The 57,671-nt window shown below is 73.5% G+C and carries 43 protein-coding genes (2 of these 43 running past the window's edge); 20 read left to right on the plus strand and 23 right to left on the minus strand.

Annotated elements, in window-relative coordinates; genetic code table 11:
* Window positions 1-808: the 3' portion of a 3-deoxy-7-phosphoheptulonate synthase gene (locus ACSRUE_RS35670; protein ID WP_441287479.1), read on the plus strand. It extends 260 nt beyond the left edge of the window; 808 of the gene's 1,068 nt are visible here — the last part of the coding sequence; the start codon falls outside the window, past its left edge; it ends in the stop codon at window positions 806-808.
* A 192-nt stretch (window positions 809-1,000) separates the two neighbouring features.
* The gene (locus ACSRUE_RS35675; protein ID WP_441287480.1) at window positions 1,001-2,377 is read left to right on the plus strand and encodes a hemolysin family protein; all 1,377 of its coding nucleotides are present in this window, start codon (window positions 1,001-1,003) and stop codon (window positions 2,375-2,377) included.
* Window positions 2,378-2,485: 108 nt separating this feature from the next.
* On the opposite strand, the gene ACSRUE_RS35680 is transcribed toward ACSRUE_RS35675, so the two are convergent.
* The gene (locus tag ACSRUE_RS35680) at window positions 2,486-2,668 is read right to left on the minus strand and encodes a hypothetical protein (RefSeq protein ID WP_441287481.1); all 183 of its coding nucleotides are present in this window, start codon (window positions 2,666-2,668) and stop codon (window positions 2,486-2,488) included.
* 451 nt (window positions 2,669-3,119) lie between these two features.
* Here ACSRUE_RS35680 and ACSRUE_RS35685 point away from each other — a divergent pair, with 451 nt between their 5' ends.
* On the plus strand, window positions 3,120-4,919 hold the full coding sequence (locus ACSRUE_RS35685; RefSeq protein WP_441287482.1) for an MXAN_6577-like cysteine-rich protein: 1,800 nt from the start codon (window positions 3,120-3,122) through the stop codon (window positions 4,917-4,919).
* Between the two features lie 47 nt (window positions 4,920-4,966).
* Window positions 4,967-5,923, plus strand: a complete 957-nt coding sequence (locus ACSRUE_RS35690; RefSeq protein ID WP_441287483.1) for a YheT family hydrolase — start codon at window positions 4,967-4,969, stop codon at window positions 5,921-5,923.
* A gap of 100 nt (window positions 5,924-6,023) precedes the next feature.
* Here ACSRUE_RS35690 and ACSRUE_RS35695 read toward each other — a convergent pair whose 3' ends face one another.
* Entirely contained in the window at window positions 6,024-6,767 is a 744-nt protein-coding gene (locus ACSRUE_RS35695) for a YqjF family protein (RefSeq protein WP_437745941.1), read from the minus strand.
* Window positions 6,768-6,873: 106 nt separating this feature from the next.
* Between ACSRUE_RS35695 and dhaK the strand changes: the two genes are divergently transcribed.
* Genes dhaK through ptsP form a run of 3 tightly spaced genes read left to right on the plus strand, consistent with a single transcriptional unit; the run spans window position 6,874 to window position 10,982 of the window.
* On the plus strand, window positions 6,874-7,875 hold the full coding sequence (gene dhaK / locus ACSRUE_RS35700) for a dihydroxyacetone kinase subunit DhaK (protein WP_441287484.1): 1,002 nt from the start codon (window positions 6,874-6,876) through the stop codon (window positions 7,873-7,875).
* A 3-nt stretch (window positions 7,876-7,878) separates the two neighbouring features.
* The gene (gene dhaL / locus ACSRUE_RS35705) at window positions 7,879-8,538 is read left to right on the plus strand and encodes a dihydroxyacetone kinase subunit DhaL (RefSeq protein ID WP_437768664.1); all 660 of its coding nucleotides are present in this window, start codon (window positions 7,879-7,881) and stop codon (window positions 8,536-8,538) included.
* Window positions 8,535-10,982 (plus strand): phosphoenolpyruvate--protein phosphotransferase, encoded by a 2,448-nt coding sequence (ptsP, locus tag ACSRUE_RS35710; protein ID WP_441287485.1) that lies wholly within the window; start codon window positions 8,535-8,537, stop codon window positions 10,980-10,982. The genes dhaL and ptsP overlap by 4 nt, the downstream gene beginning before the upstream one ends.
* 114 nt (window positions 10,983-11,096) lie before the next feature.
* Here the strand turns inward: ptsP and ACSRUE_RS35715 are convergent, their stop codons facing one another.
* From ACSRUE_RS35715 to ACSRUE_RS35745, 7 genes are all read right to left on the minus strand, one after another.
* A complete protein-coding gene (locus tag ACSRUE_RS35715; protein WP_441287486.1) occupies window positions 11,097-12,674 on the minus strand; it encodes a pentapeptide repeat-containing protein in 1,578 nt (525 codons plus the stop codon).
* An 11-nt stretch (window positions 12,675-12,685) separates the two neighbouring features.
* Entirely contained in the window at window positions 12,686-13,306 is a 621-nt protein-coding gene (locus tag ACSRUE_RS35720; RefSeq protein WP_441287487.1) for a pilin, read from the minus strand.
* Between the two features lie 289 nt (window positions 13,307-13,595).
* A complete protein-coding gene (gene wecB, locus ACSRUE_RS35725; protein ID WP_441287488.1) occupies window positions 13,596-14,714 on the minus strand; it encodes a non-hydrolyzing UDP-N-acetylglucosamine 2-epimerase in 1,119 nt (372 codons plus the stop codon).
* 98 nt (window positions 14,715-14,812) lie between these two features.
* The gene (locus ACSRUE_RS35730) at window positions 14,813-17,650 is read right to left on the minus strand and encodes a cation-translocating P-type ATPase (protein WP_441287489.1); all 2,838 of its coding nucleotides are present in this window, start codon (window positions 17,648-17,650) and stop codon (window positions 14,813-14,815) included.
* Window positions 17,651-17,939: 289 nt separating this feature from the next.
* Complete coding sequence (locus tag ACSRUE_RS35735; RefSeq protein WP_441287490.1) at window positions 17,940-18,665, minus strand: class I SAM-dependent methyltransferase; 726 nt, start codon at window positions 18,663-18,665, stop codon at window positions 17,940-17,942.
* Between the two features lie 41 nt (window positions 18,666-18,706).
* Window positions 18,707-19,657: a glycosyltransferase family 2 protein gene (locus ACSRUE_RS35740; protein ID WP_437329193.1), complete on the minus strand. Its 951-nt coding sequence runs from the start codon at window positions 19,655-19,657 to the stop codon at window positions 18,707-18,709.
* Between the two features lie 129 nt (window positions 19,658-19,786).
* Window positions 19,787-21,088: a glycosyltransferase gene (locus ACSRUE_RS35745; protein ID WP_441287491.1), complete on the minus strand. Its 1,302-nt coding sequence runs from the start codon at window positions 21,086-21,088 to the stop codon at window positions 19,787-19,789.
* 86 nt (window positions 21,089-21,174) lie between these two features.
* Here ACSRUE_RS35745 and ACSRUE_RS35750 point away from each other — a divergent pair, with 86 nt between their 5' ends.
* Together ACSRUE_RS35750 and ACSRUE_RS35755 are read left to right on the plus strand one after the other, a co-directional pair.
* A complete protein-coding gene (locus tag ACSRUE_RS35750) occupies window positions 21,175-22,782 on the plus strand; it encodes an oligosaccharide flippase family protein (protein WP_437768672.1) in 1,608 nt (535 codons plus the stop codon).
* A gap of 229 nt (window positions 22,783-23,011) precedes the next feature.
* A complete protein-coding gene (locus tag ACSRUE_RS35755; protein ID WP_441287492.1) occupies window positions 23,012-23,938 on the plus strand; it encodes a DUF4123 domain-containing protein in 927 nt (308 codons plus the stop codon).
* A gap of 32 nt (window positions 23,939-23,970) precedes the next feature.
* On the opposite strand, the gene ACSRUE_RS35760 is transcribed toward ACSRUE_RS35755, so the two are convergent.
* The 3 genes from ACSRUE_RS35760 to xseA are packed head-to-tail and all read right to left on the minus strand — an operon-like array spanning window position 23,971 to window position 28,857.
* Window positions 23,971-26,160, minus strand: coding sequence for an amylo-alpha-1,6-glucosidase (locus ACSRUE_RS35760; protein ID WP_441287493.1), 2,190 nt, complete (start codon window positions 26,158-26,160; stop codon window positions 23,971-23,973).
* Window positions 26,157-27,143 (minus strand): shikimate dehydrogenase family protein, encoded by a 987-nt coding sequence (locus ACSRUE_RS35765; RefSeq protein WP_441287494.1) that lies wholly within the window; start codon window positions 27,141-27,143, stop codon window positions 26,157-26,159. Before ACSRUE_RS35765 ends, ACSRUE_RS35760 begins: the two co-directional genes overlap by 4 nt.
* Window positions 27,130-28,857, minus strand: a complete 1,728-nt coding sequence (xseA, locus tag ACSRUE_RS35770) for an exodeoxyribonuclease VII large subunit (RefSeq protein ID WP_441287495.1) — start codon at window positions 28,855-28,857, stop codon at window positions 27,130-27,132. The genes ACSRUE_RS35765 and xseA overlap by 14 nt, the downstream gene beginning before the upstream one ends.
* 199 nt (window positions 28,858-29,056) lie before the next feature.
* Between xseA and ACSRUE_RS35775 the strand changes: the two genes are divergently transcribed.
* The 4 genes from ACSRUE_RS35775 to ACSRUE_RS35790 all read left to right on the plus strand — a co-directional run bounded on the left by ACSRUE_RS35775 (window position 29,057) and on the right by ACSRUE_RS35790 (window position 32,653).
* Window positions 29,057-29,341, plus strand: coding sequence for a biotin carboxylase N-terminal domain-containing protein (locus ACSRUE_RS35775; protein ID WP_441287496.1), 285 nt, complete (start codon window positions 29,057-29,059; stop codon window positions 29,339-29,341).
* Window positions 29,342-29,564: 223 nt separating this feature from the next.
* The gene (locus tag ACSRUE_RS35780) at window positions 29,565-30,722 is read left to right on the plus strand and encodes an IMP dehydrogenase (RefSeq protein ID WP_441287497.1); all 1,158 of its coding nucleotides are present in this window, start codon (window positions 29,565-29,567) and stop codon (window positions 30,720-30,722) included.
* A 199-nt stretch (window positions 30,723-30,921) separates the two neighbouring features.
* Window positions 30,922-31,266, plus strand: coding sequence for an SCP2 sterol-binding domain-containing protein (locus tag ACSRUE_RS35785; protein WP_437768679.1), 345 nt, complete (start codon window positions 30,922-30,924; stop codon window positions 31,264-31,266).
* 199 nt (window positions 31,267-31,465) lie between these two features.
* The gene (locus ACSRUE_RS35790; protein WP_441287498.1) at window positions 31,466-32,653 is read left to right on the plus strand and encodes a CaiB/BaiF CoA transferase family protein; all 1,188 of its coding nucleotides are present in this window, start codon (window positions 31,466-31,468) and stop codon (window positions 32,651-32,653) included.
* A gap of 84 nt (window positions 32,654-32,737) precedes the next feature.
* On the opposite strand, the gene ACSRUE_RS35795 is transcribed toward ACSRUE_RS35790, so the two are convergent.
* Window positions 32,738-34,282: a hypothetical protein gene (locus ACSRUE_RS35795; protein WP_441287499.1), complete on the minus strand. Its 1,545-nt coding sequence runs from the start codon at window positions 34,280-34,282 to the stop codon at window positions 32,738-32,740.
* A 141-nt stretch (window positions 34,283-34,423) separates the two neighbouring features.
* Between ACSRUE_RS35795 and ACSRUE_RS35800 the strand changes: the two genes are divergently transcribed.
* Window positions 34,424-37,261, plus strand: a complete 2,838-nt coding sequence (locus tag ACSRUE_RS35800) for a serine/threonine-protein kinase (protein WP_437768682.1) — start codon at window positions 34,424-34,426, stop codon at window positions 37,259-37,261.
* A gap of 10 nt (window positions 37,262-37,271) precedes the next feature.
* Complete coding sequence (locus ACSRUE_RS35805; protein ID WP_437768683.1) at window positions 37,272-38,351, plus strand: hypothetical protein; 1,080 nt, start codon at window positions 37,272-37,274, stop codon at window positions 38,349-38,351.
* Window positions 38,352-38,399: 48 nt separating this feature from the next.
* Here ACSRUE_RS35805 and ACSRUE_RS35810 read toward each other — a convergent pair whose 3' ends face one another.
* Window positions 38,400-39,215 carry a uracil phosphoribosyltransferase gene (locus tag ACSRUE_RS35810; protein ID WP_441287500.1) on the minus strand — a complete coding sequence of 272 codons (816 nt, stop codon included), beginning with the start codon at window positions 39,213-39,215 and terminating at the stop codon, window positions 38,400-38,402.
* A gap of 243 nt (window positions 39,216-39,458) precedes the next feature.
* Here ACSRUE_RS35810 and ACSRUE_RS35815 point away from each other — a divergent pair, with 243 nt between their 5' ends.
* Both ACSRUE_RS35815 and ACSRUE_RS35820 read left to right on the plus strand, forming a co-directional pair.
* The gene (locus tag ACSRUE_RS35815) at window positions 39,459-39,947 is read left to right on the plus strand and encodes an SMI1/KNR4 family protein (RefSeq protein WP_272103312.1); all 489 of its coding nucleotides are present in this window, start codon (window positions 39,459-39,461) and stop codon (window positions 39,945-39,947) included.
* Between the two features lie 57 nt (window positions 39,948-40,004).
* Window positions 40,005-41,927 (plus strand): protein kinase domain-containing protein, encoded by a 1,923-nt coding sequence (locus ACSRUE_RS35820; RefSeq protein WP_441287501.1) that lies wholly within the window; start codon window positions 40,005-40,007, stop codon window positions 41,925-41,927.
* Window positions 41,928-42,089: 162 nt separating this feature from the next.
* On the opposite strand, the gene ACSRUE_RS35825 is transcribed toward ACSRUE_RS35820, so the two are convergent.
* Window positions 42,090-43,082, minus strand: coding sequence for a hypothetical protein (locus ACSRUE_RS35825; protein WP_441287502.1), 993 nt, complete (start codon window positions 43,080-43,082; stop codon window positions 42,090-42,092).
* Window positions 43,083-43,284: 202 nt separating this feature from the next.
* Between ACSRUE_RS35825 and hisD the strand changes: the two genes are divergently transcribed.
* On the plus strand, window positions 43,285-44,667 hold the full coding sequence (hisD, locus tag ACSRUE_RS35830) for a histidinol dehydrogenase (RefSeq protein ID WP_441287503.1): 1,383 nt from the start codon (window positions 43,285-43,287) through the stop codon (window positions 44,665-44,667).
* Window positions 44,668-44,837: 170 nt separating this feature from the next.
* Here the strand turns inward: hisD and ACSRUE_RS35835 are convergent, their stop codons facing one another.
* Window positions 44,838-45,767 (minus strand): DUF4388 domain-containing protein, encoded by a 930-nt coding sequence (locus ACSRUE_RS35835; RefSeq protein WP_437768687.1) that lies wholly within the window; start codon window positions 45,765-45,767, stop codon window positions 44,838-44,840.
* A 361-nt stretch (window positions 45,768-46,128) separates the two neighbouring features.
* Between ACSRUE_RS35835 and ACSRUE_RS35840 the strand changes: the two genes are divergently transcribed.
* Window positions 46,129-47,211, plus strand: a complete 1,083-nt coding sequence (locus ACSRUE_RS35840) for an L-erythro-3,5-diaminohexanoate dehydrogenase (protein WP_441287504.1) — start codon at window positions 46,129-46,131, stop codon at window positions 47,209-47,211.
* A 73-nt stretch (window positions 47,212-47,284) separates the two neighbouring features.
* On the opposite strand, the gene ACSRUE_RS35845 is transcribed toward ACSRUE_RS35840, so the two are convergent.
* The 6 genes from ACSRUE_RS35845 to ACSRUE_RS35870 all read right to left on the minus strand — a co-directional run bounded on the left by ACSRUE_RS35845 (window position 47,285) and on the right by ACSRUE_RS35870 (window position 55,905).
* Window positions 47,285-49,501, minus strand: coding sequence for an ATP-binding protein (locus ACSRUE_RS35845; RefSeq protein WP_441287505.1), 2,217 nt, complete (start codon window positions 49,499-49,501; stop codon window positions 47,285-47,287).
* A gap of 97 nt (window positions 49,502-49,598) precedes the next feature.
* Window positions 49,599-49,973 (minus strand): hypothetical protein, encoded by a 375-nt coding sequence (locus ACSRUE_RS35850; protein WP_441287506.1) that lies wholly within the window; start codon window positions 49,971-49,973, stop codon window positions 49,599-49,601.
* A 4-nt stretch (window positions 49,974-49,977) separates the two neighbouring features.
* Window positions 49,978-53,496, minus strand: a complete 3,519-nt coding sequence (locus ACSRUE_RS35855; RefSeq protein WP_441287507.1) for a sigma 54-interacting transcriptional regulator — start codon at window positions 53,494-53,496, stop codon at window positions 49,978-49,980.
* 270 nt (window positions 53,497-53,766) lie between these two features.
* A complete protein-coding gene (locus ACSRUE_RS35860; protein ID WP_441287508.1) occupies window positions 53,767-54,645 on the minus strand; it encodes a DUF2520 domain-containing protein in 879 nt (292 codons plus the stop codon).
* Complete coding sequence (gene nadD, locus ACSRUE_RS35865; protein ID WP_441287509.1) at window positions 54,642-55,304, minus strand: nicotinate (nicotinamide) nucleotide adenylyltransferase; 663 nt, start codon at window positions 55,302-55,304, stop codon at window positions 54,642-54,644. Before nadD ends, ACSRUE_RS35860 begins: the two co-directional genes overlap by 4 nt.
* Entirely contained in the window at window positions 55,288-55,905 is a 618-nt protein-coding gene (locus tag ACSRUE_RS35870; protein ID WP_441287510.1) for a hypothetical protein, read from the minus strand. The genes nadD and ACSRUE_RS35870 overlap by 17 nt, the downstream gene beginning before the upstream one ends.
* Window positions 55,906-56,084: 179 nt before the next feature.
* Here ACSRUE_RS35870 and ACSRUE_RS35875 point away from each other — a divergent pair, with 179 nt between their 5' ends.
* A complete protein-coding gene (locus tag ACSRUE_RS35875) occupies window positions 56,085-57,359 on the plus strand; it encodes a (2Fe-2S)-binding protein (protein WP_441287511.1) in 1,275 nt (424 codons plus the stop codon).
* A 42-nt stretch (window positions 57,360-57,401) separates the two neighbouring features.
* Here ACSRUE_RS35875 and ACSRUE_RS35880 read toward each other — a convergent pair whose 3' ends face one another.
* Window positions 57,402-57,671: the 3' portion of a heme exporter protein CcmB gene (locus ACSRUE_RS35880; protein WP_437768696.1), read on the minus strand. The gene runs 459 nt beyond the window's last position; the window shows 270 of its 729 coding nt (coding positions 460-729); its start codon lies off the right edge, out of view; the stop codon is at window positions 57,402-57,404.

Genomic DNA, 57,671 nt, shown 5'->3' on the forward strand with positions numbered 1-57,671 from the left:
GGTCGTGATCATGCGCGTGTACTTCGAGAAGCCGCGCACCACGGTCGGCTGGAAGGGGCTGATCAACGATCCCAACCTCGACGGCAGCTTCTCGATCAACAAGGGGCTCCGCGTCGCCCGCGGGCTGCTCCGCGACATCGCCGAGCTCGGGCTCGCGAGCGCGACCGAGTTCCTGGACACGATCTCGCCGCAGTTCATCGCCGATTTCATCTCCTGGGGCGCGATCGGCGCGCGCACGACCGAGAGCCAGATTCACCGCGAGCTCGCCTCCGGGCTCTCGTGCCCCGTGGGCTTCAAGAACAGCACCGAGGGCGACGTCCAGATCGCGGTCGACGCCGTGCGGGCCGCGCGCGAGGCGCACCATTTCCTCTCCGTGACGAAGCAGGGGATCTCGGCGATCGTGGCGACGCGCGGCAACGCGTCGTGTCACGTGATCCTGCGCGGCTCGCAGCGCGGGCCCAACTACGCGGCCGAGCACGTCCGCGAGGCGGCCGACCGCCTGACCAAGGCGGGCCTGCCGCGCCGGCTGATGGTCGACTGCAGCCACGGCAACAGCCAGAAGGATCCGGCGCGCCAGAGGATCGTGGCCGAGAGCCTGGCCGACCAGCTGCGCTCGGGCTCGCGGGACATCCTCGGCGTGATGATCGAGAGCCACCTCGTGGGAGGCCGGCAGGATCTCGCGCCGGGCAAGCCCCCCACCTACGGCCAGAGCATCACCGACGCCTGCCTCGGCTGGAACGACACCGTTCCGGTGCTCGAGCTGCTCGCGCAGGCGGTGCGGGACCGGCGAGCCAGCAAGGCGGCGTGAGCCCTCCGCGCGGCGCCTGCGGCCGCGCGTGACGGCGCGGCGGCCGCCGCGCCCGGCGACGCGCGTGGCGGATCCCTCCAGAAAATTTCATCATGAGCGCAATTCGTGGCCCGCGGCACGCTGCAGCCACGGCTGCCTGGGTTTCGTGCGCCGCGGGCCTGGCGCCGCTGCCGTCCGGGCGAGCGACACGCTATGCCTGCACCTGGGAACGCCGCGGAGGGCGCCGCCATTCTCTCGGAAATCCTCATCATCCTGGCCCTCGTGCTCGTGAACGGCGTCTTCTCGGGCGCCGAGATCGCGATCGTCACGGTCCGCAAGACGCGGCTCGACCAGCTCGTCCAGTCGGGGAGCCGCCGGGCATGGGCGGTGAAGCGCCTCCGGGGCAACCCGGAGCGCTTCCTCGCCACCGTGCAGATCGGCATCACCGTCGTCGGCGCGACCGCGAGCGCCTTCGGCGGGTCGACCCTCGCGAAGGACCTCGCGCCGGTCCTCCGCGCGGTACCGTGGGTCGGGGACGCCGCGGACGAGCTCGCGTTCGCCGCGGTGGTCGCGCTCGTCTCCTTCCTGTCGCTCGTCCTCGGCGAGCTCGTCCCGAAGTCGCTCGCGCTCCGCGCCTCCGAGCGGTACGCGATGCTCGCCGGCCCGCCGCTCCGCGGGCTCTCGTCGCTCGCCCGCCCGCTCGTCTGGCTGCTCACCGCCAGCTCCAACCTGGTGCTGAGGCTCTTCGGCGACCGCACGAACTTCGTCGAGGCGCGCCTCTCCCCCGAGGAGATCCAGCAGATCGTCGACGAGGCCGCCGAGGCGGGCTCGGTCGACAAGCGCGCCGGCGAGATCGCGTCCCGCGCCATCGATTTCGCCTGGCTCACCGCGCTCCAGGTGATGCTCCCCCGCGGCCGCGTCGTGGCGCTCCCGCGCGACGCGGCCGCCCCGGAGGTGCAGCGCGCCGTGCTGGAGCACGGCCACACGCGGATGCCGGTCTACGAGGGGTCGAACGACAACGTGATCGGCTACGTCACGATGCCGGAGGTGCTCGCGCTCCTGTGGGGCGACGGGCAGTTCTCGCTGGAGAGCATCCTGCGCCCGGCGTACTTCGTGGTCGGGTCGATGCCGGCCGTCGAGCTCCTCGCCGAGCTGAAGCGGCGCCGGCTCCAGCTCGCCGTCGTCGTGGACGAGCAGGGCGGCATGATCGGCATCGTCACGATGGAGGACCTCGTCGAGGAGCTCGTCGGCGAGATCTTCGCCGAGAACGAGGCGCACCCGCCCCACGCAGAGACGATCCGGCGCGAGCCGGACGGGTCGGCGCTCGTGCCCGGCGACATGCCGGTCCACGAGGTCAGCCGGCAGCTCGCGATCGCGCTGCCGGACGACGTCCGCTGGTCGACGGTCGCGGGGCTCTGCCTGGGGCTCGCCCGGCGCATCCCCGCGCCCGGCGACGTCGTGACGACCCCGGACGGGGCGGAGCTCCACATCGTCGACGCGAGCCCGCGGCAGATCCGCACGGTGCGGGTCCGCATCCCGCCCGCGCATGCGAGCGAGCCCGAGGACGAGGAGCAGCGCGGCGAGGGCTGAACCGGCGCGGCGCGTCGGGACGCAGGGACGGGCGCGCCCGGGGCCTCCGCTGGAACTGGTCGACCACCACGTAGCGCCGGGCGACGAGGCCGAAGACGACGGCCGCGATCAGGAGGAGCGCCGCGAAGAAGAGGTATTGAAGCGCGCGGTGAACACGTTGAACGCGGCGACGCCGGCGGTGATCAGGTTGCCCGTGTTCGCCGTGCCGGCCGAGCGCCGTGAGGTGGACGCCGCGCACAGGTGGCAATTGGCCTTCGCCACGTGCTCGTGGATCAACATGGTGTTGACCACGAGGAACGTTGAATATGTTCTTCCTCCCGTAAAAGCTGAGACGTTCGCACCCCTCGTTCCCGACAATGTACTTGATCTGAGCGGGAATTCGGTTGGTGCTCGGAGCGGTCGGGGCCATGGCGAGGCCCTCGCGCGCGCCATCCAGGCATAGACGGCCTCCCGCGCCAGCGCAATCCGCGCTGCCTCCCTCCCCTGCGGAGAGGCCGGCGCGGGCTGGCGGCCTGGCCGCGCGCGGGGCGCCCTGGCCGCGCGCGGGGCGCCCGAGCAGCGCACCCTGTGGTCAAGGTGTACGACGGTGGCAAAACGGCGCGCCGACGCCGCCGACGCCGCCGACGAACTACGCGCGGGATTCAGGCTGCAAGCATTGACATCCTGCAAGGCCATCGTCGTATCCTCCCGGTAGCTCCGCGTTACGACCCCCGTCGTCGGCGACTCTGCCGAGGGAAGGTTCATGGAAAAGCTCAAATCGCGCTTCAGGCTCGCGCCGACGTATACCCTGCTCTGGCTCGCTGCGGCGGCGCTCGCCTCCGTGGCATCGTGTTCGGACGGCGGCCCCAGCACGAGCGCGTGCGTCGCGCCGGAGACGGAGTGCGACGGCATCTGTATCAACACGGGCACGAGCACGAGCCACTGCGGCGCGTGCGGCGTGGCGTGCGGCAGCGATCAGGCCTGCCGCGACGGCGAGTGCGTGGCCGTGGCCGCGTGCGACGACGGCCTCGCGTCGTGCGGCGACAGCTGCGTCGACACCCAGAGCGACGAGGCGAACTGCGGCCGCTGTAACAACGCCTGCGAGGAGGGGCAGACCTGCGAGGCCGGCGCGTGCCAGGACCAGGGGGGCTGCCCCGCGGGGCGCACCGACTGCGGCGGCACGTGCGTCGACGTCACGTCCGATCCGGGCAACTGCGGCGAGTGCGGCGCCGCGTGCACGGACGGCCAGACCTGCGAGGCCGGCGAGTGCCAGGACGGCGAGTGCTCGGCGGGGCTCACCGACTGCGACGGCGCCTGCATCGACCTCCAGAACGACGCCGGGCATTGCGGCGCGTGCGGCACCGCGTGCACGGACGACCAGACGTGCGTCGCCGGCGAATGCCAGGACGGCTGCGGCTCCGGGCTCACGGCCTGCAACGGCGTCGATGTCTGCGTCGACCTCCAGACCAACGCCGATCATTGCGGCGAGTGCGGCGCCGCGTGCAACGACTCGCAGGTCTGCCAGGCCGGGGCGTGCGCGTGCACGGTGAGCCCGGGCCACGATCTCGGCAGCGCCGTGCCGCAGATCGTGAACGGCACGACCGCGGGCCTGCCGAACACGTATTCCCCGACGTGCTCCGCCACGAGCTCGAGCGAGCGCATCTACTCGTTCACCGCCGCGACCGCGGGCGTCTACTCGTTCGACAGCACGAACTCCGGCTACAGCGTCGTCCTCGCCCTCCTCGACGCGACGGGGTGCTCCGAGATCGCGTGCAGCGCCGACCCGAGCGCGATCATCACGGCCGACCTGGCCATGGGCCAGACCGTCTACATCGTGGTCGACGGCGCGGAGGGCGAGGCGGGCACCTTCGAGCTGAGCGTGACGCGGGCGAGCGCGCCGAGCTGCCCGGCGGGCACCCTCGCCTCGTCGGTGCCGCAGACGATCACCGGCAGCACGCTCGGCCGGCCCAACAGCGTGCGGCCGACCGTGACAGAGGCCTGCCGCCAATCGAACAGCCCCGACGCGGGATACGCGTTCACGGCGCCGGTCGCCGGCGACTACACGTTCGATACGTTCGGATCGGCGTTCGACACGATGCTCCACGTGCACGACGCGACCTGCGGGGGGCCTCAGCTCGCGTGCAACGACGACACGAGGGTCGATCAGTCGGAGGTCACGGTGACGCTCGCGGCGGGTCAGACCGTCGTGATCGTGGTGGACGGCTCGCTCGACACCAGCGACGGCGCGTTCACGCTCAACCTGAAGCGGGCCGTCCCGCCGCCTGTATGCGACGGCTCGGGCACCTGCGGCGACGGCGGCTCGGGGTGCACCCGGTGCGCGCTCGATACCAGCTGCGCCGACGAGCTCTCGGCGTGCACGGCAAGCCTCCTGTGCTTGGAGTACGTGAGCTGCATCCGTACGTGCGACACGGCCGGCTGCCAGGAGGCCTGCAGGACGGCAGACCCTGCCAGCGCGGACCTCTACGACGCGATGCTCCGGTGCGTCTACTGCGACGTGTGCCGGAACGATTGCAGCGGCGCGTCGGAGGTCGAGTGTCGCTGAGCGTGCGGGTGAGATAGAAGCGCTGCGTCGCCCGTGTTACGAACGGGATGATGCAGCGCATCCTCCACGGCCACTTCTGGACGGTCGCTCCCTGGCTCAAGCATCAGATTCGCGCCCCGCGGCTCGCTCCGTCTTCCCCCTTCTCGGTCCACGTCGATGAGACGCCTGCCGGGCCCGTCCGGTTGCTCGGCAGGATCCGCCATCGAGAAGACGCGGGCTCGATCCTCGTCATCGTCCACGGGCTCGGCGGTACGAGCGAGAGTTATTATGTGGTCGAGGCCGCCCTGATGGCCGAGCGCGCCGGGCTCGCCTGCCTGCGCATCAACCTGCGCGGCGCCGGGGGCGACGGAGACGACATCTACCACGCTGGCCTGTTCTCCGATCTCCACGCCGCCATCACCTCCCCCGAGCTCGGCCGGTACGAGCGCGTGCTCGTCCTCGGCTACTCGCTGGGCGGGCATATCGCCCTCCGTTATGCGGCGTCGGGCTCGCTCGACGGGCGCGTCCACGCCGTGGCGGCCGTCTGCCCGCCGCTCGACCTGGAGCGAGCCGTGGCCGCCATCGATCAGCCCGAGCGGTGGGTTTACCGCAGGCACGTGATGGCCGGGCTGAAGGAGATGTACACAGCCGTCGCCTCGCGCCGCGCCGTGCCCGTGCCCCTCGACGAGGCGCTCGCCATTCGCACGATCCGCGAATGGGACCGGCGCATCATGACGCGACGCTTCGGCTACCAGAGCGCGGAGGCCTACTATGCGAGCGAGAGCGCCGCCCCGCGCCTCGGCGACATCGCCGTCCCGTCGCTGATCGTCGCGGCGGAGGCCGACCCGATGGTGCCGCTCGACACGGTGCGGCCGGCGATCGAGGCCCACCCGCGCTCGCCGCTGCTCGACGTGCAGTGGCTCCGGCGCGGCGGCCACGTGGGCTTCCCGCGGACGCTGAGCCTCGGGTTCGGGGCGGCGCCGGGCCTCGAGTCCCAGGTCATCCACTGGCTCACCAGGAATTGACCCGCGGGCGCAGGCCCGGCCGTGCCCGCGGCGCTCTGGCTCGGGCTCCCCGGGGCATCGGGGCGCGATCCGATCACCGCGCGGCCGCGGCGCGGCGGCGTCACCCGCGCGGCGCGGCGGGCGTCAGCGCATAGACGTCGACGTCCACGCCCGGGCTATAGAGCACGTGCGGCGCCCCCGCCGGGGCGGGCAGGCCGGCCGCGGCGACGACGCTCTCCTCGACGTGGGTCACCTCGGCCCGGTGGAGCGGATAGGGCGCGTGGTGCACCTGCCCGATCTTGAGCGCGCCGCCGCTCGCGGCGAACAGCAGGTAACGCTCGGCCAGGAAGTGCTCGAAGGTCCCCGGCGCCGCGGCGCCGCCGTCGATCGCCGCGCCGACGCGATAGCGCGCCTCGAAGCGCGCAGGCACGGGGCCCGGCCAGCGCCGCTCGCTGCGGTAACGGACCTCCCCGTCCCTCGAGTCGAGATCCATCGAGGCGTGGTGATAGGGCAAGTGCCAGCCGACCCGGGCCGCGACGACCGCGATGGCCTTGGCCGCGTCCAGGCTGAAGAACCAGACGCCCGGCGCTCGCCCCTCGTGGTGAACGTAGGTGCGGACGTTGAGCTCGTGGAAGTTCGAGATCCCGGGCACGCTCGGCGACCACCAGGGGCTGACGTCGCGCATGGTGAAGGCGACGACGCCGACGTAGGCCCTGCCCTCGAAGGTGTCGAGCTCGAGCGCGGGCGGCACGACGGCGCGCAGCGCGGCGATCGGCGTCTCCCAGTGCAGGAAGAGCAGCTCTCTCCAGCGCTGGAAGCCCGCCGGGCGGCCAGGGGGGCGGAGCGTGGGGGCGATTCGATCCACGACGACCTCATCCTAGGACGGCGCGGTCAGAAGATCTCCTCTCGCGGCCGGCAATGACATGGGGATATCCTGCGCGCGGGCCGAACGGGCACGGAGCGGAGGCAGGATGAAGAAGCTCATCAATGCGCCGGACGATCTCGTCGATGAGGCGCTCGAGGGGATGGCGCTCGCGCACGCCGAGCTCCTCCGGGTGAACGCCGCGCCGCGCTTCGTCACGCGCGCGGAGGCGAAGGGCAAGGGCAAGGTCGCGCTCCTCTCCGGCGGCGGCAGCGGGCACGAGCCGCTGCACGCCGGGTTCGTCGGGCGCGGCATGCTCGACGCCGCCTGCCCCGGCGCCGTGTTCACGAGCCCGACGCCCGACCAGATCTTCGAAGCGACGCGGGCAGTCGACGGCGACGCCGGCGTGCTCCACATCATCAAGAACTACACCGGCGACGTGATGAACTTCGAGATGGCCGCCGAGCTCGCGGGCGAGGCGGGAATCCCGGTGGAGGGCGTGCTCGTGAACGACGATGTGGCGGTCGAGGACAGCCTGTACACTGCCGGACGGCGCGGCGTGGGGACGACCGTCCTCGTCGAGAAGATCTGCGGCGGCGCCGCCGAGGCGGGCCGCCCGCTCGAGGAGGTGGCGGCGCTCGGCCGGCGGGTCAACGCGCGCGGCCGCAGCATGGGGGTCGCGCTCTCCGCCTGCACGGTGCCGCACGCCGGCAAGCCGTCGTTCGAGCTCGGCCCGGGCGAGATGGAGGTCGGCATCGGCATCCACGGCGAGCCCGGCCGGCGGCGGGCCAGGCTGGAGCCGGCCGACCGGGTGGCCGAGCTCCTGATGCAGCCGATCCTCGACGACCTGCCGTTCGAGCCGGGCGACGACGTGCTGCTGTTCGTCAACGGCATGGGCGGGACGCCGCTCCTCGAGCTCTACGTCGTGTACCGCAAGGCGCGCGCGATCGCGCAGGGCCGCGGCCTCAAGGTCGCGCGCAGCCTCGTGGGGTCGTACATCACGTCGCTCGAGATGGCCGGCGCGTCGGTGACCCTGCTCAAGCTCGACGACGAGATGCTCCGGTGGTGGGACGCGCCGGTGCACACGCCGGCGCTGCGCTGGGGGACCTGAGCCATGGACGCCTTGAACGGCGCGCACATCGCGGCGTGGATCGAGCGCGCGGCCGACGTCATGGAGCGCGAGAAGGCGCTCCTGACCGAGCTCGACGCGGCGATCGGCGACAGCGACCACGGCGTCAACATGGCGCGCGGCTTCACGGCGGTGCGCGCCCGGCTCGGCGGCCTCGATCACGGCGACGTCGGCGCGCTGCTGAAGGGCGTCGGGATGATCTTGCTGTCGACCGTCGGCGGGGCGAGCGGCCCGCTCTACGGCACGCTGTTCCGCGAGGCGGGCCAGCGGGCGGCCGGCGCCGCGGCGCTCGATCTCGCGGCCGTGGCCGGGTGCCTCGAGGCGGGCCTCGACGGCGTGAAGCGGCGAGGCAAGGCGTCGCCCGGCGACAAGACGATGGTCGACGCGCTCTCCCCTGCGGTCGACGCGCTCAAGGCCGCGCTGAGCGCGCCGGCGCCCGCGGGCGAGCCGGCGCGCTCCCCGCTCATGGACGGGCTCGCGCGCGCCGCCGCGGCGGCGCAGGCCGGCGCGCTTGCGACCGTGCCGCTCATCGCTCGCAAGGGCCGGGCGAGCTACCTCGGTGAGCGCAGCGCCGGGCACCAGGACCCCGGCGCCACGTCGTGTTCGCTCTTGCTGCGGAGCCTGGCCGCGACGGCAGGCGTATGAGCAGGGCGGCGGGCCGCGTCGGGCTCGTCCTGGTCTCGCACAGCCGGCAGCTCGCCGAGGCCACCGAGGCGCTGGCCCGCCAGATGACCGGCGAGGCGGTCGCCATCGCGTGCGCGGCGGGCGCGGGCGCCGGCGGCGCGGAGCTCGGCACCGACGCGACCGCGATCGCCGCGGCGATCGAGCGCGTCTGCGGGCGGGCCGGCGCCGTCGTGCTGATGGACATCGGCGGCGCGATCCTGAGCGCCGAGACGGCGCTCGAGCTCATCGATCCGGCCATCGCCGCGCGCACGCGCCTCACCGGCGGGCCGATCGTGGAAGGGGCGGTCGCGGCGGCCGTGCGGGCTGCGGCGGGCGGCACGCTCGATCAGGTCGCCGCGGAGGCGCGGCAGGCGCTCGCTCCCAAGGCCGAGCAGCTCGGCGAGGCGGAGCGCCCCGCGGCGGCGGCGGCGGCCGCGAACGATGCGGCCGCGCCGGCCGCGGCGGTCGAGCTCGCGATCGCCGATCCGGGCGGCCTGCACGCCCGCCCTGCCGCGCGGCTCATCACGCGCGCGGCGGCCTTCGACGCGGCGATCACCCTGGAGAACGTGACGGCCGCGCGCGGTCCGGCGCCGGCCTCGAGCCTGATCGCGCTCGCGTCCCTCGGGGCGCGCCGGGGCGACGTGCTGCGCTTGCGCGCGACCGGGCGGCAGGCGGTCGAGGCGGTCGAGGCGCTCGCCGCGCTTCTGCAGCGCGGCGCGCCGGCGGCCGCCCCTACGGCGCCCCCCGCGTCGTGCCACGCGATCCCCGTCGCGCCCGGCGTCGCGCTCGGCCCCATGGTCCGGCTGGTGCGGTCGATCCCGGAGGTCCCCGAGACCACGGTCGACGATCCTGCAGCCGAGGCCGAGCGGCTGCGGCGGGCGCTCGATCTGGCAGCGCAGGACCTCGGCAGCGCGCTGCGCGGCACCGACATCCTCGACGCCCATCAGGCGCTGCTCTGCGACCCGGCGCTCGTCGACGAGGCGATCTCCCGCATCGAGCGGGAGCGCTGCAACGCGGCCTGGGCCTTCCGCCAGGCGATCGACGCCGCGGCCGCGATCTACCGGCGGCTCGACGACCCGTACCTGCGGGCGCGCGAGGCCGACGTCCACGACGTGGGCGACGCCGTGGTGCGCGCCCTGCTCGGCGGCGCCGCGGCGGTGCTGCCCGACGGGCCGCCGGCCGTCGTCGTGGCCGAGGACCTCACGCCGTCGGAGGCCGCGCGGCTCGATACGAGGCGGGTGCTCGGCGTCATCGACCGGCGCGGCGGTCCCACCTCGCACGCGGCCATCCTGCTGCGGAGCGCCGGCATCCCCGCGGTCGCCGGGGCCGCGGCGCTGGTGGCGGACGCGGGCGGCACGCGCGCCGGCCTCGACGGCGCGACCGGCGAGGTGTGGCTCGATCCGGATCCTGAGACGACGATCGAGCTCCAGCGGCGGCAGGCGGCCCTCCGCGCGTCGCGGCGGCCGCCAGGCGCCCGGGACGGCCGGTTGCGCCTCGCCTGCGGCCGCGAGATCGAGCTCTGGGCGAACGTGGCTGGCCCCTCGGACGCGCGCGCCGCGCGCGAGGCCGGCGCCCTCGGGATCGGGCTCCTGCGCACCGAGATGCTGTTCCTCGATCGCGCGGACGAGCCTGGCGAGGACGAGCAGGCGGAGCTGCTCGCGGAGATCTTCGCGGCGTTCGCCGGCGCTCCGATCGTGGTCCGCACGCTCGACGCCGGCGGGGACAAGGCGCTGCCGTACCTCGAGCTCGACGCCGAGACGAACCCCAGCCTGGGCGTCCGCGGCGTCCGCCTCTCCCTCGCGCGGCCGGCGCTGCTCGAGGCGCAGCTCCGCGCGATCCTGGTCGCGGGGCGCGGCCATGACATCCGGGTGCTGGTCCCGATGGTCTCGACCGCCGCGGAGGTGAGCGCCGTGCGCGCCGCGCTGGAGCGCGCGCACGAGGCGCTCGCGGCGACGGGCGCGGCGCACCGCTGGCCCGTGGCCACGGGCATCATGGTCGAGGTGCCGTCGGCGGCGCTCATGGCGGAGCGCCTCGCGCGCCAGGCCGACTTCTTCAGCATCGGGACCAACGATCTGACGCAGCACACGCTGGCGGCCGAGCGCGGTCACCCGCGGCTGCACGCGCTCGCGGATCCGGCGCACCCGGCCGTGCTGCGGCTCGTGCGCTGGGTGGTGGAGGCGGGGCACGCCGCGAAGCGGCCGGTCTCGGTGTGCGGCGAGGCCGCCGGCGATCCCGGCGTCGCGCCGCTCCTCGTCGGGCTCGGGATCACGCGCCTCAGCATGTGCGCCTCCGCGTTTGACGCGGTGGAGGACGCGCTCGCCGGCGCCTCGTTCGCCGATCTCGCCGCCATCGCCGAGGAGGCGCTCGCGGTCGACGACGCGGCGGCGGCCCGCGCAACCCGCGCGGCGGCGCGGCGTCCGGGCTGACGTCGGTGCGGTGACGGAGCGGGCAGGCGCCTGGCCAGGGGCCGCCAGACGTCTGGCCAGCCCGGCGCCCGACCTCCCGAGCGATCCGGCCCGCGGCCGCCGGTGCGCCGCTCGCTACAGCGCCCCCGCCGGCGCGGCGCCCTCGGCTGCGGAGCGCGCGGTGGCGTCGCCCGGAGGCTGACTTGCCCGCACCGGGTGTCCCAGCAGGCACGCACCGTCGCCGGGCAGCTCCGTCGCCGCGTCACACGCCGCGAGCGCCCAGCCGGTCGCCTGTTCGGCGTCGGTCCCGGTGAGGTCGGCACCTCGGAGGTCGGCAGCGGTCAGATCGGCGGCCCCGAAGGTCGATTCCATCAGCGCGGCGCCCGAGAGATCCGCCCCGGCGAGCCGCGCGTTCCGGAAGCTGCTCTGGCTGAGATCCGCTCGGGAGAGATCGAGCCCCGACAGATCCAGCCCGTCGAAGCTGCGGTGACCGCTCCGCGCGAGGAGGCGTACGGCGGCGGACCGTTGCGCGGCGTCGCCGGAGGCGAGCGTGGCGCGCAGCCGGAAGACCGCGAGGCGCGACGGATCGAGGCCGTAGACGAGCGTCGCGGCGAACGCGGCGAGCACGAGGCGGGCGCCCAGGGAGCGCGGGGCGTTGCGTTCGGTGCCGACAAGAGGCAGCGCGAAGGTCAAGAGCGCCGCGCCCAGCGCGCAGCCGGCGTGCGCTGCCAGGAGGAGGCCGCGCGGAGGGATCTTCGCCAGAGCGACGGCGGCCGCGAGGACGAGGAGCAATGCGCCGCCGGCGAGCGCGACGCGCAGCTCGGCCGACCGCGCGAGCGGGGGCGCGTCCGGCGCCCTCCGAGGGCCACCGGGCACGGCGGCGCGGCGGACCGCCGCAGGCTCGCTCTCACCGGCAGCGCGGCGCGAGGCGCTGGCCGCCATTCCCTGGCGGGGCACGTCGGTCGCGAGGGGCATTCGCTGCGACTCGGGTGGCGCCGAGATCCGTTGCGATGACCACGCCGCCTCCATCCTCCGCGAGTCCGGCGCCACCTCCATCCGCCGCGAGTCCGGCGCCGCCTCCATCCGCCGCGAGTCCGGCGCCGCCTCCATCCGCCGCGAGTCCGGCGCCGCCTCCATCCGCCGAGAGTCCGGCGCCGCCTCCATCCGCCGCGAGTCCGGCGCCGCGGGGCGACGGCTCCGCGCTGCGCTCTCGGGGACCGCGTCGGCGCTCGCGAGGGCGTCGCGCAGCGGCGAAGGGAACGACGCGACGTCGTCGAACGACGCCCCCGCGCTCGCCAGCGCCAGGATGGCCTCCTCGTCGAAGCCGGAGCGCGCGCACGCCGACGGATCGACGCGCGCGCCCACGAGCGACCCCGCCGAGGAGAACGAGCGCGGGAGCCTGGCCCCGCGCAGATCCGCGGCCGCGAGCAGCGCCCCGCCGAGCAGCGCCCCCGAGAGATCGGCCCAGCGCAGGTCGGCCCCGGTGAGGTCGGCGTTGACGAGCGACGCGGCGTCGAGCCGCGCCCCCCCGAGGTTCGCGCCGGTCAGCTTGGCCCCGTCGAGGCGCGCGCCCGCGAGGTTCGCGCCCTGGAGGTCGGCGCAGCGCAGGTGCGCGGCCGCGAGGTCCGCGCCGGGGAGCTCGATGGCGGTGCTCTCGCCGCCGCGGCGCGACGAGAGGGCACCGAAGAGCGTGTGGAGAGCTGCGGTGTCCATGGCGGCGCCGCCTACTCGTCCGGGTCGATGGTGCCGATCGTGCTGGCGAACACCACCTGCCCGTCCTTCATGTAGCCGTCCAGCGCGAACCACGCGTGCGTATTGTCCCCGTCGAGGTCGCCTCGCGCATAGGCGGCCCACCTGCGATCCACCGGCACGTCCTCCGGGAAATGGTTCACGGAGACGGGCATGGGAGAGCCGCCGAGTCGATATCGATACTGGTACGACTGAGGGTGGCTGACCGAGAACGCAAGGCACTTCCAGCCAACGGTCGGACTCCCGGTGTTGTAGTCCACACCCGGGCTGGGATCGGGCTGATATTTCTGCCCCTGGACACGATAGAATGCGTTGGGCACGGTGACCGCATCGCTGCACAGCGGCTGGACCGCCGCGGTGCCCGACATTGCCTGGAGGCGCTCTGCCGAGCCGACGACGGCCCTGGCGATGCCGCCGATCGTCTGCTTGGCCTCGGCCGACTTGGCGAACACGAGGTACTTGGACACCCCCTGGGTCCCCAAGGCGGCCAGGATCGCCACGACCCCGCCCGCGACCATCACCTCGACGAGCGAGAAACCTCGTTGACCTCGCCCTCGAGCCCCCCACTCCACGCCAGGCCGAAAATTTCTTGCCACGATACAACTATATACCGAGGCTGTTCATCGAGAAACAAGCACAACCCAGAGCGCTCTGGCCTTGGAACGCTGTTTGGTCGGGGGTTGTGGGGAGTGTGGTCGTGCGAGCGGCGCGACTCCCACGTAGGCCACGGAAGAAGCGATGTGGCGGCGCGGTGAGCGCGCGTGGTGCATCCTGCGCTCGGCGTCGCGTCAGTCGCGTCAGTCGCGTCAGTCGCGTCAGTTACGTCAGTTACGTCAGTCGCGCCCGTCGCTCCGGCACCGCGGCGAGCGAGGATGGGCGGTGAGCTCAGGCGCGCGGGCCAGCGGTCTTGGGCGGGGGATCCCCCGCGAGGAACGCTTCCAGCGCGTCGGCGATGCGCTCGCCGGTCTTGCCGTCCCATCCCTCGGGCACGGAGCCTCGCTTGGCGCGGCCGTCGAGGATGGCGTCGACCTCGCGCGCGATGAGCGCGGCGTCGAGCCCGACGACGATGTTCGTGCCCTGCGTCACGGTGATGGGCCGCTCGGTGCCCTGACGCATCGTGAGGCACGGGATCCCGAGCGCGGTCGTCTCTTCCTGGATGCCGCCGGAGTCGGTGGCGACGAGCAGCGCATTGCCCATCACGGTCACGAAATCGTCGTATCCGAGCGGCTCCATGATCCGGAGCCCCTTCGTCTCGCGGAGGCGCGCCGACAGCCCGAACGACTCGGCGCGGGCGACGGTGCGCGGGTGGACGGGGAACACGGTCGGCAGGCGCTGCGCGATCGCCTCGAGCGCGTCGAGCGTCTCGGCGAGCCGCTCGGCGCTGTCGACGTTGGCCGGGCGGTGGAGGGTCGCGATCGCGTACTTCTTCGGCTCGAGCCCGAAGCGCGAGAGCGCGTCCGTCTGGCGCTTGAGGGCGTAGTGGACCGAGTCGATCATCACGTTGCCGACGAACCGGATTCGCTCGGGCGCGATGCCCTCCGCGAGCAGGTTGGGGTGGGCGTCGTGAGAGGGGGTGAGCAGGAGATCGGAGAGCTGGTCGGTGAGGACGCGGTTGATCTCCTCGGGCATCGTCCAGTCGCGCGAGCGCAGCCCGGACTCCACGTGGACGACGGGAATTCCGAGCTTGGACGCCGCGAGCGCGCCTGCGAGCGTGCTGGTGACGTCCCCGACGACGACAACCACCTTGGGCCGGTGCTCGATCATGTCGGCCTCGGCGCCGACGAGGACCGCCGCGGTCTGCTGGGCGTGCGAGCCGCCGCCTGCCTTGAGCGTGTGATCCGGCGTCGGCAGGCCGAGATCCCGGAAGAACACATCGCTCATCGTCGTGTCGAAGTGCTGCCCCGTGTGGAGCAGCCGCATCGGTAGACGGCGCGCCCTGAGGGCGCGGCAGATGGGGGCGAGCTTCATGAAGTTCGGGCGCGTCGCGGCGACGAGGTAGATCATCTCGACCGAGGATGATGCCGTGGTACCCGGCGCAGCACCAGCGTTTTGACGGAGCCGCGGGCGCAGCCGGCGCTCGATACCCTCGCTCTCTACGATACCTACGCGCCGCGGTTCGCCATCGCGCTCGCGACGCCGCCCACGTCGGACGCGTCGGACCTGCGCTCGCGCTCCGCCGAGCGCCGCGCCCGGCGTGTGCGCCACCACCGCTCGGCGCTCATCACCGGCAAGATCGACATCGCCACCAGCGTCGACTTCACCCACGCGTCGAGCGACAGCGACGCCGAGCCGAACAGCGTGTGCATGAACGGCGCATAGACGAAGCAGAGCTGCAGCGCGAGCAGCGCGCCGATCCCGACGTAGACCCAGGGATTCGAGAAGAGCCCGATCTTCAGCATCGAATCGCGCAGCGACCGGCAGTTGAGCACGTAGAAGATCTGGAACAGCACGACCGTCGTGACCGCCGCGGTCTGGGCCTCGCGGTAGGCGATCTCCGAGACGACGCCGCCGCGCACCTCGGTGGAGTACTCGTAAAAGAACAGCCCGATCGCCCCGGCCGTCATGAGGACCGCGACGATCGCCGTGCGCACGAGCACGAACCGGCTCAGGATCGGCTCGCCGGGATCCCGGGGCGGGCGGCTCATCACGTCCTTCTCCATCGCCTCGAACGCGAGCGGCAGGGAGAGCGCCACCGTGGCGACCAGGTTGACCCAGAGGATCTGGACGGCCGTGATCGGCATGAGCGGCGCGCCCCCGACGATCGGGAAGCTCATCACCGCCACGAGCAGGATCAGCGCCTCGCCCAGGTTCGTCGGCAGCACGAACGCGAGCGCCTTGACCAGGTTGTCATAGACGCGGCGCCCCTCCTCGACCGCCGCCCGGATGCTCGCGAAGTTGTCGTCCGTCAGCACGACGTCGGCGGACTCCTTCGACACCGCGGTCCCCGTGATCCCCATGGCCACGCCGATGTCCGCCTGCTTGAGCGCCGGCGCGTCGTTCACGCCGTCGCCGGTCATCGCGACGACCCTCCCCTCGGCCTGCAGCGCCTTCACCAGGCGGAGCTTGTGCTCCGGCGCGACGCGCGCGAACACGTGCGTGGACGTCGCCGCCGCGCGCAGCTCGCCCTCCGAGAGCCGCGAGAGCTCCGTGCCGTTCATCGCGCGCGCCCCGTCCGGAACGAGCCCGAGCTGCCCGCCGATCGCCCGCGCGGTCGCCAGGTGGTCGCCCGTGATCATCTTCACGGTGATCCCGGCCGCGTGGCACGCCTTGATCGCGTCGATCGCCTCGGGCCGCGGCGGGTCGATCATCCCCTCCAGGCCGAGGAGCTCGAACCCCTCCGGGAGGTGCTCCTCGTCGAGCGAGGCCACGTCGCGGCCCGCCGGCCGCGAGGCCACGGCGAGCACGCGCATGCCCTGCGCCGCCATCTGCTCGACCTGCGCCATCACCTGGGCCCGCCCCGCCTCGCCGATCGCGGCGCGGCCGAGCACCGCCTCGGGCGCCCCCTTCATGAAGATCACCCGGTCTCCGCCGGGGGCCTCGTGGAGCGTCGCCATGAGCTGCCGCTCCGACGAGAACGGGACGACATCGACGCGGGGGTGCTCCCGCCGCGTCCCCTCGACGTCCACGCCGAGCTTCTGGGCCGCGACGACGAGCGCGCCCTCGGTCGGGTCGCCCTCGATGCCGCGGGCGTCCCCCTCGCGGGTCATGCGGGCGTCGTTGCAGAGCAGCCCCGCGCGGAGCAGCGCGCGCACCGCCTCGGGCACCTCGCCGACCGGCGCGCCGTCGCGGCGGAGCTCGCCATCGGGCGCGTAGCCGACGCCGGTCACCTCGAGCGCGGCGCCGGCCTGCTCGAGCGCCGCCTCCCCTTGCGCGCCGGCGGCGGGCGTCCACAGGGCCCGGACCGTCATCTCGTTCCGCGTCAGCGTCCCGGTCTTGTCCGAGCAGATGACGCCCGTGCTGCCCAGCGTCTCGACCGCGGGCAGCTTCCGGATCACCGCGCGGCGCCGCGCCATCCGCTGCACGCCGATGGCGAGCGAGATGGTGATGATCGCGGGCAGCCCCTCCGGGATCGCGGCGACCGCGAGCGAGATGCCCGCGAGCATCGCGTCGACCGGCGGGTAGCCCCGGAGCAGCGCGACCCCGACGATGAGCAGCGCGACCGCGACGATCGCGATGGTCAGCACGCGGCCGACCTTGGCCATCGAGCGCGTGAGCGGCGTCTCGATCTCGGTCGCCTCGTGGAGCATCGAGGAGATGCGGCCGAGCTCGGTCGCGGCGCCCGTGGCGACGACCACCGCGGTGGCCGTGCCGCTGGTCACGAGCGTCCCGCCGAAGGCGAGGTTCTTGCGGTCGCCGACGCCGGCGTCCTCGGGGACCGCCGCGATGTGTTTGTCCGACGGCACCGACTCCCCGGTGAGCGCCGACTCGTCCACGTGGAGGTTCTTCACCGAGAGCAGCCGGGCGTCGGCGGGGACCTTGTCGCCGGCGTCGAGCACCACCACGTCGCCGGGGACCACGTCGGCGGCGGGGATCACGCTCCGCTGGCCGCCGCGCACGACCGTGGCCGTCTGGGGCACCATGTCGACGAGCGCCTCGATCGCCTTGCCCGCGCGGAGCTCCTGGACGAAGCCGATCGCCGTGTTGAGCACCACGACCGCCAGCACGACCGCGCCGTCGATCACCTCGCCCATGGCCATCGCGAGGGCCGCCGCCGCGAGCAGCACGTAGATGAGCGGATCGTTGATCTGACGGAAGAGCAGCTTGAGCGGGCCGTCACCCTTGGCGCGCTGGATCACGTTGGGCCCGACGTCCCTGAGCCGCCGGGCGGCCTCGTCGGCCGCGAGGCCGGCCCCGGCGCTCTCGATCTTGGAGAGCACATCGGGGGCAGGCAGGCTGTGCCAGGCGATCGCGGCCGACGGGGGGAGGACGCGTTGGGACATAGAGTCATCTCCTGCGGTGGCAGCCGCGCTGTGCGCGCTGAACCGACCGGCTGTGGCTGCTCATCACGTGGTCTTCACGTGGCTGGCGCGTGGTTTCCCCTGTCATTTGGCACGTCTCATGCCAGACCGCGCCGGAGCGGAACCGGGCTGTTCAGGACACGGAGCGGCTCGCGCGGGCAGGCTGCCGGCGGGACCTTTTCACCCCGGCGGGGAGTTTTGCCTCACGACGCTCGCCCCGCGCGTCCGGCGGCGCGCCAGAGGGTGCGGGCTCGCGACGCTTGCGGGTGGCCTAGCCGCGCGCGTAGGCGAAGGTGCCGTCGATGTTGAGCAGCCGCGTCGCCTGGACGAGCTCGGCCACCGTCACGCCGAAGCGCCGCACGAGCCGGTCGGCGACGTCGCGCCGGAGGATGTCCCTGCGAACGATGTGCAGCGTGCGGGGGGCGAAATACCCCTCGAGCTCCGCGAACGTGAGGCGCTGGTAGTCGGCGGTGCCGGGGACGGGCCGCCGCGACACGACGTCGTAAAAGAAGAAGATGCCGCCCGGCCGGAGCAGGCGGAGCGCCTTGTCCATGAGGCCTCGCTTGAGCTCCGCGTTGGTCACCGACGACAGGACCGCGAACATCATCACCACATCGAACGGGCCCCCGACGTCGGCCGTCAGGAAGTCGCCCGCGACGAAGCGGATGCCGGCGAAGCGCGAGCGCGCGAGCTCGGTGCGCTGCGCGACGAGATCGATGCCGGTGAGGCGCGTCGGATCCGCGCCGAGCTCGACCAGCCAGGCCAGGTTGGAGCCCGACCCGCAGCCCACGTCGAGCACCGACATCTCGCGCAGCGCCTCGGGGGTGTGCACGCCGCACGCGACGAGCGCCTCGCGCAGGCGGCGCTGCCGCTGCCGCGCGACGAGGTACGGGTGGGCGTTGAGCAAGCTCGCCCAGGGGTTCCCGGGCAGGAAACGCTCGGTGTAGTGCCGGTTGATCGCCGCGAGATCCTGCTCGAAGCCGCCCTCTTCAGCCATCGGTCCGCCTCCTCCCCCGCGCGCGCCGCCTGCCCGCTCCATCAAGGCTGCCCCACGGCCCACGCCGGCAGGCGCTGGACCCCCCAGCGCACCGCCTTGAGCAGCCCGAGCGCCACCGTTTGCTCCACCGTGAGCCGGCGATGCGGCTTCCGCCGCGCGAGGTACGCGTCGAGGTAGCGCAGGAACTCGGGGTCCGGCTCCATGCCGCCCACCTCGCGCCGGATGCGCCGGTACTTGCGCGTCTTCCAGATGAAGTTCTCCCAGCTGTCGAAGTAGTCGTGCCGCATCAGGAGATCGGGCACGTAGACGACCCGCAGATCGGGGAAGTCCTTCGCGATCCGGTAGACGAGGTAGACCCCCTCGGCGCCGTAGAACTGATCGGGGAAGCCCCCGGTCGAGAGGTAGACGCCGCGCCGGATCGCCATGTGCCCCTCGGTCGCGAGGACGTCGTCGACGACGTCGTCGCCGCGGTCGTAGTGCCCCGCGAGCGTGCAGAAATAGGGGTGCTCCTTGGGGATGATCCGGCCGCGCATCGCCGCGATGCGGGGGTCCTGGAAGACGCGGCAGACGACCTCGACGAACGTCGGCGCGATCAGCCCGTCGTCGTCGATGAAGGCGACGTACTCGCCCCGCGCCCAGGCGATGGCGGCGTTGCGCGCGGCGTTCAGCGGGATGCCGTCGGTGAGGCGCAGCTCGACGTCGACGAGCGGGGCCGAGCGCGGCCGCAGGTGCTCGATGCCGCCGCTGTCCGCGAGCAGGATCTCGAACGGCACGTCGAGCGCGGCCGTCTGGCCGCGCGCGTGCTGGAGGCACTCGATCAGGTAGTCCTTCGCCTTGTAGGAGATGACGATCAGCGTGAGCTTCGGCGACGGGACCTCGCGCCGCACGATGAGCTCCTTCACCTCGGGCGCGTACTTCGCGCGCCACGCCTCCTGAAGGGCGCGCTCGGCCTCGGGGAGCCCCGCTCGATCCTGGAGAAGATGGTCAGGCATCGCGGGCTCGCATGCCACGGGGGCCGTCGCGCAGGCAAGGATGTCGCGCGGGCGCCGCCCGGGGAGCGGCGTCGGCGCGCGCGCCGGGCGCGGCTTCAGGCGCGCGCGCTCAGCGCGGAGAGCGCGGCGTCAGCCCCTGCGGCTCGCCGCGACGCGCTCGAAGAGGCGGGCCAGCACCCCCGCGCTGGCGCGCGCGCTCAGCGCGGAGAGCGCCGCGTGATCGGGCTCGACGAGCGGCCGACCGGCCGCGCGCGCGTCGAGCGCGTCCTCGATGCGGCGCTCGATCGCCGCGGCGTCGCCGGCCGCGTGCGTCCAGCCGAGGCGGGTCGCGTCGAGGATGCGCGCGACCTCGGGGGACGGCGAGACCGCGAGGATGGGCGCGCGCGCGAGGAGGTAGTCGTAGAGCTTGCCTGGCAAGAGGTGGGGCTCGTCGCCGAAGCCGGTGAGCAGCGCCAGGTCGGCGCCCGCGACGAGGCCGAGCCCCTCGGCGTACGGCAGCACCGTGCGGTGCTCGAAGAGCCGCGACACCCCGAGCTCCTCGGCGAGGCGGAGGTCGCTCTTCGCGACGCGCCCCAGGTTGAGCAGCCGGATCGCGCCCGGGCCGAGCGACCTCCGGCGCGCGACGGCCGCGAGCGCCCGGACGAACGGCGCGAGGGTGCGCTCGCTGTAGCAGTTGCCGAAGTGCACGAGCGTCACCACCTCGCCGCGCTGGGGGGCGACCGCCGCGTCCGGATCGAAGCCCGTCCGGATGCACTCGACGCGGCGCGCGATGCCCCGCTCGGCGTAGGCGTCGCGGGTCATCTCGGACGTCACCGTGAAGGCGGCGGCGGCGCCCACCACGGCCCGCTCGACGAGCGCCGCGGCCGCGCGGCTCCACGCGGGCCTCGTCGCCATCACCGGGCCGAACGACCACGGATCGCGGAAGTCGACGACGACGGGCCGGCCGATGGCCCTGCCGGCCAGCACGCCCGCGAGCACGGTCTCCCACGGCGCCCCGCTCGCGAAGATCACCTCGGCGCCGACCTCGCGGGCGAGGCGCGCGACGCGGACCGCCAGGGCCGGGACGCGCCCCGTGTTCGGTCCGATCACCGGGACGTAGCGGACCTCGGCGGCGAGGCGCGCGAGGCCCCTGCGGCGCGCGATCGGCGGCGCGGCCTCGGTCGGCGCCTCGAGGGTGCCATCCGAGCCGAGCGCCCGGCGCGGCATGCGCGCGAGCTCGGCCTCCGAGAGGTAGTCGCGGCGCACGTCGCCCGCGGGAAGCGAGCCCTCCGCGAACGACGGATCCAGCCGCTCCCCTGGAGGCGGCCTCGCGGTGAGCACCGTCGCTGCCCAGCCATGCTCGGGTAGAAATTTCGCGAAGCGGTACGCGCGCTTACCGCCGACGCTGAACCGCGGTGGAAAGTAGTAGCTCACGAGGAGCGCGCGCCTCATCGCCGCGCCTATATCACGGCCGACCCAGGCGCCGCGCGCTCGCCTCGGGAGGCCGCTCCTGCCCGCGCATGTGCTACCGAGCCGCCATGCAGGACGAGCAGCCCGCCCCGGTCGAGCCGAGCGCGCCCTCGCGGGCCCCGGAGGTCGCGCCGGCTGCCAAGGAAGCGCCGCGCCCGGGCGAGGCGCAGGGCACGTCGCTGGCCGACCGGATCGGGATGATCGTCGGCGGGCAGTTCGTCAACACGCTCATCATCCTCGTGCAGGGCGTCGTCGTGGTGCGGCTGCTCGGCAAGGCCGAGTACGGCGTGCTCGCGTTCGCGACGATGCTGTTCATGACGGGGCGCGATCTCGCGCAGCTCTACCTCCCGGAGTCGTTCCTCTATTTCGCGCCCAAGGTGACCCGCGCCGAGCTCCGCGGGCTGGTGCGGCAGAGCATGCTGCTCCTGGTCGGCCTCGGGGCGCTCTCCGCGCTGGCCTTCTCGGTGTTCGCCCTGGTCCCCAGCGTCTTCCTCGACGGCCGCGAGGGCGTCACGCGGCTCCTCCTGCTCATCGGCCTCATGAGCGTGATCGCCTACCCGGCGAGCGTGTTCGGCCCGCTCTTCATCGCGACGAACAACCACCGCAAGTCGGCGGGGGTCGCGCTGATCGTCACGCTCTCGAGCGCCGCGGGCGCGATCGTCCCCGCGGCGCTCGGGTGCTCGATCGCCTGGATCGTGGCCGCCCAGTGCGCGGCGCAGGCCCTCCGGCTCGGGCTCTCGTACCGGCTCTACGCGCGGCTGTTCCAGGACGTCGCCACGGCCCCGTTCCCTGGCGGCGTCAGGGCGCAGCTCGCCTACGCGCTCCCGCTCTCGGTCACGCGCTTCGCCGGCCTCTTCAACCAGAAGCTCGACAAGTTCGTCATCGGCCTCTTCTTCAGCGCGGGCCTCTATGCCGAGTTCTCCGTCGGCTCGCAGGAGCTCCCGCTCGTCGGCGTCCTCGCCTACTCGGTCGCCTCGACGATGCTCCCCGACCTCGTCGCCCGCGTCGAGAACGGGCGGACCCCCGCGGAGGGCGCGCGGGCGGCGATCGACCTGTGGCACTCGGGCATCCGCAAGACGACGCTGATCATGCTCCCGGTCGCGGCGTTCCTCCTCCTCTTCGCCGAGCCGCTCATGCGCACCATCTACGGCGACGCCTACGCCGGCGCCGCCGTGCCGTTCCGCATCTACTCCGCGCTCCTGCCGCTGCGCGTGACGGCGTACGCGATCATGCTGATGGCGTTCGGGAAGACGTCGATGATCCTGCGGATCCAGGTGCTCTCGATGGCGTTCAACGCCGCGGCGAACCTGGTCCTGCTGCCCACGATCGGCATGGTCGGCGCGCCGCTCTCGGCCGTCCTGACCCAGGTGCTCGTGATCGCCTCGACGGTGGCCTGCATCGCGCGCTTCTCCGGCGTCGGCCTCCGCGGCGTCTTCCCGTGGAGCCATTACGGGCGCGTCGCGGCCACCGCGATCGTGGCCGCGGCGCCGCTCGCCGCGTTCCTGCTCACGGGCGCGACCGACAGGCGCCCCGCGCTCTGCCTCACGCTCTGCGCCCCGCTGTACGCAGGCCTCTACCTCGTGGCCGCGCGGGTCACCGGCGCGCTCGCTCCCGAGGACCGGGCGTTCGTGGCGCGCTGGCTGCGCCTCGAACCGCTGCGGAGCCGCCACGGCTGACGCATCCGCGCGCGTCGCACCCTCGCTGTCTCGGGCGGCAAACGAGGGCTGCCGGCGCAAAATCCGCGCGGGCTGCTTCAAAGCGCCCTCGCCTGGAAGGCGGAAAAGATTGACAGTCGCCCGGTCGTCTCCCGCGTCGCGCCCGCCTTCGGGTGGATTTCCCGCCGATCGGTGTTCTAGGCTTACTTGCTTGCCGGCCTCATCGGCGCCTTGTGCGATGGAGACGACCATGAGCGAAGACCAGGAAGCAGGGCTCGTCCTCCGGGTCATCTCGGGCCCCCTGGCCGGGCAGACGGCGCGTATCCCTGGCGACCGTCCGCTGCTCGTCGGCCGCGCGCCCGAGTCGGATCTCTCGATCACGAGCGACGGTGAGCTCTCTGCCCTGCATTTCTCGGTGGAGCAGATCGACGGCAGCTATCTCCTCCGCGACCTGGGGAGCCGCAACGGGACGCAGGTCAACCGGGAGCGGGCGCGCGAGGTGTCGCTCCGGGACGGCGACGAGATCCGCGCGGGGGGGACCCTCTTCGCGGTGGTGCGCCGCGAGGTGAACCGCCGCTACGCGCCGACCGAGCCCGCGCCGCCGTCGCGCCGCGCGCGCAAGAGGGCCGCGGTGCTCGCGACCGGAGCGCCGTTCGCCGCGTCGGCGCGGGCGCGGCTCCGGCAGGAGCGCTCGCCCCTCTTCGCGGTGGTCGACGCCGCCCGCGACCCGCGCATCCGGCTGCTGCTCGGCGAGGCGGGCGAGCAGACCGCCTCGCTCTACGCCGGCTTCCAGGGCGAGATCCTCGCGGACGTCGGCCCCACGCTCGTGCACCTCCCGCACGGGTCCAGGCTGCTCGACGCGCTGGTCGACGGAGGCTGGGGCGACTGCTGGGGCGTCTTCCTGACGAGCGACCGCCCGTTCGGCGACGTGCGGAAGCACCTGCGCCGGTTTCTCCTTGTCGAGAACGGGACAGGCAAGCAGCAGTATTTCCGGTTCTACGACCCGCGCGTGCTCCGCGGCTTCCTGCCCACGTGCGGTCCTCGAAAGCTCGAGGCGCTGTTCGAGGAGGTCGAGGCCTTCGCCATGGAGGCCGAGGATCCGGGGAGGCTGCTCCGCTTCACCGCCCGGGGCGGCAAGGCGCTGCGCGAGGAGTCGGCGCTGGAACGCGAAGGCTGAAGGCGCGCGCCGGCCCCACGGGCCGGCGTGGATCAGCGCGGCGGCGCGCCCGCGGCGCTGCCTGGGTCCTGGGCGGGCAGGTCCCAGGCGATGAGGCGCAGGAGCTCTGCCACGCTGAAGGCCTGCGCGAAGCTGCCACCGGGGTGGTGCGGCGGCTCGCCGGAGGCGACCTCGGGCACCTGGCCGAGCGCGATCTCGTTCGCGGCCGCGGAGGCCGCGAGCCGGTGCAGCAGCGGGATCACGTGCTCGCCGAGCATGGAGAAGCGCCGGAGGGCGCGCGCGTAGAACCCGAGCAGGAACGGCCAGGCCGTGCCCTGGTGGTAGGCGCTGTCGCGCGCCTCGGGGCCTCCCTGGTACCGGGGCGCGTAGGCCGGATCGGCCGGCGAGAGCGTGCGCACGCCGACGGGGGTCACGAGCTCCAGGCGGACCCGCTCGAGCAACGACGCGGCCCGCTCCGGCGTGAAGCAGGCGGGATCCACGGCGACGGCGATCAGCGCGTTGGGGCGGATCGACGCGTCGCGGAACGCGCCCTCGCCCTCCGCCTGCTCCGAGATGACGTCGTACGGGTAACCGGTCTCCTCGCACCAGAAGCGGGCGGCGAAGCCCCGGCGCGCCGCGCGAGCGGCCGCCTCCGCCCGCCCCGCGAGGCGGGCGTCGCCGGCGGCCCGCGCGAGGCGCGCGAGCGTCTCCGACCCCTTCGCCCACAGCGCCGTGAGCTCGACCGGGCAACCGGCGCGCGGGGTCACCGCGCGGCCCGCGACGCGCGCGTCCATCCACGTGAGCCCGTCGACGGCGCCCTCGCCCAGGCGCCCGGCCGCGAAGAGGCCGCCGGCCGTGACGTGGATCCCGTTCCGGGTCCCGCGCACGGCGGCCTCGAAGGCGTCGCGGAGCGCGCCGAGCAGCTCGCCCGCCACGAACGGGTGCGTGTCGCCGAGCACGTCCGCGAGCAGGCGAGCCGCCTCGAACAGCCAGAGGGTCGCGTCGGCCGCGTGGAAGTCCGGCGGCTCGCCCGCGTCGGGGAGCCGGTTCGGCACGAGGCCGTCCTGCATCGCGTCGATCATCGCGCGGAGGACGCGGATCGCCGCCTCGGTCTTGCGCGGCACGAGGTAGAGGCCGGGCAGGGAGATGAGCGCGTCGCGGCCCCACACCTCGAACCAGGGGTAGCCCGCGATGACGCTGGGCCGCGCGGCCGCGTCGGCGCGGAACGCCTCGGCCGCGATGGAGAGCTTCCGCTCCAGGAGCGGGCGCCGGGGCCCCGGGTCCTCGGCGCGGATCGCCGCGCTCGCCGCCGCGAGGAGGTTCTCCGGCTCGTCGTCGGGCAGCGCGCCCACCGCCACGAGCAGGTGAACGGGCTCGGGGCCGATCACCGTCTCGAAATGGCCCGGCGTCCAGAGATCCTCGAGGAAGTCGAGGCCCCGATCCTGTTCGCCGAGGTACTCGAAGCGTCGCCACCAGTCCTGCGAGCCGACGAACGTGCCCTGGTAGCGGAAGCAGATCCTCGGCAGCGCGCGGTTCGGCTGCACCCGGACCTCGCCCATCACGGGGCGGTCCCGCCCCGAGCCGGGCTCGCCGCGCGCCGCCCCTGCGCGCAGCTCGACCTTCTGGGAGATCCCGCCGTTCTCGCGGAGCAGCTGGTGAATGTGGCGGGCGGCGAGGAGCGGGCGCAGCGTCAACATCACCGGATCCGCCCCGCTCCAGGCATAACGGAGGACGGCGGCGTTCTCGCCGCGCACGAGGCCGAGCGTCACCTCGAGCTCGCCGCCCGGGACGGCGTACGCCCAGCGCGGGAGCGGATCCTGATCGAAGCGCTCGAGGTAGAACGAGCTGCCCTCCGGATCGATGCCCGGGAACTGGTGCTTGGCGAGGTCCCACCGCGGCCACGAGGCGCGGCGCTCGGACGGCGCGCCCTGCTGCCGGACGGGGCGGACGCAGACGTCGACGTGCGAGAGCATGACGTGCCGGCGCCGCGGAGGGTCGAGGGCCGCGACGAGCAGGCCGTGGTAACGGCGGGTGTGCATGCCGGCGATCGTCGAGCTCGCGTAGGCCCCCGCGCCGTTCGTGTGCAGCCACTCCTTGCGCGCGATCGAGAGCTGGCCCCGCACCTCGACGTGCGGCCACGGCGAGGCGTGCTCGAGCGCGGCGCCCTGGCCGCGGTGCGCCGCGGGCGTGGGCGACAGCGCCTCGTGGGTCGGAAAATTCCGCCGGGATCCGTCCGAGCTCATCGACCGCCGGTTGCCTTCCTGAGCGAATCCTCGGCTGCCGCGCGCATCTCCTCGACCGGCGCCGGGAGGCCGGTCCAGAGCGTGAAGGACTGCGCCGCCTGGCCGACCAGCATCCCGAGCCCGCCTTCGGCGCGGAGCCCTCTCTCGCGCGCCGTCCGGAGGAAGGGCGTCACCGGGGGGTTATAGACGAGGTCGTAGAGGCACACGCTCGGCGAGAGCGCGTCCCACGGGATGATGCCCGTGACCTCCTCCCCGGGCGGCCCCCCGAGCATGCCGGCGCTCGTGGCCTGGATGATCAGGTCGGCGGCGACGGTGAACTCGCTCCAGTTGAGCCGCAGCGCCACGGAGGACTTGCTGCTGATCGACCTGTCGGTCGGGATCGGCCAGGGCGCGGTGAGCGCGCCGAGCTCGGACGCGCGCTGCCCGGCGGGCGACTCGAGCATCGCCTCGGTGCTGGTCCACGAGCGGGTGGTCACGCTGATGAGGTGATAGCCGAGCATCTTGCACGCGGCGATCGCCGCGAACGCCGCGCCGCCCGCGCCGATGATCACCGCGCGCTGGCGCGGGCTCGAGCGCGCGCCGTACGGCCCCTCTGGATCGTCACCGCGGGGCGGGGCGGATCCCAGGAGCAGCGCGAGCTCGTCGCGGAGCGCGACCACGTCGGTGTTGTACGCCGTCACGCGCCGCGACTCGGTCGCGCAGAGGACGTTCGCGGCGCCGACCTCGGCCGCGCTCGCGTCCACGTCGTCGACCATCGACATGATCGCGCGCTTGTGCGGGATCGTGACGTTCGCGCCGGCGATGAGGCCGCTCCGGATGTCGCTGACGAAGCGCGCGAGCTCCGCGCCGGTGGGCACGTCGAAGGCGCTGTAGATGTGCGGCAGGTGGTGCGCCCGAAACGCGGCCGAGTGCATCGCCGGCGAGACCGAGTGGCCCACCGGGTGCCCCACGAGACCGAACATTCGCCGCTCAGCGTTCGACATGGTGCCTCTCCTCAGGGCCGGCCTCCGCGCCGCCCTGCCCCACCGAGACCTGGCCGACTGCGCCCGCGCGACCGAGGGTCGGGGCGTGCTCCTCGGCCGCGAAGCCGAGCCCGAGCTGCTCGCACGGGGGCGCGCCGGGCTGCGTCCTCTTGCGCCTCGGCGCGCGGCCGGACGCGGCGCGCGGGCCGCCGCCCTGGCGCGCAGGCGGGGCCGACGCCGCCGCTGCGGCCGCTGCTGCCGTCGCTGCCGGCGCGTGCGCGTGGCCCTCGACGAGCGGCTCGTCCGGACCTGCGGTGACGACGACCCGCGCGAGGAGCGCGCCGTGGTGCACCCGCACCGCGATCGGATCGCCCGGCGCGACCTCGCGGTGATCGCGGACCGCGCGCCCCGACGCGTCCGTCGCGATGGCGTAACCGCGCGCGAGCACGCGGAGCGGCGACATCGCCTCGAGCCGGGCCACGTCGCCCGCGAAGCCCTCCCGCAGGAGGGCGACGTGGCGGTTCGCGGCCGCGGCGAGGCGCACCGACAGCGGCCTGAGCGCCCCGCGGGCGCCCGCGAGCACCGCGCGCGGGTGGCGCGCGGCGAGCCTCCGATCGAGGCGCTGGAGCGCGGCGCCGTCCTCGACGAGGATGCGCTCCATGCGGCGCCGGAGCCTCGCCATGGCGTCGTCGATGCGCTGCTGGGGCTCCGCCACGATCTGCGCGGGCGAGCCGAGGCGGGCGCGCTGCCGGTCGAGATCGGCCCGAGCGCCCCGGATCCGGTGGGCGATCGCGCGGCGCATGCGGGCCTCGAGGTGCTCCAGCGCCGCGCGCCGCGCGGCCGCGTCCGCGACGAGCATCTCTGCTGCCTGCGAGGGCGTGGCGGCGCGCGCGTCGGCGGCGAGGTCGGTCAGCGCGACGTCGATCTCGTGCCCGACGGCGCTCACGATCGGCACGCGCGCGGCCGCGACCTTCCGGACGACGATCTCCTCGTTGAACGCGCTGAGGTCGTCGGCCGAGCCGCCCCCGCGCCCCACGATGATCACCTCGATGCCCGGGAACTCCTCGAGCAGCGCGATCGCGCGCACGATCCGCTGCCCTGCGCCGGCGCCCTGCACCGGCGTGCGCGCCAGGATCAGCCGCGCGCCGCCGCGGCGGAACGCGACGGTCACGATGTCGTGGATCGCCGCGCCGTCGCCGCTCGTGACGACGCCGATGATCTGCGGATCGACGGGCAGCTTGCGCTTGCGCTCCGGCGCGAAGAGCCCTTCGGCGGCGAGCTTCTCCTTGAGGCGGGCGAGCGCCTCGAGGAGCGCGCCGCGGCCGGCGAGGCGCGCGTCGTCCGCGGAGAACTGGAGCCGGCCCCGAGGCACGTAGACGGTGGCGCGGCCCGTGAGCACGACGCGCGCGCCGTCGGCGAGCAGCTTCCGCGCGCGCGGCGCCGCGGTCCTGTACATCACGCAGTCGATGGCCGCCTCTTCGCTCTCGTCCTTGAGCGTGAAGTAGGCGTGGCCGCTGCCCACGACGCGCAGGCCCGAGATCTCGCCCTCGACGCGTACGTCTGCGGTCGACCCCTCGAGGATCCGCTTCAGCCGGCGATCCAGCTCCGCGACCGAGACCACCTCCGGCTCGGCGCCCCGCTGGCGGCGCGAGGGCGGCGGGCCCGTGAGCTCGCGAGGCTCGGCGACGGGAAGGGCCGCGAACGAGAGCTCGGGCGGGACATCGCGGCGCTGCACAGGGCAGACGTACCCTTTTGCTCGGCCTGTGGAAAGACTCTCGCGGGCCTGATCCCGCGTCAGGCGAGCCCGCCGTCGGTCGCGTCGCGAGGCTCGGCGCGGAGCGGCGGAGCGACGGGCCGCTCGCGGAGGCGATTTCGTGTGAGAGGGCCAGCGCGTGATCCGCAAGGTCCTCTTCCCCAACCGCTGTGAGATCGCCGTGCGAGTCCTCCGATCGCTGCATGAGGCTGGCCTCCAGGGCGTCGCCGTCTGCAGCGTCGCAGGCGGCGACGACCTCCATGTCCGCCTCGTGAGCGCGTCGTACGCCATCGGCCCCGCGCCTGCGGCCGAGAGCTACCTCCGCTTCGACCGGATCCGCCGCATCACCAGGCGTTCCGGGGCAGGCGTTATCCATCTCGGGTACGGAAAACCGCGAGTTCGAGGAAGCATGCGAGCGGACGTCGTCAGGTTCCTCGTCGCGGAGGACGGTCGCAACGCGGCGTGACACGTCGCAGCGCGCGCCATCCGCGACCCGCCGGGGACGTCCTCGGCTGGTCGTAACCAGTCGTAACCGGTCGTAACCAGTCGTAACCAGTCGTAACCAATCGTGACAGAGCGGGTCATCGACAACGCGCAGCCCCCTACGCAGCGCGTTGTCCCAAAGTCCCCTCGCTCCGGCCTCGGTCAATGCTATTCTACCGCCAACTTTCGGCCGGGGTGGAGGTGCGATGGGACGCGAGGCGAAGGGCCAGAAGGACCCGCTTGGGTCCGTCGCGATGCTCCCGTCGATCGAGGTCCGAGCCCACGAGCCTCCCTCTGCGACAGGCAGGCCGGCGACGCAGCGCGCGGGCGAGCCGGCGAGCGACGCCGCCGTGACGCCTTTCCCACGGGCCCGGTGGTTCGACGCGACCGCTCCCGAGGTGACGCCGGCGGGGGGCAGGGACACTCGGCGGCGCTGGGCGATCCCGCTCTTCCTGGCCGCGCTCGTGCTGGTCGTGACCGCGCGCGGCCTGATATTCCGTGCGCTGTTGCCGGTCGCCCTCGTGACGGCGGCGGTCGCGCTGCTCGCGCGGGGACGGCGGCAGCTCGTGCCCCCTCCGCAGGTGAGCCGGCGCGGGCTGAGCCTCGAGGGCGATCAGCTGCTCCTTCGAGGCCAGAGCAGCGCTGCGCAGCACGTGCTGCTCACCACCCGCGAGCGGTTCGGCGTCACGCTCCTCGCGACGCCGCGCCGGGATCGTATCGTCGCCCTGCTCAGCTCCAGCGCCGGCATGTCCTCCATCGGGGCCGGCTTCGACGGCCCCTCGCGGCGCACCTTCGCCGCGCTGCTCGACCACGCGTCCGTCGTCGGCTCCGACGAGGTCGGGCTCGAGGCGATCGGCCCGGACGGCGAGCCGATCTCGCTCAGCCCCGCGGCGCTCGCCGCGCTCCTCGAGGAGCTCACGCTGCGCTCTCCTGGGTGCCTCGATCGCTTCCTCCTGACCGACGCGCGCGGCGCCGCCCTCGGCCTCGACAGCCGGGAGCTCCGCGCCGGCGGCCGCGTCTTCGATCTGGCGGCGCCGCTCGAGTGGCGCGCGTTCGTGTTCCAGGAGGCGCTCGGGCAGGCGATCGCGGTGTACCAGGGAACGTGGGTACGCCAGGGTACCAACGAGATCTCCCTCGTCTGCCTGCTCCCCGCGATGACGCCGCCGCTCGACGGGCTGGGGGCATCGCTCGGCCCGCTCGATCGCGGCGCGCTCCGCGACCTCCGGCTGATGCAGGGCATACCGGAGAGCCCGCCGCCCGCCGATCAGCGCGTCGCCATCGATCGCCTGCTGATGGTCCCGATCCGATCCGCGCTGGACAAGGCGCCCCGACCTGCCGCGCAGGCGCCGCGCGCGCGCGCATGATGCAGCCGCGGTGAACCCAGCGCCAGGGTTGTCCTGATGGGTCGACGAGACGGCGCGCCAGGGCTGCCCTGACGGAGCGAGGAGACAGCGCGTGGGCGTCGTGCTTCGCTTGACTCCCGCGCGCGGGCACGGGTAAACCGCGCTCGGTATCCAGGCGATCTCGAGTCACCACGTCCCACACGACATCCGGAGGCGATCCATGGCCGTCGATATCCAGAAACTGTTCAACGAGGAGCTGCCCGCTGCGCTGGCGAAGCATACCGACGCGGCCAAGCAGATCGGCGGGAAGTACCAGATCAACGTGACGGGCGAGGGCGGCGGCGAGTGGCTGATCGACCTGTCCGACAGCGGGCCCAAGCTCTCCTCGGGCAACCCTGGCAACGCGGATGTCACGATCTCGCTCAGCAGCGAGGATTTCCAGAAGCTGCACGAGAACCCGCAGGCCAACTCGATGCAGCTCTTCTTCGCGGGCAAGCTGAAGGTCACGGGCAACCAGATGCTCGCGATGAAGCTCCCGAAGCTGTTCCAGCTCAACGCGGGCTGATCCGGGCGCCGGCGGAGCTCCGGCGAGCCCGCCTGCGCGGCCGCGCGCGCCGCGCGGGCGAACGGTTCGCTGGTGGAGCGCGGCCCGCGCGCCCGCCCCCGCCAACCTCGGTGGCTCCTGCGCGCGGCGCGCCCTTCGCCCATCATTCCTCGATCGCTCGATTTCTCGACGGATCTCGCGCAACGACAGCAAAGCCGCCGTGCGCCCGCTCACCGACACGCGTGTCCTCGATCTTTCGAGGCTCTTGCCAGGCCCCTTCGCGACCCTCGTGCTCGCGGATCTCGGCGCGACGGTGGACAAGATCGAGGACGTCGCCGGCGGGGACTTCCTGCGCCAGCTCCCCCCGCAGATCGCCGGCGAATCCGCGGCGTTCCAGCTCTTGAACCGCGGCAAGCGCAGCGCCCTGCTCGACCTGAAGACGCCTGAGGGTCGCGACGCCTTCCGCCGGCTCGTCGCCGGCTACGACGTGCTCTTCGACCAGTTCCGCCCAGGGGTGCTCGATCGGCTCGGGCTCGGTCACGCGGCGCTGCGCGCGGACAACCCGCGGCTCATCGTCTGCGCGCTGACCGGCTACGGTCAGACGGGCACCCTGGCGGCGCGCGCGGGGCACGATCTGAACTACATCGCGCGCGCGGGGGTCCTCGGCGCGCAGGGGCCCGCCGAGGGGCCGCCGCAGGTACCGGGCTTCCAGGTCGCCGACATGAGCGGCGGGATGTGGTGCGCGATCGCCATCCTCGCCGCGTTGCGCGAGCGGGAGCGGACCGGGCAGGGCGCGGTGCTCGACATCGCCATGACCGACGGCGTGCTCGGCTTCGCCCTTCCCACGCTCGCCGCCGCGCTCGCGAGCGGCGGAGAAGCGGCCAGGGAAGCGGCGCGCGCGGCGGGCGGCGCGCCGCTCACCGGCGGGCTCGCGCCGTACAACACCTACCTCTCGAAGGACGGGCACGCGATGGCCCTCGCCGCGCTGGAGCCGAAGTTCTGGGCCTCGTTCTGCGAGGGCGCCGGGCTCGATCCCGACCCGAGCGCGCTCGTCCCCGGGCCGCACCAGGCCGAGCTCAAGCGCAAGCTGGCCGCCGTCGTCCGGGAGAGGACGCGCGCGGAGTGGGAGACCTTCGCCGCCGAGCGCGACTGCTGCCTCGAGCCGGTCCTCGATCCGCGGAGCGCCGCGGCGGATCCCCACCTCGCCTCGCGCGATCTCCTGTTCGAGATCGCCTCGCCGCGCGGCCGGATCCCCCAGCTGAGGACGCCGGTCACGCCGGCGGGCGTCGCGTTCGCACCGGCGCCTCGCGCCGGCGAGCACACGCGCGCCGTGCTCCGCGACGCGGGCTTCTCGGAAGGGGACATCGACGCGCTGATCCGCGCTGGCGCGGCGCGGGAGGCGCGCTGACGGCCGCCGTTCGCGAGCGCGCCACGCGCCACGCTGAAGATGCGCGCGGCGCGCCGGCAGCGGCGACCGAGCTCCTGCTTCGCGTCAGATCTTCTTCAGCTCGTCGACGAACTCCCAGTCGGCGATGAGGTGCTTCTTGAGCATCAGCGACAGGAGCGCGGCGAACATCGCCTCCCAGCGCACGTTGTTGCCGAGGATCTCGCTCGCGTCGGCGCCGTGGGACACCGCGCGCAGCGCGGAGACCAGATCGCGCGCGGTGAGGCCCGAGTCGTCCGCCGTGGGAGGAGGCGGCGGTTCGGACTGCGCGGCGGCGCGGGGGGACGGGGCTTCTTTTCGCTGCTGCTGCGGCTGCTGCTGGGATTTGGACCCGCGCGCGGGGAGCGTGATCGTCGTCCCGTCGAGCAGGGTGAGCGAGACCATCCGCCGACGGCCGCGGCCTTGCGGCGCGGGGATGTTGCGCACCTCGCGCTCGCTGGGGGGCTCATCGCCGTAGTCGGGCACGCTCTCCGGGACGGTGCGCGCCGCAGCGCTGGCGCGTCCGAGCACCGCGCCGAGGAGGGCCGCGGCTGGCGTGCTCGACGCTGGCGCCCCGTCCGTGCTCGGCGCCCCGTCGCCGGCGGACGCCGCGACGGGCCCCGGCGCGGAGCTCGGGCGCATCGTCTTCCGGCGCTCCGGCTGCGCTGCCTGCGCCTGCGCCGCCTGCGTCGACTGCGCCTGCGCTGGCTGCGCAGGTTGCGCGGGCTGCGCGGCTCGTGCTGCCTGCGCCGCCGCGAGCAGCTCGGGCGTCGGCGCGACCTTCAACGTCGGCCGCGAGCGCTCGTCCGGGCGGCCGCGGATCTGCCGCTCCTCCGGGGAGCTGCGGACTTCCTTGGCCGCGGCGCGAGGCGACTCCCACGCCAGCTCGTCATCCATGACGCCCACGTCGGAGGGGTCGACATCGGAGGTCTCGATCGCCGGCCCCGCGTCCTCGACCAGCCGCGCCCCGGATCGCATGGCGGGCCTGGTGAGCAGCAAGGGCTCCGGCGTCGATGGCGTCAGCGGCGTGTCCTCCGCGTGGCGCGCGGTCTCGGGCGCTCCGGAGAGCTCGGACGAAGGCGGCGGGTCGGCGGGGCGCGCCCGCGACTGCGGCTCGCTCACCTGGGCCTGCTTCGCGGGCGCGGGCGGCGGCGCCGAGCGGGCGCGCGCCCCGTAATAGACCCGGATCGCGTTCCGGATATCGCTCGGCGGAGCGATCATCGCGCGCACGGGCAAGCCGGAGAACGCCATGCACTCCTTCATGCCGTCCTCGTTCGTCGGATCGTCCATCGCGACGTACAGCGTCTCGCCCTGGTTGCGGACGTGGCGAACGTAGATCGGGACGAGGCAGTAGCGCTCGGCCACGTCGTGCGGGACGAGGTTGAGCAGCTGCCGCGAGAACTCGATGTGCAGGAGCGACACCCAGGGGACGGCGAGCTGGTGCGACAGGATCTGCGTCAGCTGGGTTTCGTTGATGAGCCCTTGCTCGACAAGGAGCGTCCCCAGCCGCCGGCCATCCGTTCGCTGCTGCTCCAGGGTCTTCTCGAGGGCGTCCTGGGTGATCATCCGCGCGTCGACCAGGAGCTGACCGAGACGTAGGCGAGGCGTAACCATCGCGCCCGAGGTTACCCCAAGAAGGATCCAGGACCTAACAGACGGCTGGACGAGCCCCCCCGCCCCCTCCAGACGGCGCCCCCTCGGGCCGAGGGAGACCTCGACTCCAATCGCTATCCTGAACGTGGTAAGGTCCCGCGCGTGTCCACAGTGGTCTGCCCGCAATGCGCGAATCCGTGCGAGCAGGCGCACAAATTCTGCCCGGTGTGCGGCTTCCCGATCTCGGAGTTCAACCGGACGTCCGACGATCCGCTGATCGGGACGACGCTCCCTGGCAACTACGTGATCCTGGAGCTCGTCGGGGTGGGCGGCATGGGCCGCGTGTACAGGGCCGAGCAGAAGGCCCTGGGGCGCACCGTGGCCGTCAAGATCATCCATCCCCACCTGCTCGGCGACGAGAGCGCGTCGGTCCGGTTCATCACCGAGGCGCGCGCCGCGAGCCGCCTCAACCACCCGAACTCGGTCGGGGTCATCGACTTCGGTAAGAACGGCGGGCAGCTCTACCTCGTCATGGAGTTCCTGCGCGGGCGCGACCTCGCCCGCGTCGTCTACGAGGACGGCCCGCTCCCGTTCCGCCGCATCGTCGACATCCTCTGCCAGGTGCTCGCGGCGCTCGCCGAGGCGCACCACCTCGGCATCATCCACCGCGATCTCAAGCCCGAGAACATCGTGCTCGAGCCGATGCGCTCGGGCGGCGACTTCGTGAAGGTCGTCGACTTCGGCCTCGCGAAGCTGAAGGGGGAGGTCGCGACGACGAACATCACGAGCCCGGGCATCGTCTGCGGGACCCCGGACTACATGGCCCCGGAGCAGGGGCGCGGCGATCCGATCGACGCGCGGAGCGACCTCTACGCGTGCGGCGTCATCCTGTTCCAGCTGCTCACCGGCCGGCTCCCGTTCGAGGCGGAATCGCCCACGCAGGTGGTGCTGATGCACCTCTCCTTGCCGCCGCCCGATCCCGCCCTGCTCGCGCCGGAGCGCGAGATCCCCGAGTCGCTCGTCGAGGTCACGCTGCGCGCGCTCGAGAAGGACGCCGCGCGGCGCTACCAGTCCGCGGACGAGTTCGCGGCGGCGCTGCGCGCGGCGCTCGGGACGTTCGACACCCCCTCGGGACGCTTCTCGTTCTCCGACGCGACGGTCATCTGCGGCTCGTGCCGGGCCATCGTGCCGCGCGGCCAGAAGTTCTGCGGCGAGTGCGGCGCCAGGATCGCGCAGGCGCACTCGCCCGCCCCTGCGCCGCGCGCGGCGCCCCAGGCCGCCCGGCGCGATCGCGCCCCCTCGGCCCCTCCTCTCCCGCTCCCGTTCGCGGCGCGCGAGGACGACCTCGCGTGGCTCGACACCTGCCTCGCCGACGTCGAGGGCTCGGTCGTCGCCGCGCGCATCGTCGGCGAGCACGGCGTCGGCAAGACCCGGCTCCTCCGCGAGTTCCTCGACGTCGCCGCGAGCCGGGGCGACATCGTCATCCAGACCGGCCCGGACCCGTGGGGCGCGGAGGTCGGCTACTACGCGCTCCGCTGGGCGATCGCCGGGCTCGCCGAGCTCCCGCCCGACGGCGGCAACGCGTCGAACTGGAGCGGCGCGACGCCGGAGGCGCGGCGCGGGCTGCTCGAGATCTTCGGCAAGGGCGACCGCGGGAGCGACGTGCGCAGGCACGCCTGGAACAAGCCGACGGCGGGGGGCTTGTCGCCCGACGATCGCCGCTTCATCGCCGCGGAGGCCCTGCGCTGGGCGCTCTCTCGCGCGCAGCAGACCGCCTTCCCGCACCGGGTCCTGCTCGCGATCGACGACCTGCACGCCGTCGACGGCGCGAGCCGGAACGCGTTCGCCGACGTGATCGCGGAGCCGCCGCTCGCGGCGCTGCTCATCGTCGCCAGCCACACGCCGGGCTTCGAGCCCGAGTGGGGCGGCGCCGTGCGCGCGCTCGGCGGCCTCCCGAAGGACATCGCGCTCTCGCTCCTCCGCAGCAGCGTGGGCCTGGACCACCGCGCCGCCCGCAAGACGCCGCCGAGCATGGGCGGCCTGCGGCTGTCGCCGCGGCGCGACCCGTTGGACGGCGCCGCCGATCAAACCCCGCTGGCCCTGCCGCCGAGCGCGGCGACCCCCGCCGTCCTCGGCGGCGAGGCCGCGACGGTGCCGCCGCTCTACATCGACCAGCTGGTCCGCTACACGCTCGAGGGGGGCAGCGATCCGCACGCGCGGATGGCCGACCTCGTCGCCGCGCGCATCGAGCGCCTGCCGCAGGACGCGCGCCGCACGCTGCAGGCGCTCGCCGTCATCGGCGACGCGGCGGACCGGGCCACGCTGCAGCGCTTGCTGCCGGACATCCGCGCCTTCGACGACCTGCTCGGCAAGCTCGCGGCGGCGGGCATGATCGAGGAGCACTCGAGCGGCATCCGCACGGCGCACCCGCTGCTCCGCGACGTGACGCTCGCGACGATCCCGGCCGGCGTCCGGCGCGATCTGCACGCCAAGGCGACGTTCGACAGCGCGGGCGACCCGCTCGCGCTGCCGCTCGAGGTGCAGGCGATCCACGCCTACCACGCGCAGAACGCGTTCGTCGCGCTGATGCTCCTCGAGCAGGCGGCGGACCGCTCCGCCGCGCGCGGGGACAGCGCCGGCAGCGTGCTCGCGCTGCGCCGCGGCCTCGATCTGGCGCGGCGGGAGATCTTCCGGGGCGAGCTCGACGATCCGGTGCGCGCCGTCCTGATCTTCAGCCGGAAGCTCGGCGAGGCGCTCGCGCGCGCCGGTGATCTGACCGACGCCGACGGCGTGCTGCGCGAGGCGCTCGACCTCGCCGGCCCAGGCGGGCCTGATCGCGCGCTCGTCCTGGGCGCGCTCGCGCACGTGGCGCACCAGCGCGAGCGCACGGGCGAGGCGTCGATGTACCTCCGCGAGGCGATGGACCTCGCCCGGCAGGGCGCCGACAGCGACGTGGTGCAGTCGCTCGACAAGATGCGGCGCGAGTGGATGTCGCGCTGAGCGAGAGACGGTGAACGACGAGGAACGATCGCGAGGGCCCGGATCTCCGGCGAACGCAGCGGCATCGCCGCCGCGCGCGCCGTTCATCGCGCGGTGGGACCTCGACAAGACCTACCTCCGGACCGACTTCGACACGCTGCGCGACCTCGTGCGGACCGCGATCGAGCGGCCGGATCAGAAGCGCACCGTGCCGGGCGCGGGGTCGCTCCTGCGCGAGCTCGGCCGCGCGGGCGTCGAGACCCACATCCTCTCGGGCAGCCCGGAGCAGCTCCGCTCCCGCATCGAGCAGAAGCTGCGGCTCGACGGCGCGCGCTGGGCGTCGCTCACGCTGAAGCCCAACCTGCAGAACATCCTCCGCCTGCGCTTCCGCGCGCTGCGCGGGCAGCTCGGCTACAAGCTGCCCGCGCTGCTCCAGCGGCGCTGCGAGCTCGCGGATCAGCGCGACCAGAGCGGCGCGCTGATCCGCGAGGTGCTGCTCGGGGACGACGCGGAGGCCGACGCGTTCGTCTACTCGCTGTACGCCGACGTCTGCGAGGGCCGGGTCACCCCGCTGGAGCTCGGCGAGGTGATGCGGCTCGGGCACGCGTACGACGACACCATCGTCGATGCGATCCGGTTCGCGAGCTACGTCGAGAAGGGCCCCGTCGTCGAGCGCATCCTGATCCACCTCGACCGCCAGTCCTCGCCCTCGGATTTCCGGATCTTCGGCGACCGGGTCGTCCCCTTCTACAACTACCTTCAGGCGGCGTTCGTCCTCCACGAGGACGGCCGGATCGCGGCGCACGCCGTGCTCCGCGTCGCGCAGTCGCTGGTCGTCGCCCACAACTTCGACAGCGTCGCGCTCGCGCGGAGCTACGTCGATCTGTCGCGCCGCGGGCACGTCTCCGGCAAGGGCATCGCGTCCCTCGCGGCCGCCTACGGCGAGCTCGCGCAGCGCAGGGCCGCGGGCGCGAGCGATCTCGGCGCGATGGTCGCGGAGCTCACGCGGCTCTGCAGCGATCTGCGCCCCGCCGTGAGCCGGCCGCACGCGGAGATCGACTACCGCGCGCTCGCCGCCGGCCACAACCGCCGCTCGAAGCGCGGCCGCTGACAGCGGGCGTGCCAGGTGGCCGCGCCGGCCCCGGCGCCGCCCTCGCGCTCACAGCCAGGCGTTGTTGAGGATCTCGCCGACGCCGCCGGCGCCCGGGACGATGTACTGGATGCTGTTCAGGCCGCGCTCCTCGTCCCAGTGCGTGCCCGGCTCGGTCTTGAGGACGCGCGCCGGCGAGAGGCCGCGATCGAGCCGGAGCGCGTAGATGATGGCGTCCGGGTGGGCCTCGGTGACGCGGCGGATGTACTCGGGCGTGACGATGAGGTGCATGGCGATGCACTTGGCCGGCCGCCCCTCGAGCCCGGTCTTGTAGTACGTCATGGCGCTGACCATGGACGTGCCGGTGGCGCCCATCGGGTCGGGGAAGAGCACGTGGCGCCCCTCGACGTCGCGGCCGATCTTGGCGTCGTGCCAGGTCGCGCCGACGACCTCGCCATGCTCGTTCGTCTGCCGGCTCATGAACAGGTGATCCTGCCGGACCAGCGCGGGGTCGAGGACCTCGTTCAAGAGCTCGTAGACGACCTGGGAGGGCATCGTCCCGGCGCGCGCGATGCCCACGGTGACGACCTTGGTCGCGCGCGACAGCGCGGCGCCGCGATACACGGCCTCCGGGTGGGAGGAGATCATCCGGGTCGGGATGTCGACGCGCGCGCGCCCCAGCTCGGCGGCGAGGACGGCGCGCGCCAGGTTCTGGTAGAGAACCCCGACGAGACGCCCGACGTCGGGCTGGACCGTCTCCGGGGAGCAGGCTCGAGCCAGCAGAGTCCATGCGAGCGGGTCATCGAGCAGGTGCACGCACGGGCCGTACCGGTGGGCGATTTCGGGGGGCCGGAATCGACTCTCAGCGTACGCAACGTCGACCATCGTTTTTCTGTTACACTACCTGGCCCGGCGCGGGGTATTCCTCCGGGTGCGCGCCGGTGCTCTCCCCGGGAGCGGAGTGGTTTCGAAGCGATGAGGGCGCCCGCCCAGCGGGCTGTCCCGGTGGACTTGCAAAGGAAGGGATGTTCGGTGGATAGCGACCTTGCCGAGTCGGTTACGGCGCTCAAGGATGCCTTTGTCCGAAGAGGCATCCCTGCGAGGTTCGGAAAGGCGGCTCCGGCGGCGGTGGAAGAGCTGCGCAAGACGCTGCGGGTGCCCGCGAGGTACCGCGCTTTCCTGCAGGAGGCCGACCCGCTCGACGTCGAGACGGTGACCCCGGTCGAGCGTGTACGCCTCATCCCCTCCGAGAAGCTCGCGGCCGAGCAGCAGGCGAACGGCGGCGACAGCTCCCTCCCGGGCTGGCGCAAGAGCTGGATCCTCATCGCTCGCAGCGCCCTGCTGGGAGATCCCTATTTCCTCGACATCTCGAAGCTCGACGCCGAGGGGGACTGCCCCGTGTTCACCTGCATGACGGGGACCGAGTCGCTCAAGCCGGAGCTCTGCGCGTCGAGCTTCCAGCAGTTCCTGCGTATCCTCGCTACCTCGATGGAGGTCGCGTCCGGCTTCGGAGAGAGCGGCCTCGACGACGACGACGAGGCCATCTTCCGCGAGGCGCTCGCGCCGAAGATCAAGACCATCGACTCCGCGGCGCTCCGCGCGGGGCACTGGACCTGACGTAGCCTCCACGGCGCGCTGCTCACCGGGCGCGCCGCGGGTCGAGCTGACCGCGCCATGGCCAGGTGCCTCGTATGCAACGCCGAGAACCCCGGCTCCGCCCGGTTCTGTGTGGCGTGCGGCGCGTCGCTGACCGCGAAGGAGGCGGGCGTCGGCGCGGTGACCTCGGCGCCTCCTGCGCCCGGCCCGCGGACGACCGTCCCTGGGCAGCCGCTGCTGGGCGCGCTGGTGCCCGAGGATCCGGCGCACAGGGCCAGCCTCTCGGCCCTCGCGGCCGGCGGCGCGAGCGGGCCCGCAGCGAACGTCCACGCGCCTCACGTCGTCCCCGCGCCGCTGGCGGGCTCGCTGCCGCGGCGCGCGCCGGGCGGCCACCTGCCGGCGGGGACGCTCGTCGATCAGAAGTACGTGGTCGAGCGGGTGCTCGGCGAGGGCGGCATGGGCGTCGTCTACCTCGCTCGGGACGTCCACACCGGCCTGCACGTGGTGCTGAAGGCGGTGCGCCAGGAGCTCGGTCACCGGCCGGACGTGCGCGCGCGGACGCTCGCCGAGGGCCGCGCGCTCGCGCAGATCGATCACCCGAACGTCGTCCATCTGAAGGCGGTGGTGGCGGAGCGGGACGACCTCTGGCTCGTCATGCAGTACATCGACGGCGAGAGCCTCGAGCAGACGCTCGCCAGGTACGCCGAGGAGCGCCGACGGATGCCCCTGCCCGAGGCGCTCTCGATCTTCCGGCAGATCGCCTCCGGCATCGCGGCCGCGCACCGCGAGGGGGTGATCCACCGCGATCTCAAGCCGGCGAACGTGCTCATCCGCGGCAAGGACGGCGTCGCGAAGGTCACCGACTTCGGCATCGCCAAGGCCGAGGCGGACGCGCTCGCGGGGCGCGGGCTGACCAAGGGGATCATCGGCTCGCTCTATTACATGTCGCCGGAGCAGGTCCTCGGGCGCCGCGACCTCGACAAGCGGGTGGACATCTACGCGCTGGGCGTCGTGCTCTACGAGATGCTGGTGGGGCAAGTGCCGTTCGACGCCGAGAGCGACATCGAGATCATGCGGCAGCACGCGGAGGTGCCGCTCCCCCTGGTCAGCGCCGTGCGTCACGATGTCCCTCCGGCGCTCGACGCCTTCCTCCAGAAGGCGTGCGCCAAGGAACGGGCGGATCGCTTTGCCAGCTGCGAGGAGCTGCTCGCCGCGCTCGACGCGATCGCCCACCCCGCGCCCGCCGCGCCGCTCGTCGCGTCGAGCCGCCCGCCGCCGCCCGCGGCCACGACAGTCGACGAGGTCCGCAAGGGGCTGCGGTCGCCGTCGGGCGCGCCGCTGGCGAGCGGGCCTGCGGGGTCGCAGCGCCCGCGCGGCTCGTGGCTCGCGATCGGCGCCGGGGCCCTCGTGATGTTCGGCGGGGCCGCCGCGCTGCTCGGGCTGGGCGTGCTCGACAGGCCGCGCGAGGGTCGCCGGCGGGCCGTCTCGTCGAGGGAGCAGCGCCCGGCGGCCAGCGCGAGCAGCACCACCCCGGCGGCGAGCGCGGAGCAGCCGTCGCCGCTCGCCAGCCTGACCGGGCTGTGGGTCGGCAATGGGCGCGAGCTCGAGGCCGTCCTTGCCGGCGAGTCGCTCGAGTTCCGGGTCCGCCGCCCGGAGCAGTTCGCGCCGCAGGACTATGCCGAGGGCGAGGCGCGCTTCTCGCTGCGCGAGATCGCCGGCGAGACCGGGGTGTTCGCCGTCGAGGACCGGCTCCGCTTCATCGCCCCCGAGTCGCGCAAGTTCGATCCTGCCCGCTCCAGGGGCACCTGCCAGGACGTCCGCAGCGCGGTGGAGGGCCACCCCCTGCGCGCGAGCTTCGACGGGGCCCGCCTGAGCGTCGAGTTCGCGAAGATCGAGCCCACCACGAGCAACTTCGTGGTGGAGCGCGGCAAGGTCGTCAGCTGCGTCGGCCTCAGCGCCCTCCCCGCCACGCGCGTCGTGAGCACGCTGTCGAGGATGTGAGGCGCTGGCGCTGAATCCCGCCCGGCAACGCGCGTCGCCGAGCGGGGCTCACCCGCACAGGAGACGGGCTCAGATCGGCGTTTTCGGCGCGGAAGCGCACTCCGGTGCGCTGAGCACCGAAAACGCCGAGATGGGCCCGTATCCGCAGCGGGTGAGCCCCGCTCAAAGTCCGCCAACGGCGGGGACCGGCTGCGGCTTGCCGGCGTGGATGACCGCGCAGCGGACGGTCGTCGACGCGGTCGGCGCGCTCGCCCGCCCGCCGCCCAGGACGAGCGTGCCGAAGATGTTGCGCGCCGCCGCATCGACCTCCGCGGCGCCGCGCGGCGGCACCGGGTTGCCGCTCGCGTCGAACACCGTCACCGCCTGCACGACGCCGCGGGCGATCTCGCCCTCCGGGAAGGACATCATCACCGTGGCGCGGACGTAGGCCGAGGCCCCCTCGACGATCCCGAAGCTGTACGGCTTCTTCGCGAAAGCGCCGCAGAAGCCGCTCGTGCCCATGCCGCCGTCGGGCCCGTAGTTCGCCGACGCCCACTGCCCGACGTTGACCGTGAGCCCGCTCTCACCCGAACCCTGCGCGTACTGGACGCACTGGGCGAGCGCGGGATCCCACATCGCGCCCGTCGGGCAGCGCCCTACCTTCGCGCACGCCTGGCCGGTCCAGACCTCGTCGCGCGCGCAGGTCTGCGAGAGCGGTACGCACGCGGCGGTCGGACCGTCGACGATGAGCTCCTGGCCAGGTGGGCATCCGAGCTTCTGCCCGGCGCCGACCGCGACGCCGATGTTGGTCGCCACCTGCTCGCGCGACACGCAGTAGCCCGTGCTCTGGTCGATCTCGTCGCCGGGCCGGCAGCGATCGGGAGCGCACCCGCCGGCCTCGTAGTGGCGACCCACGCCGCAGTAGGCGTTCGCCGCCTGGGGCGTGAGGCACTGGCCCGCGACCGAGAGGTAGCCCTTCAGGCATCGGCAGCGGTTCTGCTTCGTGTCGAAGCCGGCGCCGTCGCTGCACGACGAGATCGAGCAGCGGCAGCTGCTGCCCTGGCAGATCTTGAGGAAGCAGGAGTTCTCCGGGCAACCGACGAGCACGGCTGGCGCCAGCGCGAGGAGCACGACCGAGAGCGCGGTGGAGGCGAGACCAAACGAGCCGGACCGCATCGGGCGACCCTACTCGATCCGCTCAGGCCGGGGAACTCGGGGAGCGACGCGCGGCAGCCGCCGCGATGCGGCGCCGCGGCCGCCGCGCGCGCCGCGGTCGCAGCGTCGCAGCCGCGCGGCCGACGTACCGGCGGCCGGGGTGGTGTGGTACGGGGTGTCGCCGTCCACGCGGAGATTCCACCGCGCCGGTCCAACTCAAGCCATGCTGCCCATCTACATCGAAGGTTCGCCTCAGTTCGAGTCCACCCTGTCAGCCCTGCGCATCCGCGGCACGGGCGACCTCGCGAACGTCACGCCGGCCGTGACCGAGATCATCGACAACGTGCGGCGCGGGGGGACGTCCGCCGTGCTCGGCTACATCGAGAAGTTCGAGCGGAGGACGTCGAAGGCGCTCGTCCGCCACGCAGGCCCCGAGGCGGAGGGCGGCTTCGGCGGGGCCGAGGCGCTCGCGCGGCTCTCGCCGGAGGTCCGCGCCGCGCTCGAGACCGCGGCAGCGCGGATCGCGCGTTACCATGAGCGGCAGCGCGACGCGGGCGATCTCGGCCCCGCGAACGTGGCGGCGAACGGGCCCGCGCTGCAGGCCGGCTTCAGCTACGAGGAGGAGGGCGTCCTGCTGGGTATGCGCGTGCGCCCGCTGCGCCGGGTCGGCGTCTACGCGCCGGGCGGCAAGGCCCGCTACCCCTCCAGCGTGCTCATGTCGGCCATCCCCGCGCGCATCGCCGGCGTGCAGGAGATCGTCCTCGCGAGCCCGTCGGCCGACGACGCCACGCTCGCCGCGGCGCACCTCTCCGGCGTGACGACCCTGCTCGACTCGGGCGGCGCGCAGGCGATCGCGGCGATGGCCTACGGGCTCCCGGAGCTCGCGCCGGTCGACAAGATCGTGGGGCCCGGCAACGCCTACGTCGCCTGCGCGAAGAAGCTGGTCTTCGGCGATGTGTCGATCGACGGCATCACCGGGCCGAGCGAGATCCTCGCGCTCGCCGACGAATCCGCGGATCCCCGGCTCGTCGCCGCCGATCTGCTCTCGCAGGCCGAGCACGACGAGGCGTCCTACGCCCTGCTCGCGACGACCTCCGCGAAGCTGGCGGAGGCGGTCGCGCGCGAGCTCGACGCGGCGCTCCCCGAGCTCACGCGACGCGCGATCGTGCAGGCGTCGCTCTCGACGCACGCGGCGGCGCTGGTCGTCGGCTCGCGCGCTCGCCTCGCCGAGATCGCCGATCAGCTCGCGGTCGAGCACGTGGCCTTCCACGTCGCCGACGCCGAGGGGTTGTTCTCGGAGATCGGCACGCTCGGCGCCGCGCTGCTCGGCGACCTCACCCCGGTCGCCGCGGGCGACTACCTCGCGGGGCCGTCCCACGTCCTCCCGACCGGCGGCTCGGCCCGCTTCGGCGCGCCGCTCGGGGTCTACGACTTCGTGACGCGCGCGAGCCTCATCCGGTACTCGAGCGCGGCGCTCCGGGCGCAAGGCCCGATCATCGAGAAGCTGGCCCTGGCCGAGGGCCTGCAGGCGCACGCCCGCGCCGTGTCGCTCCGCCTCGCGAGCAAGGCGACCGACCCCGCGAAGCGCGGCGCGTCGCAGTCCTGACACCGCGCAAGCCGCCCCGCGCGCCGCGCCCTCGGGAGCGCGGCGCGCGCGAGGACGCCCTGTCGATCGCGCTCTCCTGACCTATCGATCTCGGTTCAGCCGAGCGCTGCGCGCGCCGCCGCGCTCGGCCGCCTTGCGCGGCCGAGCGACGCCGTGCGCTCCCGCCAGGCTCACTCGGCACGGAGGTAGCCCGCGTTGATCATCTTCAACACGGACTGCGCGGTCTCCAGATCCGTCGCGGGGCTCTTGTTGAGGACCATCGCGAGGTGCCCGTGGTTGTAGACGACCTGGAGGACGTCGAGATCGACGGGCGAGAGATCGCGGAGCTGCGGCTTGAGCGGCTGGGGGATGACCAGGCGCGCCGACAGGTCCGGGAGCTGGTGGCGGATGTTGTTCAGCTCGTCGATCTGCCGGAGCCCCTCCATGAGGAGCTCCTGCACCGTCGCGCTGATCTCGCCGGTCATGACCCGCTCCTCGGCCGCCTCGAGGTCGAACGTCCCGCCGACCCAGGTGAGGATCCGGTAGACGCTCTTCAGCGGCGGGACGTCGGTCAGATCGTTGATGGTCGCAAAGGTCACGATGCCCTTGCGCAGGTAGATCTTGCCGACATCGTCGTCGGAGCGGACCACGAGGACGCCGCTCTTCTTCGATGTGCCGAAGAGCTGCAGCAGATCCGGGAGCGGGATCTCGTCGATCGACCCGGACATCGACCGGGTCTGACCGCTCCTCAGCGATGGCTCGTCCATCCGTTTCCGCGCCGGCGGCGCGCCTGGGTCGGTGGAGACGACCTTGAGGATGCTGGTGCCGATGAGCACCCGATCGCCCTCCTTCAGGGTCGTCTTCTTGATCTTCTCGCCGTTGACGAACGTTCCGTTCGTCGAGCCGAGATCCTCGATCACAATCGACTGTTCGGTGCAGGCAATCCGGGCATGGCGCCGGGAGACCATGTCCTCGACGAGGACCATGTCGAGGTCGCTGGAGCGACCTACGACGATCTCCTGCTGCTCCCCGAGGGGGAATTCGCCGCCTTGGTACTTCCCGGAGATGAAGCGCAACGCTAGTTGCCGCGTTGCCGACACCTTGGGAGCGTGGTTATCCATCGCAGGGAGTAAAAACCTTCGTGCGCTTACGAGAGCGCCAGCAGGGGGCAAAGCTTAGTTTCACCGAGCAAAGGTGGTCAAGAGATCCGGTCCGTTCTTTCAAATGAGTCGGCTCGTCCGATCCTGACGCATCGCGCCGGCCCCCTCCCTCGGCCGCCACAGAGGCGCGCCGCGGGGGTAGGGGCCAACGTACTCGGTGCACGCAAGTGTATCCAATTTGAGGGAAAGAGGGCGATTGGCTCCGTCGAAACGGTCGGCACCGTCGGTTTCCGAGGCCCCCGGGCCCCGGGCGGTGCGCCGGGCCGCCTCAGCGAGGAATCCTGCGGTCGCTCGGCTCATTGCCCTTGCTTTCGTGCCCGGCATGTTGAACGGCCTCGGCGTGAGCTCCGAAGCGACGCGACCCACCCTCTCCGCAGGCGATCCGCTGGGCACGCACCGCGTGCTCGATCCACCGGGGGCCATGCCGCAGCCCGCGGAGCGGCTGGACGCCGACGCCTCGCGCCAGTTCGAGACCGAGATCGTCGTCGATGTGCAGACGCTGAACATCGACGCCGCGAGCTTCCGCCAGATGGAGGAGGCCTCCGGCGGCAGCCCGGACGGCGTGGCGCAGCTCGTCCTCGAGACGGTGGCGCGCCGGGGCAAGCAGCACAACCCGGTCACCGGCTCGGGCGGCATGCTGCTCGGCGTCGTGCGCCGGGTCGGCTCGCTCGCCGAGCACCGCGGCGTCGCCGTCGGCGATCGCGTCGCGACGCTCGCGTCGCTCTCGCTCACGCCGCTCTCGCTCCGCCGGATCATCGCCGTGCGGCCCGCGTCCGCGCAGATCGACGTCGAGGGCACCGCCATCCTCTTCGGGTCGGCGCCGCTCGCCCGGATGCCGACCGACATGCCCGAGCGGCTCGCCCTCGCGCTCCTCGACGTCGCCGGCGCGGCGCCTCAGGTGGCGCGCCTCGCCGGCCCGCGCGACAGCGTGGTGGTGCTCGGCGCGGGCGGGAAATCGGGCCTCCTGTGCGCGGCCGAGGCGCGGCGCTGCGTCGGCCGCGCCGGGCGCGTCATCGGGATCGAGGCGTCGCCGGCGCTCGCCGCCGATCTGCGCTCGCTCGCGATCTGCGACCACGTCGCGGTCCTCGACGCGCGCGACCCCCTCGCCGTGCGCGACGCCGTGCTGCCGTTCACCGGCGACGCGGGCGCCGACCTCACGCTCTCCTGCGTGAACGTCCCGGGCGTGGAGCTCAGCGCGATCGTCGCCACGCGCGATCGCGGCAAGACGTACTTCTTCGCGATGAGCACGAGCTTCACCGCCGCCGCCCTGGGGGCCGAGGGGATCGGCAAGGACGTGGACCTCTACATCGGCAACGGCTACGCCCACGGGCACGCCGAGCACACGCTCGCGCTCGTGCGCGAGCATCCCGCGCTCGAGCGGCTCATGACCTCGCGCTACGGCTGAGCGCCCCGCTCGACGCGACGCGCGCAGCGCGCACGCGCCCGGACGCCGCGGGCGCTTCCCGGGCACACCGGCCTCAGCCGGGCCGCTCCTGAGGGGCCGGCTCGACGGGCGCGAGCGCCGCGGGCGACGGCTGCGGCGCGCCCAGCTTGTCGACGGCGGCAGGGAGGATCACGGCGAAGGTGCTCCCCTTCCCCTCGTACGACCGGACCTCGATGCGGCCCCCGGCGCTCTGCGCGATGCGCTGGCTGATGGACAGGCCGAGCCCGGTCCCCTTGTCCTTCGTCGTGAAGAACGGCAGGAAGATGTTCGCGAGCACCTTCTGGGAGATCCCGGGGCCGTTGTCGGTGACGTTGAGCTCGACGAACGGCTCGTCCGAGCCCGAGCCGGGCCGCGTGCCGCGGCCGAAGCGGACGCGCGTCGAGATCACCACCTTGCCCCGGCTCTTCATGGCCTGAACGGCGTTGCGGAACAGGTTCATCAGCACCTGCCGCAGCTGCTCCGGATCGATGGCGACGCGGGGGAGATCGGGATCGAGCGTGATCTCGACCTCGAGCTGGTCGTTCCTGCGCTCGATCGAGAGCACCTGCAGGGTGCGGCGCACGATCGCGTTCACGTCGGTCGGCACGACCGAGCCCTGCGCCGGCCGCGCGAGATCGAGCACCGAGCTCACGACGCGATCGAGCCGATCGACCTCCTCGAGGATGATCCCGAGGAACTCGCGCGACGCCGCGTCGATCTGCGCTTCCGGCACGGGATCGGCGAGCAGCTGCGCCGCCCCCTTGATCGCGCCGAGCGGGTTCCTGATCTCGTGCGCGAGCCCGGCCGCCATCTGGCCGAGGAGCGCGAGCCGGTCGCGCTCCTTCATCTGCGCGTAGAGCCGCGAGTTCTCCAGGACGACGCCGATCTGCGCGGCGAGCGTCTCGAGCAGGGTCAGCTCCTCGGGAGAGAACGCGTCGCGCACGCGCGTGTCCGCCACGACCAGGAGCCCGATCGGCTCGCCCTGCTCGTCGCGCGCGCACAGCACCACGCCCGAGCAGAGGCTGCCGAGCACCTCGGCCGCCGCGAGCACCGCGTCCTCGGGGACCTGGGGCCGCACCTCCGTTCGCCGCGCGAAGTTGCCGTCGTCGTCCGCGTCGCTCTGGCTGCGGCGCGCCCGCCGCTCGCGCGCCTCCCGCTCCAGCTCCTCCATCGCGAGCGGCCCTCGGTCGAGGCGATCGAGCAGCGCCCTCGCGGTCGCCACCTCGATCCGCTCGGGGACCCGCGGCCCGAGCGAGGCGAGCCGGTCGAAGCCCGTCCCGTCCTGATCGCGCAGGTAGAGCGCCGCCGCCGTGACCCGGCGCGACTGCTCGAGGGCGCTCATCACGATCGAGCCCATCTCGTCCACCTCGAGCGTGTGCACGAGGCGCCGCCGGGCCTCCGCGAGCGAGCGGTCGAAGTCGAACCGCTCCCGCAAGAAGACGCGCTGGAGCTGCTCCTCGACGCGCTCCCGCAGCGGGTCGAACAGCACCAGGATGACGATCGCGGCGAGCACCGCGTTCAGGTACATCGTGTTGAAGCCGCCGATGAACGTGAGCAGGAGATAGAAGATCAGCGCGATCAGGAACGCGACCGCCGTGGCGACGAGCAGGCGCGCGAGCATCTCGTAGGCGTCGAGCAGGCGCTCGTGACGGAGGGCCTGGGCGAGGACGAACAGGAACACGACCGAGAGCGCCGCGCCCACGGGCGGCGGCTCCGCGCCGAGGAACCAGGCGAAGTCGGCGACGCTGGCGAGCCCGGCGAGCGCGCCGATCACCACGAGGAACCGCACGCGGCGCTGCGTCGCGCGCGAGGAGCTCTGCTTGCCGCGCTGGCCGAGCGTGTACAGCCCCGCGGTGAGCAGCGCGAAGACGTAGAGGAAAATGCAGCCGCGCGTGAGCCAGTCGAGCCACGAGCCCGGCTCCCGGCTCACCAGCACGAGGACGAACAGCGGGATGACGAGCACCCCCGCGAACCGGAGCAGCCGCGAGCGCCGATCCGGGTCATGGGGGATCATCGCCTCGAAGAGCTGCAGCGCGAACTGCGGGAGCAGCACGGCGAGGATCGCCGTGAAGCGCTCCCAGATCGAGGCCTGGAAGAAGCCGAAGAGCGACTGCGAGAGGTACCAGAGCCCGACGTCGGCGGCGAACGCAGCGAAGAAGAGGTGGACGCGGCGGACGCGACCTCGCAGCAGCGTCGACGCCGCGATGGCGAGGGCGAGGGCCCCGCAGACCAGGGTCGTCCGTGTGCGGAGATCGATCCCGAGCGGCGCCACGCGCGAAGGCTACCGCGGCGAGCCGCGCGGCGACCGCAAAACGCGCCGGGGAGCGGCGCCGGGGCGCGGACGCGCTCAGGCCGCCCGGGCGCGCGGCTCAGCGCGTCCCGTCGCTCTCGGAGGGAGCGGTGTCGCGTCTGTCCGCGCCGCTGGGGCTCCACGGGAGCGGGTCCGGGTTGCAGCGCTCCTGCGATCGCACCTCGATCGTCGTGGGCGCGCCGTCACCGCTGGACGGCGGCGCGACGTCGCGCGGCGGGAGCGACGCAGGCGCGACGAAGTCGGTGACGGGTACGACGACATCGCCGTCGATGCCATCGCTCGATCCGGACGCTTCTTCGGAGATCATCGGGTCGAGATCGCTCCACGCTTCGGCGCTCTGCTCCTCGTGCTCTGGGGACGCGATCGCGCAGCCCGCCAGCAGCAGAGGCGCCGCGAAGCCCCCCGACAGCCAACTCCTCCAGCAACCTCGCATCACTTCAATCCTCCGAAGTCCCGCCAAAGCCATACTGTTTGACAAGCTGGGAAAGCCGCGGCCGCTTCATGCCCAGGAGCACGGCGGCGCGTGTGATGTTCCCACGACTTTCGTCGAGCGCCCTAGCAACGCACTCGCGCTCGATCTCGCGCTTCATGTCGCTGAGGCTGACCCCTCCGCGGACATGAGCGTACGCGAGCTCCAGCGGCGTGCGATCCACAGGCATCGACGGGGGATGTGCCACAAGCGTCGCCTGATCGGGCACCGACGCGCGTGGCCCGCTGGACGGCTCTCTGGACGACTCTCTCGACGATTCTCTCGACGTTTCTCTCGACGACGTTTCTAAAGCAGGGTGCATGCCAGCCCTGGGCGTCATCGGAGCGCTCACCAGCTCCGCGGCGTCGAGCTCCCGCAGCCCTTCGACGTTCGTCGTGAAATCCTCGAGATCGATCACCTCGCTGTCCGCGAAGATCGCCGCGGCGCGCAGGGCGTTCTCGAGCTCGCGCACGTTCCCCGGCCAGGAGTGCCGCGACAGCGCCTCGACGGCACGGCTGGACAGGCGCTTCGGCGCCACGCCACGCTCGCCGCCGATCCTCTCCAGGATCGCGGCCGCGATCGCGGGCAGATCCCGCGGCCGGTGGCGCAGCGCGGGGACCTCCAGGACGACCTGCCGGAGCCGGTAATAGAGATCTTCCCGGAACTCGCCCCGGGCAACCATCGCACGCAGGTCGCGGTGGGTCGCGCAGAGGATCCGTACGTTCGCGCGCAGCGGCGTGACACCGCCGACCCGCTCGAAGGTCCTGTCCTGCAGCACGCGGAGCAGCGCGACCTGCGTGCGCGGCGAGATGTCCCCGATCTCGTCGAGGAAGAGCGTCCCCCCCTCGGCGAGCTCGAAGCGCCCGCGACGGCGCGACGCCGCGCCGGTGAACGACCCCTTCTCGTGGCCGAACAGCTCCGAGAGCAGCAGCGTCTCGACCAGGGCGGCACAGTTGACCTTGATCAGCGGGCCCGCGCGCCGCGCGCTCACCTCATGGATCGCCTCGGCGACGAGCTCCTTCCCGGTGCCGCTCTCGCCGTGGATCAACACGGTCGCGTCGCTCGCGCCGACCTTCTCGATCTGGTGGATGAGGCTGAGCAGCGCCGGCGTCGTCCCGACCATCCGCTTGATCGCGGGGCCCGCGCTCGCCGGCCGCGGGGCGCGAGCCGCCCCCCTCGCGCACCCGGCGCACGCGCTGGAGCCGCAGAGCTCGCAGCCCCTCGGCTCCGCCTCGGCGGCGCTGCGCGCGCACGCCTCCAGCCGGGCGAGCTCGGCGAAGCTCCGGCGCGCGAGGAACTTGCGCGAGATCTCGGGCGGGAGCGACTCGGCGATGCGATCGCGGAGGTCGATCGCCGCCTCCAGGTGCGAGCGCGCCGCCGTGGGCTCGTCCTCGGGGGCGCGCGACGCGCGGTCCCCGGCGGACGACGCGTGGTGAAGCAGCACGTGCGCCTCCAGGGCGCACTCGTGGCTGTGGGCCTGGCGCGACAGCGCGAGCGCCTCCGCGGCGATCTGCCCGAACGGCGCGCCGGCGGCGCGCGAGCACATCGCCTCGAGGAGGGCGATCTCGGCGCGGTGCCGGTCGGAGGTCGCCTCGGCGCGCGCCCGCTGGATCATCTGACCGGCCTGCAGGAGGTCGCCGTCGTGCAGCGCGATGCGCGCGGCGATCGCGTAGCACTCGCCGAGCTTCGAGCCGGCGCCGCAGGCGAAGGCGGCCGTGAGCTCGGACCAGGCGTCCACCGTGCGGCGGCACTCGAGGTGGATCTGCGCCGCGACGTAGGCGACGTGCGTGATCCGAACGCCGGGGATGACGTGGCCGCAGGCCTTCCGCGCGAACGCGAGCGCCTGCTCGGCCTCCTCGATCAGCCCGAGCTGCAGCCGGATCTCGGCGAGGTTCGTGATGAGGTTCACGAGCGCGACCTTGTCGCCGATCCTCCGGAAGATCTCGATCGCGCGCTCGAAGAGGCGCAAGGCCTCCGGGTACTCGTGCTTCAGGTGGGCGATGACCGCGAGGTTCGTGAGCGCATAGCCGGTCGCCGCGCGCTCGCCGCGCCGTTCGCCCTCCTCGAGCACGCCGGCCAGCATCGTGCGCGCCTCGTCGAGGCGGCCGCTGGAGAGCAGCGCGATGGCGCGGTTCAGCCGGGCGCGCAGCTCGCTCACGTGCTCGCCCGCGCACGCCGCCTCCCACGCGTCGGCCGCGAAGTGCAGCTCCGCCTCGGCCCAGGCCTGCTGCGCGAGGAGCAGCTTGCCGAGGATGTTGCGCGCATGGAGGCGCGTCGCGATCTCCCCCGCGCCGGCGAGCCCTTCCTCGGCGCGCGCCTTGGCCGCCGCGAGGTCGCCCGTCTTGCAGCAGAGCTCCGCCATCTCCACGGCGCCGCGCGCCCGCTCCTCGGGCGTGGCGGCGAGCGAGAGCGCCCGCGAGAGCACCATCGCGGCGGTCGTGAGGTCGCCGCGCGCGCTCGTCGCGCGGCCGCGCACGAGCAGCGCGGCGAACGTCTCCCGCTCGCGCTGGGCCGCGGAGGAGAAGTCGATGGCGAACTCGATGTCGCCGAGCCGCAGCGCGAGCTCCGCCGCGCGGAGCAGCCGCTCGCCCGACGCGGCGCCCCCGCCGGAGAGCGCCCGCATCGTCCTGGCCCAGCGCTGCCAGAAATCGGCGCGCGCCGACGGCTCGCCGACCGAGGAGATCGCGAGCATCGCCGCGGCCTCGGCGCGGTCGTCGTGGCCCAGCGAGGCGAGGAGCTCGCTCGCGCGCGAGAGGCTCCACGGGTCGGACGGCTGCTCCTCGAGCGCCTCCGCGATCGCGAACACGTCCTCGCGGTCGACGTCGGCCGGGTCGACGATCGCGCGCCGCGCGGCGACCCACCCTCGATCGTCGACCTCGATCAGACCGAGGGCGGCGAGCTCCTGGGCGACTCCCTGGCACGCCGCGTCCCCCGGCCCGGGCTCCGCGCGCCGCGCCGCGAGCTGGCGGAGCTGCGCGGACGGCCAGGGCCGCTGGCTCAGCGCGAGCCGATCGAGCAGGCGCGCGGCCTCGCGGCTCGGCGGCTGCCGCGCGGGGCGCTGCTCGGGCGGCGCGGCCAGCACGGCGGAGCACCAGCCCTCCAGCGCGTCGAGCCGCTCGATCTTGGCGACGACCCGGCGCTCCGCGTCCGCCGCGAACGCCTCCCAGACGCGGTGCAGATCGTCCGGCGACGCGATGCCGTCGATCGTGAGCGCGCTCGTCCAGGGCCGCATCGCGCCGTCGCTGCACACGATGACCAGCGCGGAGCACGACCCCTCCGCGATGAGGCGCGTGACCTCCTCCAGCACCAGGCTCCCCCAGCTGGTGGCCGCTCCCTCGGCGACCAGCAGGATCGCGCCTTGCGCGGCGGCGCTGATGCCCTGCGCGGCCGCGGCCGGATCGGCAGAGGTGACAGCGCAGCGAAGCGCGAGATCGCGCCAGGGATCCCGATCCGCGGCGTGCGCGGCCGAGATCAGCGAGCGTCCCACCCCTCGAGCGCGGCGCGCGAGGTGGGAACAAACGGCGTCCAGGACCGGCCGCTGTCCATGGACGTGGAGCACCCCACGCGACGCGGCATCACGGACGCGCTCATCGAGCGCCCGGAACCCCCCGGAGTCGCCCGTGATGACAGAAGGAACGCAGGCTGCGGCAACGGATCCCAAGACAACAAAAGCGTACCTCTCCGCCGGACCTCGCATCAATGGATCCCGCCGTTGGAGATAATGAGGCGCCTACCTCACGATAAGAAAATTACAGTCTTATTGCTGCGTTCCGTCCAGGACCCGCTGGATGGCGTCGAACGCATCCGCAGGTGCTTCGCCCAGGACGCGGGCCAGCGGGAGCTGCGTCGCCGCGGCGGCGACGTAGAGCGGTACGAGGTGCGGCGCGAGCCGACGGAGCGTTTCGAGGTGCCGCGCGACGCCGGCCGCGTCGCCGCGGCGCACGGGCCCCGTCAGCGCGTCGGGCACGCCGAGGACCTCGACGTTGTCCGCGACCGTGCGGAGCAGCGGGCCGAGCATCTCGGCCGCCGTCCTCCGGTCGATGCCCGCGCGCTCGAGCAAGTCGACGCCGGCGGCGGCGAGCGCGGCAGCGCCGTTGGCGACCAGGCCCGCCGCCGCGTGGTAGGCGACGCGGTCGAGACCGGAGAACGTGCGCGGCGTCATGCCGAGGCACACCCCGAGCGAGCGAGCGGCGCGCACGGCGGCCGGATCGCCGTCGACGTGGAGCTGGCCACGCTCGAGGAAGGGCGCGAAGGAGGGCGAGGCGAACGAGATCATCGGGTGCATCTGCGCGACCGAGACGCGGCCGCCTCGCACCGCCGCGAGCGCCTCCGGGCCGAGCGCGCCGGCGCAGTGCACCACCGCGACGTCCCTGTGGCCGACGAGCCCGCGATCGCGCAGCGCCTCGGCGCACGGCGCGATGTCCCGGTCGCGCACGGCGAGGATCACGAAGTTCGCCTCGATGCGCTCCGGCGGCAGGCCGTCCCGCGCCGGCCGGAGGGTCACCTGAAGCCCCGCGTCGCGGATGGCGCGCGCGAGCCCGCGGCCCACCTTTCCGCCGCCATACACGAACACCTCCAGGAGCGCGTCGTCCTCCGGGTGCACCGGCGACGGGCGCGTGCTGTCCATCTCGCTCATGGGTCTCTCCCGTAAAGGCGGTGCGCGAGCACGTAGTCGAGCACGGCGCGCGGCACGCGCTGGTGGACGGCCTCGAGATCGCCTTCCGCGAGCGCCCGGCGGATGTCGCTGCTCGAGATCCGAGGGAGCTCCACGTCCGCGGGGCGCAGGTGAGGACGTGCATCGGCCGGCCCCGCATCGAGGTGCCCCGCGGCGGGCGCGACGACGCCGGAGCGGCCGAGGACGATCGGCGGGGCGAGCTGCTCGATGCGGTCGAAGCGGTGCCACCTCGGCAGATCGGGGAGCACGTCGGCGCCCACGAGCAGGCGCATCGCCCAGCCCGGGTGCGCCGCGGCGAGGTGCTCCAGCGTGCGCAGCGTGAGGCTCTCGCCGCCGAGATCGCGCTCGACGGGCGACACCGACACGCCCGGGAGCCACCCGAGCGCCAGGTGGCACATCGCCAGACGATGCTCGAACGGCACGAGCTCCTTCGAGAAGGGGTGGCGGTAGACAGGGACGACGAGCACCTCGTCGATCGGCGCGATGGAGATCGCGTAGGTGGCCGCGAGGACATGCGCGACGTGGGGCGGATTGAAGCTGCCCCCGAAGATGGCGACGCGGCGCGCCTCGGGCGCGCGCGCGGCCGGGGCGCGGGCGGGCGCGTCAACCGTGCGAGCCACCTTGAACCCTCAGCCTGGGGCCGGCGGCGGACGGGCCCACGATCTCCCGCGCCGTCACCGCGCCGCTCGCGTTCATCACCTCGATCCGCACGCCGCCCTGGCCGTCGTCGAGGAGCGCCGCGCCGCCGTCGGAGCCGATCGGCCCCGGAGAGAAGAACGTCCGCGAGCCGACCTTCTTGATGAGCGGCTCCGGGCTCTTGCCGAAGACGAGGAGCGACGCCGCCACGATGTCCTCCTCGTCGAGCGCGGCCTTGTCGAACACGAAGAGCGCGACGCGCCCGTCCAGGATCTCGATGGTGCGCCGGCCCGACGGCAGGCTCATCAGCACCCGGAGGCGCAGCCGAGCGCGCTCGGACGCCACGAAGGCGTCGATCTGGTCCGGGGTCGCGGCGGTGCACCGGGCGGCCCGATCGAACAGCGCGCCCTCGGTGGGGTCCGCGCCGACCAGGCGCTGCGCCCAGCCCACGACGACCCGGTCGAGCGCGTCGTCCTCGGCGACGTAGATGACCCGCTCGGCGTGGCCTTCGTCGAGCAGGTGCTGCGCGCCGCGAGCGAGCGCGGGCAGATCACCCTGAGCAGGGCCGAGGACGCCGAGGCGCATCGGACACAGCATAGATCACCGCGCGAAGGTGAGGACACCTTCTCCACTCCGCCCGCTCTGCGCGCTTCCTGCGCCTCCGCTGCCTCCGCTGCCTCCGCTGCCTCCGATTGCCTCCCATGATTCCCGCGCCTCCCGCGCCCTCCTCTGCCGGCGCGGCGCGCGTCTGCTAGCGTCCGCCCATGTTTCGGCGAGCTCGCGCGCTCCAGCATCCGGTCACCATCACCCTCGACGGGGCGGACGTCCCGGCGGAGCGGGGCGAGCCCCTGGCCGTGGCGCTGATCGCCTCCGGGCGCGTGACGCTCGCGCGGAGCCCGAAGCTGCACCGCCCCAGGGCGCCGGCCTGCCTGCGCGGAGGCTGTGACGGCTGCCTCGCGCGGGTCGACGGCGTGCCCAACGTGATGACCTGCCTGCGACCTGCGGCCGGCGGAGAGCGCATCGAGGTGCAGAACGTCGTGGGCTCGCGGCGGGCCGACCTGCTCCAGGTGACCGACTGGTTCTTCCCCCAGGGGATCGACCACCACCACCTGATGGCCGGCGTCCCCGGCCTGTCCGGGGTCATGCAGTCGATCGCGCGCAAGCTGGCGGGGCTCGGGCGGCTGCCGAGCGCGGCGCTCCCCCCCGAGCGCGCCGCATGGCTCGACGTGGACGCGGCCGTGATCGGCGCCGGGCCCGCGGGCGTGGCGGCCGCGTCGGAGCTCTCGGCGCGCGGCCTCCGCGTGGCCCTGGTCGACGACGGGCTCGCCCCCGGCGGGTCGCTGGCCGGCGCGCCGCGCCGCGCGGCGGAGCTCCTCGCGCGATACCCGCTCGACGGCGTCCGCGTGCTCCGCCGTCACGTGGCCGCCGGCGTTTACCTCGGCGAGCTCCTGGTCGCCGGCGACGCGGGCGCGACCGTGATCAGGGCGCCCGCCAAGGTCTTCGCCACCGGCGGGCACGACGGCGTCGCGGCGTTCCCGAACAACGATCTGCCCGGGGTCTTCTCGGCGCGCGCGTTCTGCCGGCTCCTCGCGTGCGGCGTCGAGCCGACCGGCCCCGTCGCGCTCGCGGGCGAGGGCCCCTGGGCCGACGAGCTCGCGAGCGCCCTCGGCGACCGCATCGCGGTCCGGATCCCGCTCGCCGCGCTCGCCGCGGTGAACGGGATCTCGAAGGTGAAGAGCGTGACGGCGCGCGACGCGCCGTTCGCCCCCGACAGCCCGACGAGCGACGTCCGGGTCGTGGCCGTCGCGGTGGACGCGCCGGCCGCGCCCGCGTTCGAGGTCGCCGCGCAGGCGGGCGCGCGCGTCGAGATCGACCCGCGCGCGGGGTACGCGGTGCAGGTCGACGCGCGCGGCAAGGCCGGCGACGGCCTGTGGGCGATCGGCGAGTGCACCGGCGCCTCGCTCGATCTCGCCGGCGTCGGGCGGGCGGCGACGACCCTCGCCGACGACGTGCTCGCCGCGCGCGGCGCGCCCGCGTGAGCCTGCGGGCGCGCGCGTCGAGATCGACCCGCGCGCGGCGGCTCAGCCCTCGATGATCAGATCGAAGAGGCCGAGCCCGCCCGCGAGGAACACGACGTCGAACACGCCCATGAGCGCCACGTAGTCGGTGAGCTCGCCGATCGACGCGCCGCCGAAGAGCTCCCGCGTCCCCGCGACCGCGGCGAGCAGCGTGGGCGCGAGCAGCGGGAAGAGCACGCTCGCGAGCACGAGGTCGCGGGCGCGGGTGCGCACGGTCATGGCCCCGAAGAGGGTGCCGCTCGCGGCGATGCCCGGCGTCGCCGCGAGGCAGAA

It is taken from the genome of Sorangium sp. KYC3313, assembly GCF_052075895.1.
Lineage (GTDB): Bacteria > Myxococcota_A > Polyangia > Polyangiales > Polyangiaceae > Sorangium > Sorangium cellulosum_B.

Excerpts from the sequence above, each read along its gene's own strand:
- ACSRUE_RS35675 (WP_441287480.1), top strand. The coding sequence starts at position 1,001 with ATGCCTGCACCTGGGAACGCCGCGGAGGGCGCCGCCATTCTCTCGGAA.
- ACSRUE_RS35685 (WP_441287482.1), top strand. The coding sequence starts at position 3,120 with ATGGAAAAGCTCAAATCGCGCTTCAGGCTCGCGCCGACGTATACCCTG.
- ACSRUE_RS35690 (WP_441287483.1), top strand. The coding sequence starts at position 4,967 with ATGATGCAGCGCATCCTCCACGGCCACTTCTGGACGGTCGCTCCCTGG.
- dhaK (WP_441287484.1), top strand. The coding sequence starts at position 6,874 with ATGAAGAAGCTCATCAATGCGCCGGACGATCTCGTCGATGAGGCGCTC.
- dhaL (WP_437768664.1), top strand. The coding sequence starts at position 7,879 with ATGGACGCCTTGAACGGCGCGCACATCGCGGCGTGGATCGAGCGCGCG.
- ptsP (WP_441287485.1), top strand. The coding sequence starts at position 8,535 with ATGAGCAGGGCGGCGGGCCGCGTCGGGCTCGTCCTGGTCTCGCACAGC.
- ACSRUE_RS35715 (WP_441287486.1), bottom strand. The coding sequence starts at position 12,674 with ATGGACACCGCAGCTCTCCACACGCTCTTCGGTGCCCTCTCGTCGCGC.
- wecB (WP_441287488.1), bottom strand. The coding sequence starts at position 14,714 with ATGATCTACCTCGTCGCCGCGACGCGCCCGAACTTCATGAAGCTCGCC.
- ACSRUE_RS35730 (WP_441287489.1), bottom strand. The coding sequence starts at position 17,650 with ATGTCCCAACGCGTCCTCCCCCCGTCGGCCGCGATCGCCTGGCACAGC.
- ACSRUE_RS35735 (WP_441287490.1), bottom strand. The coding sequence starts at position 18,665 with ATGGCTGAAGAGGGCGGCTTCGAGCAGGATCTCGCGGCGATCAACCGG.
- ACSRUE_RS35740 (WP_437329193.1), bottom strand. The coding sequence starts at position 19,657 with ATGCCTGACCATCTTCTCCAGGATCGAGCGGGGCTCCCCGAGGCCGAG.
- ACSRUE_RS35745 (WP_441287491.1), bottom strand. The coding sequence starts at position 21,088 with ATGAGGCGCGCGCTCCTCGTGAGCTACTACTTTCCACCGCGGTTCAGC.
- ACSRUE_RS35750 (WP_437768672.1), top strand. The coding sequence starts at position 21,175 with ATGCAGGACGAGCAGCCCGCCCCGGTCGAGCCGAGCGCGCCCTCGCGG.
- ACSRUE_RS35755 (WP_441287492.1), top strand. The coding sequence starts at position 23,012 with ATGAGCGAAGACCAGGAAGCAGGGCTCGTCCTCCGGGTCATCTCGGGC.
- ACSRUE_RS35760 (WP_441287493.1), bottom strand. The coding sequence starts at position 26,160 with ATGAGCTCGGACGGATCCCGGCGGAATTTTCCGACCCACGAGGCGCTG.
- ACSRUE_RS35765 (WP_441287494.1), bottom strand. The coding sequence starts at position 27,143 with ATGTCGAACGCTGAGCGGCGAATGTTCGGTCTCGTGGGGCACCCGGTG.
- ACSRUE_RS35780 (WP_441287497.1), top strand. The coding sequence starts at position 29,565 with ATGGGACGCGAGGCGAAGGGCCAGAAGGACCCGCTTGGGTCCGTCGCG.
- ACSRUE_RS35785 (WP_437768679.1), top strand. The coding sequence starts at position 30,922 with ATGGCCGTCGATATCCAGAAACTGTTCAACGAGGAGCTGCCCGCTGCG.
- ACSRUE_RS35795 (WP_441287499.1), bottom strand. The coding sequence starts at position 34,282 with ATGGTTACGCCTCGCCTACGTCTCGGTCAGCTCCTGGTCGACGCGCGG.
- ACSRUE_RS35810 (WP_441287500.1), bottom strand. The coding sequence starts at position 39,215 with ATGGTCGACGTTGCGTACGCTGAGAGTCGATTCCGGCCCCCCGAAATC.
- ACSRUE_RS35820 (WP_441287501.1), top strand. The coding sequence starts at position 40,005 with ATGGCCAGGTGCCTCGTATGCAACGCCGAGAACCCCGGCTCCGCCCGG.
- ACSRUE_RS35825 (WP_441287502.1), bottom strand. The coding sequence starts at position 43,082 with ATGCGGTCCGGCTCGTTTGGTCTCGCCTCCACCGCGCTCTCGGTCGTG.
- hisD (WP_441287503.1), top strand. The coding sequence starts at position 43,285 with ATGCTGCCCATCTACATCGAAGGTTCGCCTCAGTTCGAGTCCACCCTG.
- ACSRUE_RS35835 (WP_437768687.1), bottom strand. The coding sequence starts at position 45,767 with ATGGATAACCACGCTCCCAAGGTGTCGGCAACGCGGCAACTAGCGTTG.
- ACSRUE_RS35840 (WP_441287504.1), top strand. The coding sequence starts at position 46,129 with ATGTTGAACGGCCTCGGCGTGAGCTCCGAAGCGACGCGACCCACCCTC.
- ACSRUE_RS35850 (WP_441287506.1), bottom strand. The coding sequence starts at position 49,973 with ATGCGAGGTTGCTGGAGGAGTTGGCTGTCGGGGGGCTTCGCGGCGCCT.
- ACSRUE_RS35860 (WP_441287508.1), bottom strand. The coding sequence starts at position 54,645 with ATGAGCGAGATGGACAGCACGCGCCCGTCGCCGGTGCACCCGGAGGAC.
- ACSRUE_RS35870 (WP_441287510.1), bottom strand. The coding sequence starts at position 55,905 with ATGCGCCTCGGCGTCCTCGGCCCTGCTCAGGGTGATCTGCCCGCGCTC.
- ACSRUE_RS35875 (WP_441287511.1), top strand. The coding sequence starts at position 56,085 with ATGTTTCGGCGAGCTCGCGCGCTCCAGCATCCGGTCACCATCACCCTC.